This is a genomic window from Xenorhabdus santafensis, assembly GCF_033949405.1.
Lineage (GTDB): Bacteria > Pseudomonadota > Gammaproteobacteria > Enterobacterales > Enterobacteriaceae > Xenorhabdus > Xenorhabdus santafensis.
This window is the reverse complement of the sequence record NZ_VCDN01000036.1, coordinates 1-57,671: the sequence shown is the minus strand read 5'-3', so window position 1 is coordinate 57,671 and position 57,671 is coordinate 1. Positions and strand designations below refer to the sequence as shown.

Genomic DNA, 57,671 nt, shown 5'->3' with positions numbered 1-57,671 from the left:
TTGATTGCAGAAGTTGACGTTCATGCCATTTCACATCTCACCGGTGGTGGCTTCTGGGAAAACATCCCGCGTGTCCTGCCAGAAAATATGCAGGCAAGAATCGATTCTGCAAGTTGGCAATGGCCGGAAATATTTACGTGGTTACAGCAAGCCGGCAATGTCAGCTTCCATGAAATGTACCGCACATTTAACTGCGGTGTGGGTATGATTATTGCGCTACCCCAATCTCAGGCTGAACAAGCAATTTCATATTTGAAAGCAGCAGGAGAAAACGCATGGCAGATCGGTACAATTGCAGAACTCAACGCTGATGAACAACCAGTCATTATCAGCCAATAATTTAGTAATGCATCAATTATGTACCGGATAATATATCCCGAATAAATTTCAAGTTGCAGTCTATAAAGCTGCAACTTGCAAAGCAGCGGATATGCCGATCAATGAATTCTTTCAGTGAAAAACGTCCATGAAAAAAATTGTTGTTTTAGTTTCTGGTCACGGCAGCAATCTTCAAGCCATTATTGATGCCTGCCAGCAAAACCGGGTTAACGGGCACATTGCTGCCGTATTCAGCAATAATGCCGATGCCTACGGCCTGCAACGGGCCATGCATGCAGGCATTCCAAGCAGCTTCCTTGATCCCAGGGCTTACCCAGACCGCATCAGCTACGATGTCGCCCTGTTCAAGGCGATTGATCAATATCAGCCTGATTTAGTGGTTTTGTCAGGTTACATGAGAATTTTATCGCCTGATTTTGTCCAGCATTATTATGGGCGTTTACTTAATATCCACCCTTCCCTGTTACCCAAATATCCCGGCCTGCACACCCACCAAAAAGCCATTGAAAACGGCGACAAAGAACACGGCACATCCATCCATTTTGTTACTGAAGAATTGGATGGTGGCCCAATTATCCTGCAAGCCAAAGTCCCTATTTTTGAGGATGATAAACTCGAAGATGTTATCCAGCGCGTCCAAATCCAAGAACATAATTTTTATCCCATGGTAATTGATTGGTTCCTGAGTGGCCGGTTGTCGATGGAAGGGCATACCGCAACTATGGATGGAAAAGTTCTGCCGCCACAAGGGTATGCGTCAGAATAATCTGGGCTATCATCGGTTATCTCTCTTTTGGGTTTGTGCTGTGTCGGGTGATAACTAAAAAGAGAGATAGGGGTCTTAAAAATATTATTAACATATTTATCATAAACATATTGTGTTAATACATAGCTTTGCTGTAGGTTATTATCTCTTATTAATTTATTTTTCACGCTAAAATAATTTAGATAACTCACCATCTGAAAAATATTAATCTGGAAATAAATATTTATATTGCAATAATTAGATAATGAAAATATGCATACCCTATAGATTTCAAGATGCGTCACGGCGGTCAGGGAACGACAAATTCGTCGGGAATGGATGAACGCTGCCAACAATAAAGAGGCAACTTGAAAGACGGCAGGTATAAAATCCAGAAGCACTGAGGTATCCGATGTCCCGCGATGTAGAAAATCCTCCAATAAAATTACGTCCTCTTGAACGGGAAGACCTCCCTTTTGTTCATCAGATGGATAATAATGCCAGTGTTATGCGTTATTGGTTTGAAGAACCTTATGAAGCCTTTGTTGAGTTATCTGACCTTTATGACAAGCATATTCATGATCAAAGTGAGCGCCGTTTTATCATTGAAAGCCAGAGCTCCAAAGTTGGTTTAGTGGAAATCGTTGAGATAGATTATGTCCACCGCCGCGCTGAATTCCAGATTATCATTGCGCCTGCTTACCAAGGGCAAGGCTATGCGGCAATCGCCGTCGAACTCGCGATGGAATATGCTTTTGCGGTTTTGAACCTCTATAAACTGTATCTGATTGTTGATAAAGAGAACACTAAAGCAATCCATATATATAAGAAACTGGGGTTCTATACCGAAGGTGAACTCATCGACGAATTTTTTGTGAACGGCTCTTATCATACAGCCATTCGGATGTGCACTTTCCAGCACGACTATTTTGCCAACAAAGCCCGTAAGTCCTAAACCAGCACGCTGGTTCATAAACTGAATGGAAAATCAAACGGAGTAGTAATGTCCCACGATCGTCTCTATACCGAAAAAGAACTCAGCTGGCTCTCTTTCAACGAACGTGTACTTCAAGAAGCGGCTGACAAAAGTAATCCGCTGATTGAGAGAATGAGGTTTTTAGGGATCTACTCCAATAACCTGGATGAATTCTATAAGGTTCGCTTCGCCGACGTAAAACGGCGCATTCTTATCAGTGAAGAACAGGGTTCATCCACTAGCGGCCGCCAGTTGCTGAGGAAAATTGAAGCCAAAGTTGCCAAAACCGATCAGGAATTTGATGATCTCTACAATGATCTGTTGCTGGAAATGGCTCGCAATCAGATTTTTTTAATCAACGAACGGCAAATATCCCCGAATCAGCAGATCTGGTTGCGGCAATATTTTCGCCAACACTTACGCCCGCACATAACGCCAATCGTTATTAATCCGGAAACTAATTTAGTTGAGTTTCTAAAAGATGACTATACCTATCTGGCCGTTGAAATTATCCGTGGGCAAGACACTCAATATGCATTGTTAGAAATTCCATCAGATAAAGTTCCGCGTTTCGTTAATTTGCCGCCGGAAATGCCGCGCAAACGCAAGTCAATGATCTTACTGGATAACATATTGAGGTACACACTGGATGAAATATTTAAAGGGTTTTTCGATTACGATGCCCTGAATGTTTACTCCATGAAAATGACCCGTGATTCTGAATATGACCTTGTCTCTGAAATGGAGTCAAACCTGCTGGAGCTAATGTCTTCCACCTTGAAACAGAGGCTGACCGCAGAACCTGTGCGGTTTGTTTACCAGCGCAATATGCCTGACGAAATGGTGGAATTGCTGCGCAGTAAATTAGGTTTGTCCAATGATGACTCCGTGATTGCAGGTGGCCGATACCATAATTTCAAAGACTTCATCAAATTTCCCAACGAAGGCAACCGGAATCTGCTGAATAAGCCCATGCCACGGCTACGCCATACTTGGTTTGATCATTTCCGTAATGGTTTCGATGCCATTCGCGAAAAAGATGTCCTGCTTTATTATCCTTACCATACATTTGAACATGTACTGGAATTGCTGCGTCAGGCTTCTTTCGATCCAAGTGTTCTCTCAATCAAGATCAATATCTACCGCGTTGCAAAAGACTCCCGCATCATTGATTCCATGATCCATGCGGCACACAACGGTAAAAAAGTGACGGTTGTCGTGGAATTGCAAGCCCGTTTTGATGAAGAGGCCAATATCCATTGGGCAAAACGGCTGACCGAAGCGGGTGTGCATGTTATTTTCTCGGCCCCGGGCCTGAAAATTCATGCGAAGCTGTTTATCATCTCCCGGCTTGAAGGCGGCGAGATTATTCGTTACGCCCATATTGGCACAGGCAATTTCAATGAAAAAACTGCGCGTTTATATACCGATTATTCTTTGTTGACCGCTAAACCGGAAGTGACCAACGAAGTCCGTCGGGTATTTAACTTTATTGAAAACCCATACCGGCCTGTCACGTTCGATAATCTGATGGTATCCCCGCAAAATTCGCGCACCATGCTCAATCACTTGATCAATCAAGAAATAGAAAACGCCAAGGCAGGCGAGATATCTGGCATCACCTTAAAAATCAACAATCTTGTCGATAAGGATTTGGTAAATAGGCTTTATGATGCTTCAGAGGCTGGGGTTAAAATTCGTCTTCTGGTGCGGGGTATGTGCTCTTTAGTCCCTAATCAGGCAGGTTTTAGCGAGAATATTCAAGTCATCAGTATTGTAGATCGCTTTCTGGAACATGATCGCGTTTACGTTTTCACCAATAAAGGCGATGAAAAAGTCTTCCTTTCATCGGCTGACTGGATGACCCGCAATATCGATTACCGCATTGAAGTTGCCGTTTGTCTGCTCGATCCCATGTTGAAACAACAGGTTTTGGATATCCTTGAATTGCAATTCAGTGATACGGTCAAAGCCCGTTATATTGATAAAGAGTTGAGCAACCGCTATGTTCCGCGCGGGAATAAGCGTAAAATCCGTGCACAAATCGCGATATACGATTACCTGAAAAATCTTGAACAACCAGAAACAAGAGCCTGATCTATGCCGTTGAAACACGACACCCCTGTACCTAAGCCCCAAGAAATTGCCACAATCGATTTGGGTTCGAATAGTTTTCATATGGTAATCGCACGCATTGTTAATGGTGCAATACAGGTTATCGGACGCTTAAAAAAGCGGGTGCATCTTGCTGATGGTCTAAACAGCAAAAATGAATTAAGTGAAGAAGCTATCAACCGGGGGCTTGCTTGCCTCTCGCTGTTTGCAGAACGGTTGCAGGGTGTTCCTGCGGATAATGTCTGTTTGGTCGGTACCCACAGCTTACGTGAAGCGACCAATGTACAGGAGTTCTTGAAACGGGCAAAAGAAGTTATTCCCTACCCGATTGAAATCATTTCTGGTCATGAAGAAGCTCGCTTGATTTTTATGGGGGTTGAACATACGCAGCCCGAAAAAGGCCGGAAATTGGTGATTGATATTGGGGGCGGTTCCACTGAATTAGTTATTGGTGAAGATTTCGAACCATTATTGATTGAAAGCCGCCGCATGGGGTGCATCAGTTTTGCCCGCCAATTTTTTCCTGACGGCGTGATCAATGAGGTCAATTTCTGTAAAGCACGGCTTCAGGCAGCGCAAAAACTGGAAAATCTGGTCTGGCAATTCCGTTCAAAAGGCTGGGATTTTGCCTTGGGTGCATCGGGAACAATTAAAACCATTCACAAATTATTGGTGGAACAGGGCGAAAAAGATGGCCTGATCACACCAGATCGGCTCAATATGCTGGTAAAGCGCATTTTGAAATACAAAAATTTCGATGCGCTGGATTTGCCGGGTCTAACCGAAGATCGCAAGCAGATCTTTGTCCCCGGGCTGGCTATTATGTGCGGTATTTTCGATACCTTGCATATTCAAGAGCTGCGCTTGTCTCAAGGAGCACTGAGGGAAGGCGTGCTTTATGAAATGGAAGACCGCTTTCGCCATCAGGATATCCGCCAGCGAACTGCCAAAAGCCTTGCAGAACACTACAACATTGACCGGGATCAGGCCGACCGCGTCTGGAATACCGCCCAAAATCTTTATGGGCAATGGGCCGCGCAAAATCCCCAACGGGTGCATCCACAACTGGAATCCATTCTATTGTGGGCCGCCATGTTGCATGAAGTCGGTTTAAGCATCAATTTGAGCGGGTTGCAACGCCATTCCGCTTATATCCTGCAACATACCGATCTGCCGGGATTTACTCAGGAACAGCAATTATTGCTGGCGACGCTGGTTCGTTATCATCGCAAAGCCATTAAGGTTGATGATCATCCCCGTTTCTATCTGTTCAAGAAAAAACAGTATCTACCTATACTTAAGATATTACGATTAGCAACCTTACTGAATAATCAACGCCAATCCACTACCACACCTGATACACTAAGGCTGGAAACCGATTACGGTCATTGGGCACTCTACCTGCCAAAAAACTACTTAACGCAAAATGCCCTTGTGCTGCTTGATCTGGAAAAAGAGCAGGATTACTGGAGTGACGTCACGGGCTGGCACTTGCATATCAAAGAGGAATCGTTTTAATGATTCCAGTTAATGACATGCAAGCACCCAGTTTTGCCCTATTTTTGCCTTACTGAAAAGGTACACCAATGTTACAGCCGGATTTTACACCCGACAATTCAGCCATTGCCAATCAGCACTCCCAGAAATTGGCACATGCTCGTCAACGTCTGCTTTCGCTGTTTATTGACGATAAATTATTTGTTGAGAGATTACTGGCTCAGGCAGACGATTTTTCCAGCATCAGTGATGAACAGTTACTTGAGAAAATTGGAGAAACCAAGAGGTTACTGTTCAGTCTGCATGCTGCTGATATTGCCGATATTCTGGAAGCATTGCCTTATGATGAACGCCTCGCTTTATGGCGGTTGATAGACAATAACCAGCGCGGTGAGGTCTTGGTGGAAGCCTCTATCCCTGTCTGGGATAACTTGATCAAAGATATGTCAGATGTTGAGCTATTGCGCGCTATCGGCACACTACATGTAGATGAGCAAGCTTATATCGTAGAGCATCTTCCCCGTGAAACCACGCGCCGATTGCTCACTTATCTGGAACCAAGCCAACGCAATCGCATTCGCGAAGTGTTGCAGTACCACAAAGACAGCATCGGCCAGATGATGGATTTTGAGTTTGTGACCGTACGGGGCAATGTAACACTGCATGCAGTACAGCGCTTTTTACGCTCCCGCGGTTCTATTCCACAAACGACAGATAAAATCTTTGTTATCGACCGCAAAAATCGCCTTCAGGGAGAGCTTCTCCTCACCACATTGTTGACTAACGCGCAGGATAAACTGGTTGCCGAAGTCATGAATACAGACACGGTGACTTTCTCACCTGAGCAGAAAGGCGAAGATGCCGCGAGCGCATTCGAACGTTACGACTTAATTTCCGCAGCCGTGGTAGACAATAACGGCCGTTTGATGGGGCGTCTGACCGTTGAAGATATCGTTGATACATTAAACGAAGAGACAGATACCAATATCCGCCGCATGGGTGGTCTGAGCCGGGAAGAGGATGTTTTCGCGCCAGTCGGCCAGGCGGTGAAAACCCGCTGGACATGGTTAGCCATCAATCTATGTACGGCTTTTGTGGCATCAAGGGTGATTGGCCTGTTTGAGCATACCATTTCACAACTGGTTGCCCTCGCAACGTTAATGCCTATCGTAGCAGGCATCGGAGGCAATACCGGGAACCAAACCATCACCATGATTGTGCGTGCTCTGGCGCTCCATCAAATCCAACGGGGCAGCTTTTCTTACCTGCTATTTAGAGAATTTGGGGTAGCCTTGATAAACGGCATTATCTGGGGCGGGATTATGGGAATTGTCACATATTTGCTCTATAGCGACCTTGCGATGGGGGTTGTGATGACGATGGCGATGATATTGAATCTCTTGATGGCGGCACTGATGGGCGTACTGATCCCCTTTATTATGATGAAATTGGGAAGAGACCCTGCAATCGGCTCCAGTGTGATGATTACCGCCATTACGGATACTGGTGGGTTCTTTATCTTTTTGGGACTGGCAACATTATTTTTGGTATGAATGTGTTTTTAGTGTGAATTTATCTCAATGGATTGCCAAATGCCGCACCATAGTAAAAGAACGTATTTTCACATCTCGAATCTTCCCAGCTAAAAACTAAAGGCTGGCTCCCGGTGAGAGGCTTAAGCCTCTCACTTATCTCAAAAACTTAATCTCAACAGCATCGTCTCAATAATACGATGTTAAAAAATAGCCACAAATATAGAGTGAGAAAACTAATCTAAATCCCATCAAACGATTTAAATATCTCTGTTTAAAAATAAAAAGTATGGCTCTTATTAAAAATATTCGGTAAAAAGATTCATTTATTCCCTCGCATTAATATTAAAATTTTTGTTAGTTAATGTCTTTTTTAGATTAAAAATCGAACAAGTCACATTACCCATAAAAGTTACAACTCATTAAAAATAAAAACAATAAAAATAAAAAATATCATCCAAAGAGAATAGTCACATCCTAATTCTATCCAGAAAAAATCATCAGTTTCTTCTATTATCACAAAAAAATATAAAAAATATTTTTATATTTCTTTAAATATTCTTACTCTTCGAAATAAATAGAAGTATTTAATCCAGATAACAATCCAAATATGAATTAGGAGCGTTTTGTGAGAAAAATCCCATTTCTATTGTTGGTTTCTTTTTTGCTGCTGTTTACTACTCCCCTTCAGGCAAAAGAAATAAAAGTAACCATTGCCTGGCAATCCATCGCCGATCCAGCAAAAGTCGCCCAATTTAATCGTTCTTTTGAAAAAGAGGTGAAGGCCAATGTTCAATGGCGTAAATTTGACAGTGGCGCGTCCATTTTAAGGGCGATGGCTTCCGGTGATGTACAAATTGGTTACATTGGCAGCAGTCCGTTGGCGATAGCAGCAAGCCGCCAATTACCTATCAAGGCGTTTCTGATTAATTCCCAGATTGGTCAATCCGAATCCCTTGTCGTGAGACCTCAAATACGCCAGCCAGAGCAACTGAAAGGAAAACGCATTGCTGTGCCTTTTATTTCCACCGCACACTACAGCCTTTTTTCCGCTTTAAAACACTGGGGAATAGCGCCGGAAGAGGTGAAGATAGTGAACATGCAACCTCCTGCTATCGTAGCGGCCTGGAAAAGAGGAGATATCGACGGTGCTTACGTTTGGTCTCCATCCTTAAACGAAATCACGGCCACTGGACATGTATTGACCGATTCAAACCAAGTCAGCCAATGGGGAAATATGACTCTGAATGTCTGGGTTGTCCGCAATGATTTTGCCAAAAAGCATCCAAAATTAGTCACAGAATTTACCCGGGCCATACAAAATGAGAATAATCGCTACCTCAGCAATCCCCGGCAATGGCTGGCCGTTCACGAAAATATTGCGGCCATTGCCTCATTCAGCGGATTACCGGTAGAACAAGTGGCACATTGGGTTGAAGCCAACCATTATTTCGGAATTCAAGAACAACAAACATTGTTGCAGCAAAAAATACCCGAAGTGATTAAAAAAACCACTCAGTTTTTAACGCAACAAGGAAAATCGTCAAACACAAAAGATGATTATCACGAATACGTGACTGATGCCTTTATTCATCAAGCCTATCCGGTTAAACAATAAAAGGGGTGCCCGATATGCTCTCCATTAACCACCTCAGTATGAAATATCAGGATAGATTGGTATTGAACAATATCAATTTTGATATTGAGCCTGAAAAATTCGTTGTGATCCAAGGGCCATCTGGTTGCGGAAAAACCACTTTACTCAATCTGATCGCGGGTTTTCTGCAACCTTTTTCCGGACAAATTCTATTGGATGATGTCCCCCTGAGCGGGCCGGGCCATGATCGCGGTGTTATATTCCAAGGCGATGGCTTAATGCCGTGGCTGAATGTGATTGATAACGTAGCACTCGGCTTAAAATTCATCGGCATCACCAAGCAAGAACGGCTGGATATTGCCCGTGATCTGCTTATGCAAGTCGGGCTGGCCGAATATGAAACCGCCCAGATCTGGCAGCTTTCCGGTGGGCAGCGTCAACGCGTGGGCATCGCCCGGGCATTGGCTATTAATCCGCAGATATTACTGCTGGATGAGCCTTTTGGTGCCTTGGATATCTATATCCGGGTGCAAATGCAAGAATTGCTGCTGAAATTATGGCACAGCACGGGTAAACAGTGCTTGCTTATCACACATGATATCGAAGAAGCGATATTTATGGCTGAAGAACTCTATTTGCTATCCTCTTCGCCGGGCCAAATTGTTGAACGACTGACACTGGATTTTGGCCGTCGCTTTATACAGGGAGAAAGCAGCCGTCATATAAAATCTGATCCACAATTTATTGCATGTCGTGAATATGTTCAGGATAAGATTTTCAATGAATTGGGGGGAAAACAATGAGTTCTCAACAAGAAAATACCTTGCCGGCATTGAATATCCGTCGTCATTACCAGCGTTTGGTCAGATGGTTATTTGCTTCATACCTTGGGTTGCGGATCATTTCTGTCCTCGCTTTGTTGTTAATCTGGTGGTTTATCACAGAAAAAGATTGGATTGACCCTGTCATACTCCCCTCCCCCAAACAGGTTATTGCCCAGCTGATCAACGCCGCTAGTGATCCCGGTTTTATGGGTGTTACTCTCTGGGAACATCTTTGGGCCAGCTTGAGTCGAATACTACTGGCCTTGCTGTCTGCGGTAATTATCGGCATCCCTGTCGGCATAGCAATGGGCATCAGTAAAAAGATGCAGGCTATTCTAGATCCCTGGATTGAATTTTATCGTCCTGTTCCTCCCCTTGCTTACTTACCTTTGATTGTAATTTGGTTTGGAATTGGGGAGTTTTCAAAAATATTATTGATTTGGGCATCAATGCTGCCTCCGGTCATCCTTTCAACTGTTGCCGGTGTACAAAATGCGGACGTTACCCGAATCAGAGCCGCAAGATCGCTGGGGGCAAACCGTCGCCAACTCCTGATCAATATTATATTGCCCAATGCATTACCTGAAATTTTGATAGGATTGCGAATTGGGCTGGGTGTGGGTTGGTCTACTTTGGTCGCGGCTGAGTTAATTGCAGCAACGCAGGGGCTGGGCTTTATGGTGCAATCCGCTGGTGAATTTCTGTCAACCGATATGGTAATTGCCGGGATCTGTGTGATAGCGCTTATTGCATGTACGCTTGAATTAGGGCTGCGGACATTGCAAAAACGTTTGGTTCCTTGGTACGGGGCGAAACAGTAAGCCCGAAACCTGCCGCTACAATGGCACATGATTTGGTACGGTTATAGCTTGATTCAATAAAAAAACGCCGATATTCAAATCGGCGTTTTTCCAATAATTAATATACTCTATCGTCCCAAATACTATATCCAGAAGTTCCCGCCATATGATGGTGGCAAATAATGTCTTTATACTTAATAGAGACCGTTTCTTCTGGTTGCGCTTCAGAGTGATTGGCGCTGTGTGGATAATTCGGTGATAGCTCAATAATTGTCGCATCACGGCATTCGATAGAATAATATAATTCCTGCGCTCCTGATTGTGCCGTGCGATAAAAATCAAATTTCAGATTCAGTGATTCATTATCCGAAATTGCCATCATTAATAATGGTGACGATTTATCTTGCGGCTTTACAAATACAATTGGGCTATGGTTAACATTTTGTTCTCTACGAATAGAATGATGGAGATTCAATACAAATATTTCATCTTCATGGCCAACCTGATATTTATTACCGATGGATTCAACAGAAGAACAACCTTGTGAAATCAACCCCTGCTTGTCTCCTTTCAACGTTAAATAAATAATATTTGCCATAGTAACTCCCTGTTATGGTTAGTGGTTTAGCTTCATTAAGTGGGGGTAAAACGGTGCTAATATATCCCTAAATACGGTCACTTGGGTAGATAAAAAGTGATGGGCTTTGTTCTAAGTTAAATTTAGACTTCTTGCTTACCCGCAGCATTTACTGGAATTGAGATAAATATATTCTTTTTATTCTATTTTTATATTTATATTATTTTAATCTCCTTTAAATCCTTAATTACAAAACCGCTTTCAGATTATTCCAATATTTAAGAATGACAGAATTAATGGCGGCTTAAAGCCGCCGTCTTATTTTAACCAACGCGTTTAATCTCACCCACCAGAAAAATATAGGAGATTGCCCCAATTAACGCAACAACCGAGATATAAACCAATGCGGGCGCAAAGCCATAGTGCTGTGCTAAATATCCCACCACCAACGGAACTGTGATCCCGCCCAATCCGCCAATAAAATTAAATATCCCTCCCGTAAGACCAATTAAATGAGCGGGAGCCAAAGAAGAAATAAGTGACCAAGTGATGTTAGACAGACCATTGCCAAAAAAAGACAATGCCATTAAAAACGTGATCAACATGGGTTCATTTGTATAATTCGCGCCAACAATACATGTTGAAATCAGCAGGCCGCAAATAATGGGGGTTTTACGCGCAAAACTCAATGAATAGCCTCTCTTGACCAGCTTATCAGCAATCCAGCCGGATAGAACGACTCCCACAAATGCCGCCAAAAAAGGAACCGTCGTCATAAAACCGACGTTAAGTGCTGTGATCCCTTTTTCTTGGGTTAAATAGTTTGGAAACCACGTTAAGAAAAACCACAATGTTGAACCCAGAGCAAATTGGCCCAGATAAACACCCAGCAATTTACGATTAAACATTAGCTTCCAATCTTTTTTCGTCAACGGTAATCTTCTTTTCTCTGTTCGCCTATTGCTCCCCTTTAATCTCCTACTCTTACAGATGTAATCACGCTCTTGCTGGTTGAACCCTTTGCTTTTATTCGGAGACTGATACACCTTAACCCAGATAAACGCCCAGATAATCCCAATACCACCGGTTATAATAAATATCCAACGCCAATTCAGGATTTCCTGAACCCAGACGAGTAACGGAGTCAGAAAAGCCAATCCGACATACTGACCGGAAGTATAAAAAGCTATCGCTGAAGCGCGTTCTTGTTCAGGAAACCAACTCGTTACAATACGGTTATTAGCCGGAAATGTCGGTGCTTCAAAAATGCCGGTCATGGCCCGCAAACCAATCAATGATAATAGTCCTGTAGCAACACCTTGCAAAAGGGTTGCCGCAGACCAGCCTAAGATTGCGATAAAATAAATCAGCTTAGTGCCAACTCTATCTACAAACCAGCCACCGGGAATTTGGCAAAGTGCATAGAGCCAAGAAAAAGAGGAAAAAACGTATCCCATCTGCGTTTTATTGATACCGAATTCTTGCTGAATATGTTCGGATGCAACGGCGAGGTTTGCTCTGTCAACATAGCAGATCACTACCGTTACGAAGAGGCTCATTAAAATCAGGTAACGGCGGTGAGTTAATTTTGTCGCCGAATTCGAAATACCCATACAATCATCTCCAAACCTTCACTTCCCAATCTGGGAATGATGGGACCTCACACGCCCAAAGCTATATAAAACAATTCCAGTGCTGTAATCAGCCAAATCAGTGGATTACCACTCGGCTACAGAGCCATCGGCATGGCGCCACAAAGGATTACGCCAGTCAGCAACATTTTGGCTGCGGAAAATAACTTGTTCCTCATCGATTTCAATACCCAGTCCCGGTTTTGTCAGAGGGTAGAAATGGCCTCCTGCCATATTAAAATCATTTTTATTCCTGACAAAATCCAAGAGTTCCGCGCCTTGGTTATAATGAATCCCCATGCTCTGTTCCTGAAAAATCGCATTGCGGGAAACAAAATCGATATGAAGGCAAGCGGCGAGTGCAATCGGGCCAAGTGGGCAATGTGGTGCCAGCGCGATATCATAGGCTTCAGCCATTGCAGCAATCTTGTAGCATTCCGTAATACCACCGGCATGGGAGAGATCAGGTTGCAAAATGGACACGCCCCCGTTTTCCAGAACCCGCTTGAATTCAAAACGGGAAAACATGCGTTCCCCTGCTGCAATCGGAATATGTGTTTGAGCAGCAAGGCGAGGATAATATTCTGCCTGTTCTGCCAAAACAGGTTCTTCAATAAAAAGTGGACGATAAGGTTCCAGCTCATGGATTAACACCTTCGCCATCGGCGCACTGACCCGCCCGTGGAAATCCAGCCCGAACTCAATCTGATAACCAAACGTTTCCCGAATTTGCGCAACAACGCTGACAGCAGTATCCACTTTCCGCGTGGTATCTATAATTTCCAACTCCCCGCAACCATTTAGCTTGAAAGTATCAAAGCCTATTGTGCGCAGGTTTTCTATACCCGCAATGACTTCCGCCGGACGATCTCCCCCTATCCAACTGTACGCTTTGATTTTGTCCCTCACCAAGCCCCCAAGCAGTTGCCAAACTGGTGCCTTTAAAACTTTGCCTTTGATATCCCAGAGAGCCTGATCGATTCCGGCAATCGCACTCATCAAAACAGGCCCGCCCCGATAAAAACTGCTTCGGTACATTACTTGCCACAAATCGTTGATTCTGGCCGGATCCTGACCAATAAGATATTCCCCCAATTCATGAACGGCCATTTCAACTGTGCGCGTCCGCCCTTCAACAGTGGGTTCTCCCCAACCAACAACCCCATCGTCTGTTTCCATTTTCAAAAACATCCACCGCGGAGGTAAGCGATACGTTGTAAGTTTAGTAATTTTCATTGCCTTACCTCTTATTGAGTTAAGTGGGATTTCAACGGAATCAAACCTAGCTTCAAGCAAGACATCAATATGAAGAAAGATTTCTGTAGACGTGATACTGCGCAAAATGGCAATAAAGGGAAGATTAGTTTGCCAGTTCATATGCAATATTCCTTATGCCTGCGAGAAATGCCACATCCCCCTCAATTAACTGGGTTGGTAATTGGAAATAGTTAAATGCAGCCTGATAACGGGCTGCCAGATTAGGCTCCGCCACGATAGTGATAGGTTGTGCTTGAGAAGATAGATTTGTGCCACAAGCAAGCTGTTTCGTCATGGTTGCCACTTCATTACCAATCAGCAATCCGGACAAAAATTCACTGATAAACTCAGCAGGCAATGCTTTTAAAACATGAGCAGCCCGAACTTCAAACAGTTGTGGCAACAAAGCAGGATATTCAATACCGCGCAATAACCCTGAATTAAATGTACCGACATCGGATTGTTGTGCGGGCAAACCTATCCCGACAAGAGAGTGCTGCAATAAAAGATGATGCAATTCTCCGGTCATCACAGTACGAAAATCCAGAATATTTGAGCGGTCTGCCGTTACCCATTTGCAATGAGTGCCCGGCATGACATACAAGGAAGATTGGGCAAGGTAAAAAGCACCGAGAAGTTGTGTTTCTTCCCCTCTCATCACGTTGAGGTTGTCTTCATGTTCAACGCTCAAGCCGGGGATAATCCAGACCTGTGCAGCCACTGGCATTAATTGCCGGCCTATTGCACCAAAAGCTACAGGACACGGCAAATAAGGTGCGATTTTCCATCCCGCATTGCTGCCTATCATGCCAGCCATAATGACCGGCGTGTCAGAGTCATCTCGCCAGCCTGCTGTGATTTCAGCTAACACCGCCCTTGGTGAAACACCTTTCAGCTTTGTAACACCAGCCTCTGATTGGCGGCTTTCCAAACAGACATCATCATCGAAAAGCCAGCAACGCAGATTTGTGGAGCCCCAATCTATAGCAATGTAGCGGAATGTCATATTCATGCTCCCTTATTTATAGGTGCTTGAAATATAGGTTAATGCCAGTAGCAAGATGTAAAGAACAAAGATGTCAGCAATAAGGTATTGGAGAAAATGGTTTTATGGTGAAAATAAAGAAACAGAATGAAGTAAAAAAGAATGAATTGGATAACAAAGTGGAATCACTCTATCCTGATTTAGCGCAATTGAACCACAATATGGATCACAAAAAACACAATCCTCGGCTTTTGACAGCCCAAGCATAATTAATAGCGCATGTTGATTGAATTTCCAGCATTGCCAATCGTGATTAGCCCTCCGGGAATGACAACTGAAAAGAAGAAGCGGCAAAACTCTTAACATAATTTTTCATGAAATATTGGATTATTCATCACAAAATCTAAATGGAATCACTTTCCAAAACATTATCTTTTTGACATAAGCTCCATATTTTCTTCATCATTGGCTAATTTTGACTGTATACACTAATAATAAATGCTGTATCTACTTATTTGGTATTAGATGTGGCATGACTGCCTATTATCACAACATTTCGTCACAATATTGAGAGAATGTCGAGCTAATGAATAACAAAAGCCGTTCCTACTTTTTCCGACTCGCTGCGGTGCTGGCCGTGATCGTTGCTGCGATTTTCTTTGCTTGGAAACACTTCGGTGCACCATCAGATAAGGCCCAGACCCCTGGGGCAAAGCAAAGCGCAGGCAATCCAGCTACCCCTCCTGTGCAGGTAGCAACGGCTGAAATAAAATCTGTCCCACACTATTTAAGTGGTCTGGGGACAGTTCAAGCAACAAATATCGCAAACATCACCAGCCTCGTAGAAGGCCAATTGGTAGCTCTGCATTTCAATGAAGGTCAATATGTCAAAAAAGGGGATTTGCTGGCGGAAATTGATCCCCGCTCTTTCCAGATTAAATTGGCAAAAGCACAGGGGCAATATGCCAAAGATCTGGCAACATTGACCTATGCCAAACAAAATTTAAGTCGCGTTCAGCAATTGGTAAAAAATAAATTGGTCAAGCAGCAAGATCTGGATAAGCAGATTTCATTGGTTCGCGAGAGCGAAGCCAGCCTGAAAGCCGATCAAGCAGATATTGACGATGCGAAACTGAAATTGGCCTATAGCCGTGTTACTGCGCCAATTTCCGGCCGAGCCGGGTTAAAGAAGATTGATGTCGGCAACTATGTCTCTGCCGGGGGTGGAACGCCAATTGTAGTGATTACACAAGTTGATCCCATTGATGTGCTGTTTTCCCTGCCAGAAAATGATATCAGGGCAGTGCTGAACGCCCAGAAAAATAACAAAGACGTCAACGTCAGTGCATGGGATCGCAATAATCAGCAACAACTGGCACAAGGCAAACTGCTCAGCATTGATAATCAGATTGATGTTACGACAGGCACAATCAAAATGAAGGCCCAATTCAATAATCAAGACAATGCACTTTTTCCCAATCAGTTCGTCAATGTTCAGATTAAAGTCAATACATTGCAGAATGCTGTCGTGATCCCGAAAGCGGGGTTGCAAATGGGGAATAGCGGTAATTTTGTCTGGAAAGTCGATAAAGATAATAAGGTCAGCAAAAATAAAGTTATTGTGGGGCTGCAAAATAGCCAGCTTGCTGTCATCAACAGCGGTGTTTCAGCCGGTGAACGCGTTGTCACCGACGGCATCGACCAACTGACTGAAGGCACCAAGGTCGAAATCGTTAAACCTTTGTCAATTGCCTCACTTGATGCTGACAGTAACAAGAAGAGCTTGGATCAATCAGGCAGCCAGTCAAACAATGGCGTGGAGAATCCGTAATGCAATCTGATTCGCCAATAACAGGCGGAGGGCCATCCCGCCTGTTTATACTGCGCCCCGTTGCCACGACGCTGTTTATGTTTGCTATCTTGCTGGCAGGGATCATCGGTTATCGAATGTTGCCCGTTTCTGCCTTGCCTCAAGTGGATTACCCTACAATTCAAGTCGTTACTCTGTATCCCGGAGCCAGCCCAGATGTGATGGCATCTGCCGTGACAGCACCATTGGAGCGCCGATTCGGAAAAATGTCCGGCTTGAAACAAATGTCATCCAGAAGTTCCGGCGGCGCTTCGGTCATTACTCTGGTTTTCCAACTTTCACTGCCGCTTGATATAGCAGAGCAAGATGTGCAGGCTGCGATAAATGCTGCTGACAACCTTTTACCGGGAGATTTACCCTATCCGCCGATTTACAGCAAGGTCAATCCGGCTGATCCGCCGATTTTAACGCTGGCGGTCACTTCCGACGCCCAAACCATGACTCAAGTGCAGGATATGGTGGAAACCCGCGTGGCCCAACGTATCTCTCAGGTCAGTGGTGTTGGTTTGGCGACACTGGCTGGCGGGCAACGCCCTGCTGTGCGTGTGAAATTGAACGCACAAGCCATCGCCGCCCAAGGATTGGATAGTGATGTGATCCGCGATGTCATCGCTAGAGCCAATGTCAATTCACCAAAAGGCAGTTTTGATGGGCCGACACGCTCAATCACCATTTCATCCAACGACCAGATGAAATCCATTGATGATTATCGCAAACTCATCGTGGCCTACAAAAATGGCGCCCCGGTTCGCTTACGTGATGTAGCTACCATTGAGCAAGGGGCGGAAAATAACAAGCTGGGGGCATGGGCCAATGAAAAACCCGCCATCGTCATCAATGTCCAACGTCAACCCGGTGCGAATGTTATCGAAACAACAGACAATATTCGCGCCATGCTGCCAGAATTGATTGGCAGCCTGCCTAAATCCGTCAAAGTCGATGTTTTGACCGACAGAACCGAGACTATTCGTAGCTCGGTCAAGGATGTTCAATTTGAACTACTGCTGGCTATTGCACTGGTTGTTATGGTTATTTACCTGTTTTTGCGCAATACCACCGCAACCCTGATCCCAAGTATTGCCGTCCCTCTTTCTCTGGTGGGTACATTCGCCGTGATGTATTTCTGCGGTTTTTCCGTCAATAACCTCACGTTAATGGCATTGACCATCGCAACCGGCTTTGTCGTGGATGATGCCATTGTCGTTATCGAGAATATTTCCCGTTATATCGAACGAGGAGAAAAACCGCTGGCAGCCGCATTGAAAGGTGCCGGGGAAATCGGCTTTACCATTATTTCCCTGACCTTCTCATTGATTGCCGTTTTGATCCCATTGCTGTTCATGGGCGATATTGTCGGCCGTCTCTTCCGCGAATTTGCCATTACTCTCGCCGTCGCCATTTTAATTTCCGCTGTCGTGTCATTGACACTAACGCCAATGATGTGCGCACGAATGCTTAAATCAGAAGCAGATATCAAACATAACCGCTTCGAACAGGCCTGCGAACGTTTTTTTGAACGCATGATTGCGATATATGCGGTCTTTCTGAAACGGGTATTGAACCACCCTTGGCTGACATTAGGTGTTGCATTCGGAACAATGGTTCTGACCGCCCTACTCTATATCATGATCCCGAAAGGCTTTTTCCCTTTGCAAGACAATGGATTGATTCAGGGCACACTTGAAGCGCCGCAATCCATTTCATTCCACGCTATGGCAGATAAACAACAGCAGGTTACCGCGCTATTGCTGAAAGATCCTGCTGTGGAAAATATTACAACCTTTGTAGGTGTTGACGGCCATAACCCAACATTAAACAACGCGCGCGTGCAAATTACACTGAAACCCCTCAATCAACGAGCCCAACGCATAGATGAAGTTATCCCACGCTTGCAGGCCAGCATTGCTGGTGTACCTGACGTCAAACTGTATCTGCAACCGACCCAAGACTTGACGATTGATACACAAGTCTCCCGCACGCAGTACCAATTTACATTGCAGGCCACATCCCTTGATGAACTCAGCACCTGGGTGCCTAAATTGCAGCATGCCCTGAAACAACGCCCAGAATTGGCTGATATCGGCAACGATTGGCAAAATCAGGGGCTGGTAGCATATCTCAATGTCAATCGAGATATGGCCAGCCGTTTGGGGATTACAATGTTCGCCGTGGATAATGCCTTGTATGACGCATTCGGCCAGCGTCTGATTTCAACCATTTACACTCAATCAAATCAGTACCGAGTGATCCTTGAACAAGATACAGAGAATTCATCAGGCTTGGATGCCCTCAACAATCTTTATCTGAGGGGCAAAGATGGCAAAATGGTGCCGCTTAATGCAATTGCGACCGTTGAACAACGGCTGGGTAATCTGTCCATTAATAACCTGCAACAGTTTCCTTCGGCCACTTTCTCATTCAATGTTGCAAAACATTCGTCCCTTGAACAGGCAGTCAATGCCGTTAAAGAAACTGAGCGGGCGATCCAGATGCCAAAAGACATTATCACTCAGTTCCAAGGGGCAACCTTAGCGTTCCAGGATGCGCTCAGCAATACACTCTGGCTGATCTTGGCCGCAGTTGTCGCTATGTATATTGTGCTCGGTATCCTGTATGAAAGTTTTATTCATCCCGTCACCATCTTGTCCACGTTGCCTACTGCGGGTGTTGGAGCATTGCTGGCATTAATGATAGGCAATTATGAATTGGATATTATTGCCATCATTGGGATCATTCTCCTGATAGGCATTGTGAAGAAAAATGCCATCATGATGATCGATTTTGCGCTGGCGGCAGAGCGCGAAAAAGGCATGTCACCCTATGATGCCATTTATCAAGCCTGTCTGTTACGTTTCAGGCCCATATTGATGACAACCATGGCAGCACTCTTGGGCGCACTGCCACTGATGCTAAGTACCGGCATTGGTGCAGAACTGCGGCGACCATTGGGAGTCAGCATGGTGGGCGGGCTGATCATGAGCCAAATTCTGACCTTGTTCACGACGCCGGTTATCTATCTACTGTTTGATAGGTTAGCGCATTATTACAAAAAAGGCCGTCAACAGAATGACAAGAATGAGCAGCTTGATAAAACCTCTGTAAATCATCAGGAGCCGCTGTGAAATTTTTTGCACTTTTTATCCGGCGGCCGGTTGCCACAACATTATTGAGTCTTGCCATCACGCTGTGTGGTGCACTCAGTTTTACTCTGCTGCCCGTGTCGCCACTGCCAAACGTGGATTATCCCGTTATCACCGTCCAAGCTTCCATGCCCGGCGCATCACCAGAAACCATAGCATCTTCCGTCACCACACCTTTAGAACGGGCGTTAGGCAAAATTGCGGGCGTGAAAGAGATGTTTTCCACAAGCTCCCTAGGCTCCTCATTTATTTATCTGGAATTTGACCTCAACCGGGATATCAATGGAGCAGCGCGGGATGTTCAGGCGGCCATCAATGCTGCCCAAAGCTTGTTGCCTTCCGGCATGCCAAGCAAGCCGACATATCATAAAGCGAATATGTCAGCTGCCCCCATCATGATTTTGACCTTAACGTCCAATAGTTATAGTGAAGGGCAACTTTATGATCTCGCATCCACCAAACTGGCTCAAAAACTTTCTCAGGTAGAAGGTGTCAGTACCGCCAGCGTTAGCGGGAGTTCGTTACCGGCGGTACGCGTTGAGCTGAATCCCAATGCCCTCTTCAACCAAGGCGTTTCTCTCAATGATGTCGGCAATGCCATCAGCAGAGCGAATGTCCGGAGCCCGACGGGTTACTTGGATTCCGATAAACAAAGCTGGCAACTGCACACCAATGATGAATTGAAAACCGCAGACAGCTACCGCTCTGTTATTGTGCACTACAATAACGGTGCCCCCGTCCGTTTGCAGGACGTCGCTGAAGTTAAACATTCTGTCGAAGATACCCGGGCCGCAGCCATGTCCGGCAATAAATCGGCAATCGTTATCATTATTCGCCGTGAAACAAGTGCGAATATCATTGCAACGGTTCAACGCATTCGTGATCAACTCCCAGCCTTGCAAGATTCACTACCAGCCGGTATTCATCTGAACATTTCCCAAGATCGCTCTCCGGCTATTCGTGCTTCCCTGCAAGAAGTGGAGCGTGCTCTCGCGATTGCTGTTGCTTTGGTCATTCTGGTTGTGTTTCTGTTCTTGCGCTCAGGCCGGGCAACTCTCATTCCGGCAATCGCAGTGCCTGTCTCTCTTATTGGCACCTTTACCGCGATGTACTTATGTGGCTTCAGCTTAAATAACCTTTCCCTGATGGCCTTGACTATTGCCACAGGGTTTGTTGTCGATGATGCCATCGTTGTGCTGGAAAATATTTCCCGTCATATCGATGCTGGCCTGAAACCCATGCAAGCTGCTCTCAAAGGGGTGCGGGAAGTTGGGTTCACGGTACTTGCCATGAGCCTGTCCCTTGTCGCCGTTTTTATCCCACTCGCCTTGATTGATGAATTCCTCGGTCGACTGTTCCGGGATTTTGCCGTCACCCTCGCCACGGCCATCGGTATTTCGCTATTTGTTTCCTTGACGCTGACCCCGATGATGTGTGGGCATTTGCTTAAATCATCACCAGAAAAGACGCAGAGACAAATTCGAGGATTCGGTAAGGTATTGTTGAAAATTCAGCAAGGCTATGGGCGTTCATTGAAATGGATACTCAACCATACCCGCTGGGTACTGTTAACTTTGGTTGGCATTGTTGCCCTGAATATCTGGCTTTATATCAGTATTCCCAAGGCCTTTTTCCCTCAACAAGATACGGGGAAAATGCTGGGCTTTATTGCCGCTGACCAAAGTATCTCATTTCAGTCGATGCGGGAAAAATTGAAAAGCTTTATGCAAATCGTTGATGCTGATCCGACGGTAGATAATGTTGTGGGGTTTACCGGCGGTGGCAGTACCAGTACCAACACGGGTCTTATGTTTGTTTCCCTAAAACCGCTGGATGAGCGTAATGAAAGTATCCAGCAAGTCATCACACGTTTAAGAGGCAAACTAAACAATGAAGCCGGTGCACGTCTGTATTTATTTCCGGTTCAAGATCTCAGCTCTGGCGGTGGGGGAGGATCAAGATCGGCATACCAGTTCGATCTGCTGTCCGATGATGCCGGTGAATTACGCAAATGGAGCCCGATAATCAAGAAAGCCTTGGCAAAACTGCCAATACTGGTGGATGTTAATTCTAAAGATGCTGAAGACGCTCAAGGCACCGAAATAGCAATTACCTATGATCGCGATGTTATGGCGCGCCTGGGAATCAGCGTTTCTGACGCGAATAGTTTACTGAACAATGCCTTTGGGCAACAGCCAATTTCGACCATTTACCAACCATTGAATCAGTACAAAGTGGTCATGGAAGTTGCCCCGCAATATAACCAAGATCCGACTGCATTGGAGAAAATGTTTGTTATCAACGCGCAAGGCAAACGCATTCCACTATCCTATTTTGCGCAGTGGTATCCCGCCAGTGCGCCGCTGGACGTTTCTCATCAAGGGCTTTCAGCATCTTCCGAAATTGCTTTTGACGTTGCACCGGGCTATACGCTGTCCCAAGCAATCAGCGCGATAGAACGAACCATGACAGAGCTGGGTGTCCCCTCTTCAGTTCGCAGCTCTTTCGCAGGCACTGCGCAAGATTTCAAAAATAGCGAAAACACACAATTGATGGTTATCCTCGCCGCTATTGTCACTGTTTATCTGGTTTTGGGCATACTGTATGAAAGTTATATTCATCCGTTGACTATCCTCTCTACCCTGCCGTCTGCAGGTATAGGGGCATTACTGGCATTAGAATTATTCAATACGCCATTTAGCCTGATCGCTATGATAGGAATTATGCTGCTGGTGGGAATCGTCAAGAAAAACGCCATTATCATGGTGGATTTCGCCCTTGAAGCCCAGCGCAACGGTAAGCTCAGCGCCCGAGATGCCATATTCCGGGCCAGTTTATTGCGATTCCGCCCCATCATGATGACAACACTTTCAGCCATATTCGGTGCTTTACCTTTGGTATTGAGCAATGGCGATGGCGCTGAATTGCGTTTCCCTTTGGGGATTACCATTGTTGGCGGGTTGGTAATGAGCCAGCTTCTCACACTGTATACAACGCCCGTAGTGTATATCTCTTTTGATAGATTACGGGAAAAGTGGAACCACTGGCGGGCAGCACGGGCACAAGCCAAGGCAGCTAAATTGTCATGAAATTCATGATAAAAACAGGCATCAGCAGTAAATTGTTTCTGGCAATTTTTGCGACTTGCATGCTGGTTCTGATAACGATGCACTGGGGGGTGAACCTCAGTTTTCAGCATGGTTTTATCGGCTATATCAAACAAAATAGCCAGATGCGTGCAAGTATGCTGGCAGAAGCCTTGGAAGAACAATACCAGCAGAACGGTAATTGGAATTTTTTGACGGCAAATGATCGGATGATTTTCCAAATCATCCGTACCATTGAACAAAATAATGACAGCCATCAGGGGCCACCGCCCCGCGGCTGGCGCACTCAATTTTGGGTTGTCGACGCTCAAATGAAGCGTTTGGTAGGCCATCCCGGGGATATGCCCTCAGAGAGTTACCGCAAGCCAGTCAGCTACCGAGGAAATACCGTTGGTTGGGTCATTGTCAGTGCCTCAGATAAAATGACCAGTCAGGCAGATATCAGTTTTGCCCATCAACAACAATTTACCAGTTGGGTAATCGCCGGGCTTTCAACCTTGCTGGCATTAATTGCCACCTTTCTCCTTTCCCGTGGGCTGCTGCGCCCCGTTAAACGGTTAGTAGAAGGGACTCATAAACTCGCTGCGGGTGATTTTAGTGTGCGAGTCGTTCCATCCAGCAAGGATGAAATAGGGAAATTGGCGACGGATTTTAACCAACTGGCCAGTACGCTGGAAAAAAATGAACAAATGCGCCGTGATTACATGGCGGATATTTCCCATGAATTACGAACCCCGCTTTCGGTATTGCGCGGTGAGTTAGAAGCTTTGCAAGATGGTGTACGCAAGCCTTCACCGGAAACTATTCATTCCCTGCTGGCCGAAGTCACAACCCTGACAAAACTGGTCAGTGATCTGCATTTATTGTCCCTTTCCGATCGAGGCTCTCTGACTTACAGAAAAGAGCCGGTTAATGCCAGCCAGTTGCTGCAAATTTCCGTGGCACATTACCACAACCGTTTTACTGATAAGCACATCACGTTGAAATTAGACTTAAAAGAAGACGGGATACTATTTGCAGATCCAGACAGGCTGATACAGTTATTTCAAAATTTACTGGAAAATAGCCTGCGCTATACCGATGAATACGGAAAAGTGATTATCCAATGCTATTCAACACCGCAGAAATGGGTATTGAGTTTACAAGATAGCGCCCCCGGCCCAACCACTGAACAATGCCAGCACGTTTTTGAACGTTTTTACCGTTGTGAGTCCTCACGCAACCGCACAAGCGGAGGTTCGGGGTTAGGGCTGGCTATTTGCTATAACATTGTCGAAGCGCATAATGGCACTATCCGGGCAGAAAGATCACCTTTAGGCGGTATTCAAATTCACGTAGAATTACCGTTGATGAAATCTTCTAGAATAGAAGCACAATGAGCACATATTTTACACAATACACAGTCTTAATTGTTGAAGATGAACCAAAGTTAGGGCAGCTACTGGTTGATTATCTGCAATCAGCAGATTATCAGGCTCAATGGTTGAAACGCGGTGATGAAGTTATTGCTCATGTCCAAAAACACCAGCCTCATATTATTTTGCTTGATCTGATGCTGCCCGGCCTTGATGGATTATCGATCTGCCGGGAAATCCGCAAGTTTTCAGATATTCCCATTATCATGATGACGGCCAAGACAGAAGAAATTGATCGATTACTTGGGTTGGAAATCGGTGCGGATGATTATATTTGCAAACCTTATAGCCCACGGGAAATAGTGGCCAGAGTAAAAACAATCCTGCGCCGCTGCTATCGCCCCAAAGATATTATCAGTGAGCAAGGCGCACTGAGCATTGATGAAAATCACTTTCAGGCGCGTTATCTTGAACACGTACTTGAGCTGACGCCCGTTGAATTTCGCCTGTTGAAAATTATGGCCAGTCAGCCGGGACGCGTCTTCACCCGTGATCAATTGTTGAATAATCTTTATAACGATCACCGTATTGTTAATGATCGCACTATCGATAGCCATATTAAAAATTTACGCAGAAAATTAGAACAATTAGATGAAGATAAATCATTTATACGTTCGATTTATGGATTGGGTTACCGTTGGGAAGCTGAAATCTGCCGTTTGATATAATATCGTCCCCCTTTTGGGCCTGAAAAATGCGATTTTACCGTGCACCGGGTAAATTTCATTGTTTTCATCCTGCATTGTACAAAATTCAAGCTAAACTTAAGCTGGTAATTACCCAATCAGGAGATTTTCTTATGGCTACAGGGCATTATGATCTTAAGAAAGCAAAGAACGGGCAATTTTATTTTCATCTGGTGGCAGCAAATGGTGACATTATTCTCAACAGCGAAATGTATACAACCAAAGCTGCGGCCAATAAAGGCATCCATTCAGTTCAGGTCAACGCCCCTGACAAAAAACGTCATGAGGTGAGAAAAAATAAGGCAGGTAAGTCTTATTTCGTCCTGAAAGCCCGCAATCATCAGATTATTGGCGTCAGTGAATTCTACGCTAATGAAGAGAGCCTGAAAAAATGCATGCAATCTGTGATAAAAATTGGGCCAACGGAAAAAATTCATGATCTGACCAAAAATAGCTAATCCCACGCGCCGCATCGACGGCGCTTTCTTTTTCAGTCACAGAATTAATCACAGTCCACATCTATCTGAATCTTCAATCTTTTCCATTTCATGGCACGGCACGCAACGCTCCGGAACAGGGGAAGAAATAATAATTTAAATAGAAACCGGCTTAATCATTCGACCAATAATATCCATTTGTGCTAATGGTGGAATAAGCGCTAAAATCCTCTCCTTTGCCTTACCCTTATTCTTAGTAATGATTTAGCAATGATAATGATGAAAGGTTAAGGGCTGACTTGAACTCAGACTGAGAACGCTAATATATGTTTACGCCAGAATTACTTTCTCCCGCCGGCTCTTTGAAAAATATGCGCTACGCATTCGCCTATGGTGCCGATGCCATTTATGCAGGGCAGCCCCGTTATAGCCTGCGTGTCCGCAATAATGAATTTAATCATGAAACCTTGGCTCAAGGCATTAAAGAAGCTCACGAATTAGGTAAGCGTTTTTATGTTGTCGTCAATATCGCGCCGCATAACGCCAAGCTAAAAACATTTATCCGGGATTTGAAACCTGTCGTGGAAATGGGGCCTGATGCGCTGATTATGTCCGATCCGGGCTTGATTATGATGGTACGTGAAGCATTTCCGGAGATGGATATTCATCTTTCCGTTCAGGCTAATGCTGTCAACTGGGCTACAGTAAAATTCTGGCGGCAAATGGGATTGACCCGTGTCATTCTTTCCCGTGAGCTATCATTGGAAGAAATCGCCGAAATCCGCCAGCAAGTGCCGGATATGGAGCTGGAGGTTTTTGTCCACGGTGCGCTCTGTATGGCTTATTCTGGCCGCTGCCTGCTATCAGGCTATATCAACAAGCGTGACCCCAATCAAGGAACCTGCACAAATGCCTGCCGCTGGGAATATAATGTGCAGGAAGGCAAGGAAGATACAGTCGGGAATATTGTTCATATGCATAACCCTATTCCGGTCAAAAATATTGAACCAACTTTAGGTCAAGGCGAACCAACAGACAAAGTATTTATGATTGAAGAAGCCAAGCGCCCAGGCGAATATATGTCAGCATTTGAAGATGAGCATGGTACTTATATCATGAATTCAAAAGATCTGCGTGCCATTGAACACGTAGAAAGATTGACAGAAATGGGAGTTCATTCCCTGAAAATTGAAGGCCGTACAAAATCTTTCTATTATTGTGCTCGCACTGCCCAAGTATATCGCCGCGCCATTGACGATGCCGTTGCCGGAAAACCTTTCGACCCAACGTTGATGACAACACTGGAAGGTCTTGCACATCGCGGTTATACCGAAGGTTTTCTGCGCCGTCATACCCATGATGCCTACCAAACTTATGAATATGGTTATTCTGTGTCAGATTCCCAGCAATTTGTCGGGGAGTTTACGGGCAAGCGAGTCAATGGGTTGGCTGAAGTTGCCGTGAAGAATAAGTTTCTTGTCGGAGATAATCTGGAACTCATGACTCCATCAGGTAACATTAACTTTACGTTAGAATCGATGACAAATAAAAAAGGTCAGGCTGTGGATGTTGCTCCGGGTGATGGGCATATCGTTTATCTCTCCATTCCGGAGGAAATTGAGTTGAACTATGCTTTACTCATTCGCAATTTAAAAGATGGTAATACTCGAACTCCTCATCCGCAAAAATTACAAGCAAAGTAATTTGAAATTAGATTTTAAAGAAATTGATCTGTTTTTTTAGAAACAGATCACATCAATGCTATTTTATTTCTCGTATTATCGGTTCTGAAAATTAAGAACTAAAAAAGTTTTACTGTAAGACTAGGAACCACCTCCTTGGCTAGCTCAATCTCCCTTGGGCTGGCCTTTTCTTTTATGTATAAAATATAAAAATGCCTTAAATTCAACCAGTTAATCGATTGCCTTACCCCAGAAAAAATAAATGTCTTTAATGTTTTTTTATTCTTTTATTGTATTTTTTTTCGGCGGCAACAATATCTTCACTTATTATTGATGATAAATTAATGTAACAATAAATAATATGAATATTTATTCAATTTAATGAAGGAAAATTTAAGAAAATAACACCAAAATATTCAATTCATGAATAACCAAATATTTATTTCTTCTCATATCTGATAAATTTTCTTTACTTTACCCTAAAAAAACAGATTGAATTTTAACAACTCATTACCCGAGATATTTGATGAATTTCGGGGTGTGTCCAAACAGCTAGAATGTGATGAAAAAGTGCAGCCAGCAAAGGAGCAACTTGAAAGATGGCGGGGATATCACAAACTGAAGCGATCCACCGCGGCTTACCTCTCTACTCACCTTGTGATTCATGCCAATATCAACAACAATCAATAGCGCCTTTTGCAAACTGGAGTTAATCATGACTGATATTGCTAAGTTGTTAGGAAAAGACGCAGAAAGTTTGTTGCAACACCAATGCAGTACCATTCCACGTGAAAACCTCTATCTTCCAGGCACCGATTTTGTTGATAGAGTAATGATCGACAATAATCGCCCCAATACTGTCCTGCGTTCCATGCAAACCTTGCTGAATCATGGCCGTCTGGCAGGAACCGGTTATCTCTCAATTTTGCCGGTAGATCAGGGTGTCGAGCACTCTGCCAGCGCATCATTTGCCGCCAATCCCCTTTATTTCGATCCGAAAAATATCGTGGAACTGGCCATCGAGGCAGGTTGTAACTGTGTTGCTTCAACTTATGGGGTACTGGCGTCAGTTTCTCGTCGTTATGCCCATAAGATCCCGTTTTTGGTGAAGCTCAATCACAATGAAACGTTGACCTATCCCGCCCAGTATGACCAAACATTGTACGCCAGTGTTGAGCAAGCATTTGATATGGGTGCTGTTGCTGTTGGAGCAACTATCTATTATGGCTCACCTGAATCACGCCGCCAGATAGAAGAAATTTCAGCCGCTTTCGAACGTGCTCATGAGTTGGGTATGGTTACCGTATTGTGGGCATATCTGCGCAATTCAGCATTCAAGAAAGATGGCGTCGATTACCACACCAGTGCTGATTTAACAGGCCAGGCAAATCATCTGGCAGCAACGATAGGTGCCGATATTGTTAAGCAGAAAATGGCAGAAACCAATGGTGGTTTTACTGCCATCGGGTTTGGGCACACTGATAAGCGTGTTTACAGCAATCTGACCACTGAGCATCCTATTGATTTGGTCCGCTATCAACTTGCTAACTGCTATATGGGGCGCGCTGGGTTAATTAATTCTGGTGGTGCTTCCGGAGACAATGATTTGAGTGATTCCGTCCGTACTGCGGTTATCAATAAGCGTGCCGGAGGCATGGGCTTGATCCTTGGCCGCAAGGCGTTCAAGAAATCGATGAAAGAAGGTATCGAGTTAATTAACTCGGTTCAGGATGTTTACCTCGATAAAAAAGTTACTATCGCCTAAATCGCCTATTCAAATGATTTGAGCCATCGTATTTCAATGTGGGGATACAGGCTGTATCCCCCATTATTCGATAACGGCGCCATTATCTTAATTCATTGCCCACCTCAGTTATCGCTATCTTACTTATCGCCCCTCAGCTTCACCTAAAGCCGTCCATTTTCTTCACTTCGCTTTTATTACTGTTCATCCTTGTTACTTACCACCATTGATGAAAATGATGCACAGGCCCAATTCCCTGCCCGACTTCCAGCGTGTCCGCCTGTACCAACGCGTTTTGCAAATATGTTTTTGCTGCAGGTAATGTACTCTGCCAATCAGAATAATGTGGACGTAAAGCAGCAAGAGCCGCCGATAATGTACAACCTGTGCCGTGCGTATGACGAGTATTCACTCTGGGTACAGTGAAGCGCCACTCTCCTTCCGCAGTAAAAAGCCAATCAGGGCTTTCTTCATTGATTAAATGCCCGCCTTTCAATAAGACTGCCGGGCATCCCAGAGAGAGTAATGCCCGCCCCTGTCGCAGCATTTCGTCTTCTTTCTCTGCGAGATTGCATCTTAATATCGCGGCGGCTTCCGGTAAGTTTGGCGTGATTAAAGAGACAGATGGCAATAATTTTTCAACCATAACTGCAATCGCTTCCGGTGATAACAAGTGGTCGCCACTTTTTGCCACCATGACGGTATCCAATACAATGTGGGGGACAGAATAACGATTCAATGATTCAGCAACTACCGCAATATTGGCAGAATTGGATAACATACCAATTTTGGCACTGTCTATCCTGACATCTGACAACACAGAATCTAGCTGGGCAGCAACAAAGAGAGGGTCAATATCATAAACTGATTGCACTCCCATTGTGTTTTGGGCAACCAATGCAGTTATAACAGAGGTTCCATAAGCACCAAGTGCAGAGAAAGTTTTTAAATCAGCTTGGATACCGGCACCACCGCTGGGATCTGTTCCTGCGATAGTCAGTGAGTTAATTCTCATGATGGTGACTCCTATTCACCAGCAAAAGAAAAGCGGGTATCAAAATCAGGGGGATACCATGACTTCCCTACGCTGGCATTATCCAGATCAGGTAATACGGGTACTTCTCAGTCCAATCAAGAACGCCCCGAGTCAAAATAAAAATCACTCTATTAGTATCCCAATAGAGTGATATTTGCAATATGTTATCGTCAAATAATAAAACCAAGTTGACGATAAGTATATTTGGTCAGTAATTAAATACCAGCCAAAATAAATTTATTACTATAAAGCTGTAACGTTTGCAGCAGCAGGACCTTTAGGGCCATCCTGAATTTCAAACTCAACTTGCTGGCCTTCGGATAATGTTTTAAAACCATCTTTCATAATCGCAGAAAAATGTACAAATACATCTTTGCTGCCATCAGCTGGAGTAATAAAACCAAAACCTTTAGACTCGTTGAACCACTTCACAGTACCAGTGATTTTTGCCATTTCAAAAATTTCCTTTGAATCACTTTAATCGCCGATTGGCATAAATATAAACAAACCAGTATTCGTTGCTGTTATTTATTAACAGAACAGTACTTCGTTTACCCATGTGTTTTATCACATACTCTTTATATAATCGCAAGCCATTTTTTTCAGGTGCTGGAGCCAACGCACAAATTTGAAAATGCTAATCTCTATTCTAATTTAAAATTACTCAAAAACTTTTAAGTTATATAACAATATGAATTAATGTAAAAATAAAATTTTAACCTCAAGAAACAAATTTAATTAGTTTAATATGAAACTCTGTTTATTACGCCAGTTATGGAGTAACGCAGCGTGTTGTAAACTCTCAGAAACTTCTTTTTCAATGCTAAATTAAGGCTGATTTAACGTAAGCCTTACTCGCATGTAATATAATCGCTCTGTGCCTGACCGGATTAATTTTTGTTGAGCTTTTATTAAATATTATTCAGTTATAATTAAATTGAATAATATATTTATATCACAGAGGTTTTATTTACTCGCAATCAGATAGTATTTTAATCATTGTCAATGATTAAAATGTGGCAAACAAAACTAAAGCAATACAACAACAGCCGCGTACTTTTAGATTTATACTACAGCAATACAAAAATAATCAGCCGGGTATAATGCCCGGCTGAAAAATATTTTCAATGAATTAATTCTTTTGCTTATACTCTTTTTTCGATTTCGCTACCTGATAGCCCACCCATAATAGGGCAATCCAGAATGGCATCAAAATAACTGAAATGCGAATTGGTGGCATCATAAAAATAATGATGAGGATAAATGCAAGGAATAGCAGGCATAAATAGTTGCCAAATGGATACCACAATGCCTGGAACTTGGTTGTGACGCCTTCTTTGTTCTTAGCCTGACGGAACTTCAAATGAGCAAGGCAAATCATAATCCAGTTGATGACCAACGTTGTTACCACCAACGCCATCAATAATTCAAATGCCTTGCCGGGCATAATATAGTTAAGCAATACTCCAATTGATGTTGCCAGTGCTGATAACCCAATGGATAAAACAGGCACACTGCGTTTATTAACTTTTGTCAGAAAGTGTGGAGCATTACCTTGCTTAGCCAAGCCATAAAGCATTCTGCTATTACAATACACTCCACTGTTATATACAGACAGTGCCGCAGTAACTACCACTACATTCAATACATTGGCTACCCAAAAACTGTCCAGATTATGGAAGATTAAAACAAATGGGCTACCGCCTTCTACAACCTTGCCCCACGGATAAAGTGAAAGCAGAATAGCGAGTGAACCGATATAAAACAGCAAAATGCGATAAACAACCTGATTGGTTGCTTTAGGAATATTTTTCTCAGGGTTTTCAGCTTCGGCTGCGGTGATCCCTACTGTTTCCAAGCCACCAAATGAAAACATAATGATTGCCATTGCCATAATCAGGCCGGAAACCCCATTTGGCATAAAGCCGCCCTGCTGCCATAAATTGGTGATACTTGCGTCCGGCCCGCCTTTACCGCTAAGCAGCAAGTAACCACCAAAGATAATCATGCCGATGATCGCACTGACCTTAATGAGTGAAAACCAAAATTCGGTTTCACCATACATTCTGACATTAATCAGGTTAACAAGGTTTACCAGTACAAAAAATATTGCAGCAGAAACCCAAGTTGGGACATCCGGCCACCAATACTGGATATACATGCCGACAGCCGTTAATTCCGCCATACCGACCAGAATAAACATCGCCCAATAATTCCAGCCAGAGAGGAAACCGGCGAATCCTCCCCAATATTTATAAGCAAAGTGGCTAAAAGAGCCTGCTACTGGCTCTTCAACAACCATCTCCCCCAATTGGCGCATAATCAGAAATGCAATGAACCCGCCAATTGCATACCCAAGCAGCACTGAAGGCCCTGCCATTTTGATAGTTTGTGCTATACCCAAAAATAACCCTGTTCCTACTGCACCACCGAGGGCGATAAGCTGAATGTGCCTATTTTTTAACCCTCGTTTGAGCGTAGTTTGCTGTTCTTGTTGTCCTGCCATCTTGTCCTCTTCTTATGATGCTGATACCCACCGCTTCTCAAGTTACAGCCTGGAATCCACGGGTATATAATCCGTCTCATGAAAATTTGTTCTATTTGTTTTTAAATCTGAGTGTTGCGTTTAACCTAAATGTTATTTTTAACCAAAATAGAGCCAGAAACCTTTCCACTCTCCCAATTTTCACAACGTTTGTCGAACTGAAATTAGTTCAACGCCCGTAACTATGGGGATATGTTCGGGTTTAACACAGTGTTTAGTTTGTGAATTTGAATCAGAAGGATATTAAAACATCATTTACAAAGAATGAATACCAAGAATGCATGTTAGCACGTATGCTTGGTTGAGCATTGCCAGATAAATATCAAAAAACAAATATTGAGTAATAAAACAAGCACCAGATTCGAATTCTTTGTTATCAAGCCAACAGTGTTCATTCCATGCTACAAGTACAAAAACAGGCTTTCCAGTATTAAACATGAAGTAACGGTTATTTTTTAGCGCTTAACTCTACCACCTCGGAATAATTTCGTTGTAGTGAACTTTGCGATCAAATACCATGAAGAGCGTTCATTCGTGAAATCCATTGTTTTTGTCGTTGAACCATTCCTGCTCCCGATAACCATGGATTTTGTCATCTTGGAAAGAAGTTGTGTATACTTCTCCAACCCTTAACTAATTTAAAATTGTAATGCCACAAGATAACCACTTAGCACTTGTATGCGCACTGAGTAAATGGATAGAAAATCATCTTGGCCGTGTTATTCATCTTGAAGAACTTGCTGCTTATTCTGGCTATTCACTTTGGCACATGCAAAAAATATTCAAAGAAGTTACTGGGATATCTCTCGGGAAATACATCCGCCAACGGCGTCTGGCCGGGGCCGTGTTTCTGTTGAGAAACAGTGCGTTACCCATTTTTGATATCGCCCTGGATTTCGGTTTCGGCTCACAGTCTCACTTTACCTATATGTTCCGTAAAGAATATGGCATTACACCTTATGATTTTCGCCAAAATGCAGATATCGAGCTTGAAATTAAGCTCCCCCTACATCAGTCTTACAATTGCGAACCATAAACTAACCTTTATGTGCGGCCATTAATCCCGGCCGCTACATTCTTGAAGGAAATACCTTACCTGCTTCAGCAGAATAAAAGCTAATCATTGTTGATACTTTTCGATCAAAGCCAAAGCAATCGATTCTGTTTCCGCATCAGGCGTACCGCTAAAATCCGAAGGGCGGAAATGCATCTGAAAGGCTTGAATCGTCTTACGAGTCGCGTGATCCAACCAACCAGTTTGCGGAATCCGATAACCATACCGCGCCAGCAATTTCTGAATTGAACTCACGGATGCAAGGCCATTAGGATGCCTGCCAGCCAAATATTTATGCACCGTCGTATGATCAGGCCAAGCCCCAATGCCTTGCTCATGAAGCTGCTTCCATGGGAAAACCGGGCCTGGATCTTCTTTTCTAAGGGGAGCAATATCGCTGTGACCAATGACGTTGACAGCCTTAATCTGGTGCCGCTGGATAATATCTTTTGCCAACCGAATCAATGCATCAATTTGTGATGGATGATATAAACACCACTCTTTCTTTATAAAATCTTGCTTGAATCCGCAGTTAACAATTTCAATGCCAATAGAGTGGCGATTTAAACTTTGATATCCCCCCCACTCGCTTTCTCCCGCATGCCAAGCTCTTTGTTTTTCTGAAACCAATTGAAAAATAATAGGCTCTTTATTTTTATATTTTGGCCGGGAAGGAATGAGATAATGGGAACTGACACGCCCTCCCGTTAATGCTCTCAGTGAACGTTTGTCATTCAGCGCAGTATAATGTAATACAAGGAATTTAACCGATTCTATATCCTGATTGGTTGAATAGGGATGGGAATGGTCAACAATATAACTGTTTCTGTCTTCCCGTTCAGGGGAATAAGAACATCCAATCAACAAGGCGATAAATATAAATACTATTGATCTTCTTATCATGATCAGTCAGCAATTTAATATAAGGGAAGGTAATGTATGATTATTATATGATAGATGAGAATAGTGGATAAAACTAAAATAAATGTGATGTTTTTACTTTCAAGCTAATTTTTAGCACAAATAAAAGCCGGGTATCTCGAATTGAAATACCCGGCTTTTAACAGAATATAAATCTAAATCTTAATATTAGGATTTATCTTTTCCACTCTGATTTAACGCTTCATTATCCCAGATGCCTTTTTCAACATCTTGTTGGAGCTCCGGATAATTTTTAATGTTAAATGTCGGCAATTGCTTAGATTTTCTCTGCTGGTTATAGTCCTTCGCCAGCTTCATTGCGATCCCCGAGAGCAAGAGTATGGCGATCAAGTTCACAATAGCCATGCATGCCATTGATAAGTTAGCCATATTCCAGACCAAAGGCACTTCTGCCAAGGTTCCGAACATTACCATACCCAATGCCGCCAAGCGCAGAATGAATAAGCCTGCAGTATGATTACGCTCCAGGAATATCATATTGCTTTCAGCGTAAGCATAGTTGGCAATAATTGATGTGAAGGCAAAGAAGAAGATAGCAATAGCGATGAATGTTGTTCCCCAATGACCCACTGCTGATGACAATGCGCGCTGGGTTAACTCAATACCGCTGATAGTAGTCACATTCTCGTTGAGGATCCCGGAGGAAAGAATAATGACAGCGGTTGCACTACAGATAACGATGGTATCCATAAATACCCCCAGCATCTGTACATAACCCTGAGAGGCTGGATGTGGCGGATAAGGTGAAGCTGAAGCCGCAGCATTTGGAGCCGAGCCCATACCTGCTTCATTTGAAAACAACCCGCGTTGAACCCCTTGAATCATCGCCTGAGAAATACCATAGCCCAATGTACCGGCTACCGCTTCCTGAAGGCCAAAAGCACTCTTGATAATTAATGCAAATACGGCTGGGATACGTTCAATATTGTGGCCAACAACCCAAAATGCCAGTAATAAATAAGCCCCCGCCATGAACGGTACAACTAATTCAGCAACACGGGCGATAGAACGCAACCCGCCGAAGATAATCACACCGCTGATGATAACCAATACAATGCCAACATAGATTGGTTTAATATCAAAGGCATAGCTAGCCGCTTTCGCAATTGAGTTTGCCTGAACAGCATTGAATACAAGACCAAACGCGATAATAAGGAAGATGGAGAACAACACGCCCATCCACCGCTTCTTCAACCCTTTTTCCATGTAATAGGCAGGGCCACCGCGATAGTTTCCTTGATCGTCTTTCGTCTTGTACAACTGGGCAAGCGTGCTTTCCACAAAGGAAGTTGCCATACCGATAAATGCCACTACCCACATCCAGAAAATGGCCCCTGGCCCACCAGCAGTAATTGCAATGGCGACCCCAGCCAAGTTACCGGTCCCTACACGAGCTGCAAGGCTGGTACATAACGCCTGAAAAGAAGAAATACCAGAGCTATCTGATTTTTTACTGTTTTTCAGAACTGAAAACATGTGACCAAAATGACGAAGCTGTATGAGACCAGAACGCAGTGTGAAGTAAAGGCCAACACCAAGAAGCAAGTATATTAATACGTTGTCCCAAAGAATGTTGTTAATGAAGTTAATCAGATCCGTCAAGATATTTTCCCCTTACTAATTAGCAAACATTAGCTGACCATAATGCAGTATCCGGCTAAATTTTATTGTGTTTGATTTCCTTTATAATTAACAAGTAACACAATTCTGTATACAAAAAAACACAGAGATACCAGTCAGTAAAACGGAAAGAATGTAACACAATATCGTTTTCAATGGGTAACTTTTAATGAAATTTTTACATTTACTTTAGTATTTATGAACATTCATATTGATGGCATAAATACACGATTCCCCATTTCAAGCCTATTACTTGCATTTTATAAACAATAAACACGGGTTAATTTACATACTATGCATAAGCAAGGAATATAAATTAATTAACAATTTAACCCTAAACAAAAACCTAATGGCAACCAAAATACAACCAACAAAAAACAAGATCAATACAGTAACCATATAAAATGCACGTGTTAACTGAAAGTTATTGGCATCATGTCACAAAAAATACACAGAACAAATTTCGATGGGTACAAGCCATTACGTAACTTAAGTTGCAATAACTGACTTTATTAAAAATCACAAAATAATTACAAAATTTAATCTTGAAGTTTCTGATATTTACGAAAACATATAGCAATATTTTTCTTCAAATGAGATTATTAAATTTTAATACTGTGATAGTTGGAAAAAGCCACCATCCCATATTAAAATTTTCGGTTGTTATTTTTGCGTAGGGAAACAACAATAACAGGTTAGTAAGATGTTAACATTCCACTATCTGGCTATCAGATAATCTACAAGTGAGGTTATAATTGATGTTAGAGCGAAAAAGAAAAAACCCCGCAGACAACATACTGCCCAAGCGAGTTTATAGAGGAAAATCAAAGTATGAGTATCATCCTGCAACAGGTGGTTCTATCTCTATTTGCTGCTTAAGCTCACCCGTATCTGTCGTCTGGAAAGAATACAATAAGATTGTTGCAAAAATAGAAAAAAACAGCACATAGATCTTACTATATGTTCACGTTAATCATGTTTACGTTAATCAAAAAGCGGGAGTTTATCACTCCCGTCAATTATAACGCCCTATTTATCTTTATCGCTGCTTTTATTCTATTTCTATAAGGAATAAGGTTCAGCCGTCATATCAAAACAGCCACATCAAAGAATATCCAACAACTTTTTATCGTAAAAATTTCTATTTTTTGCTAAAAAAACAATAAAATTAATGAGTCCTATCACTTAACGTCAACACGCCATGACAGATAGAAATAGATTTTTCCTGAAGGTTTCCATTAGGGATATGCACCCTAAAATTCGTGCTACGATATAAATCTCACCCTATAAGTATTTTCACAAAACAGTAGATAGCGGAGTATTGCTTATGCGTATAAGTAACATGATTAAAACGATTGTTATCCCGACGCTGGTCGCCCTATCATTATCAGCACCGGCTATTGCAAAAGAAGGAAAATTGATTAATTTGCCTGATAAGCGTTTTGCAGTCATATCCGTCGGGGATCTGGAAAGCGAATCGATTGGTAGCTATTCCATTGCTGTTTTCAAGGATAAAGATCTTTCTGATTTTGAAACCGGCGGGGTCTTTTCCCGCGATGGCTCAGTATTCGAAGCTGACGGTAAACCGAGAATTACTTTTGCCGACATTAATGGCGACGGCTCCAAGGAATTAATTGTCTACAAACTCACGGCAGGCTCCGGCAATTACCTTGAAGTCGACGCACTCAAAATTACGAATAAAGATATCAAGTTGCTTTCTCGCATCGAGACAGACACGACAAAAAACCCCGTCAAGTTACTCCGGGAACTCTGCAAAAAAGGTAAGTGTGTAGAGCAGAAACATCAATGAAATCATTCTCAATAAAGTACGGATATTCCATAGAAGGCCCGTACAAACAAAGAATTATGTACTATTGTTAATGTTGTCATTGTTAATACCGTTAATGCAGCCAATGCTGCCATTATTGTCAATATTGCTATCACCATTGTGTATGGTGCACTCGCTCAAGAGGAAATTATGAAACGTCTCTTACTGCCGATTTTCCTTGCTTCACTCTTCTCTTATGCCGCACATGCGAATGTAGATAAAACAGCAGAAACTTATTGTGAGCTATTCGGGAAAGCTTCCGTTGATGCATTCAAAACTAATGATTCTCCAGATGCAATAGCCGAAAAAGCGCTCAAGGGATTAAGCAAAAAAGGTTTTGATCTCAAAGAAATTCATAGCAACAAGGATGAATTTCTTACATCCATCAAGCAAACTGTGACAGAAGTCAGAAATAATAAACATACTTTCCCCAGCCAACGTCATTTTGATGAATCACTGGATAAATCTGTTAAAGCATGCAAAGTACAAACTAAGCATGCCTTATCTCAAAGTACGAAATGAATTCCCGTAGAGCGACAGCCTAACACCGTCGCTCTAATATCAATTAGCCGGAATAAATTTCATCCCGATAAAGGTGCGTACCGCGTTCCCTCTTTCAACTTGATGATGGCATAAACGCCGATCAGCCTTTGTCTCTGCCTGAAATATGTCTTGTTGCTGCCGCAGGCGGTGTTCCAACATCGAACGGGCAAGCCGGCGATTGGCATGTTGGCTGCGTTCAGTTTGTACTTTGATGCTGATACCACTGGCAATATGCACTGCCCGGACGGCCGATTCTGTTTTATTGACATGCTGCCCTCCCGGCCCCGACGCCTTCAATGACTCAAACCTGATTTCACTTTCAGGCAATTCGGCTACCGTCTCACATTGGGTAACACCAATAAACCAATTTTTTCTACCCGCGCCTTTTCGCCATGGGCTATCACAAATCCATTTAATTGTTCCGTTCCAGCGCTCAAACAGTTGTTGTTCATTTTTCCCTTGAATAGCAACGAGTACAGAACGCAGTGTTCCAGAACGCTCTCCTTCCTCTTCTTCCAAAATATCTGCTGTAACACTTAGTTCATCAGCTTCTTGGATAAAACGCCCCAATGCTTTTTTGACGGCCAACATGCACTCATCCGGGCCTTGCGCCGAGGATATTTGCAACAATATCACTCTTGGCCTCCCCGTGTTTTATATGTCAAAACAGGTTTAAGCCGTGCTATTAATTTGACTAATCCCGCTTGTAACATTGCATCCATAACACCACCAATCGGTTTGTAGGCTTCCGGGGCTTCTTGGAAGATCAGTTGCTTATCCAAGCAAATCACGCGACTGCCCAAGGAGGTACGGGAAAGTTGCACCGTATTATAACGCCCACTCAACCGCTCCTTACATTCGCCACGCATCCACTTTCGCCCAGCTCCGTGGGCAAGAGAAAATAAGCTTTGCTCACTAGTCAGTGGTTGAACCAGATAGCTGTAATCCCCCCGCGATCCCGGGATGATGACCGGCCCTTTATCTGCCGGGGTCGCACCTTTTCGGTGCAGCCAACCATCAACGCCGCCAACGGTACATGGTGTAAGAAAATTATGTGAAACATCAAGCAAGCATTCGCCATTGGCGCGCCAGCGTTTCAACATTCTTTCTGCGATTAATTGGCGATTAAAGCAAGCATAATTCAACGCATTTTGATGCTGTTCAAGGTAATTCTGTGCCTGCGGGCTGGATGCTTCCAACCCATTATGCCCGTGTTCACGAACGTGTTGTTCAAGGATCATTTGCCCCATGCCACGCGAACCACTGTGCACCAAGAGCAGAAGTTGCTGTTTATTCAGTTGCCATTTTTCAATCAATTCTGGCTGATAGATGACATCCAATTGCTGTAATTCAGCAAAATGGTTGCCGCCTCCAATTGTTCCCGGTGAATAGCAAAAATGCTCGGGGATATCTTCAGGTAAATCCTCTGCTCCCAGAGGTGAGTCAATGGAGCCAAGCCGTTTTTCCAACTTATCCAATGACCATTTATTTAACATCAAGTCCGTCCGCCACAATGCCATACCGCAACCGATATCATTGCCAATAAGAGCCGGATAAAAACGAGATTGTGAGAAAAATGCCGCACCAACTGGATAACCCCTGCCTGGATGAAGATCGGGTAACCCGACAACACGAACCATATCAGGGAGCTGCGCTGTTGTTTCAAGTTGCTGGATAGCTTTACCTTCCAGCCAAGTATTTTCTGTCACGATAAGCTGTACGTTCGGTACAGCCGAATGCAAAGTATTGCCCATAGATCAACCTTATGATCAATGAAAAAATAAGGGTGTAGACAGGCCTTCTGGAGCCAAGCAATACTGATAAATTTGAATTTAGTAATTAGCTATGGGCTGGCCTGAAAAGAGTGATTATTGTCGTCATTATAATTTCCTCCATTTTCAGTCAGTTATGTGGTGGTTAGTTGATTTCTGCCTTGTGCAGACGGCGCATCATACTCCAAACTTTACCCTCATTGCCAGTGTTTTGTTTAATTTATTTTCACATTTTATAATTCACGAAATGTTAAATCATTAGCACTTTTTTCTGGTAAAGGTTATGGTTCCGGCAAAGGTTATTCCGTTTGTCATACCATCATACAGATAAAAAATCGGTTCCAAAAAGCCTCTTCTTGGAGTAATCCCGTAAAATTGGGGACTTTATATTGAGGCTTTTTTATGTCGTTTATAGCTCCAGTCGCTGCAAACGCGCTTTAATCTCATCAAGATACATTTGCTTTAATTTTTCAGGCTCAATGTCGATCAAATGTTGAGAAAAACCATTGATATAATCCAGTAAATAGCCTAATTCTTTCTGATGATAGTGGCCTGAAATTAATGCATTATTATCATCGATTAATTTCAATGCAATATGCGAGAAAGGTTTACCATAATAATGTTCAATGCCGGTTCTTTTTATCTTGATCTGGAAATAATCTTGCTGTTTTTCCTGCCTTAATTGAGCAAAATTAAATAAATTAAAATCCACAACCCGGATACCTTCTGGAATGTCCAATGGCTTCGTTGCCGGATGAAATGAGCTAATATCGTTACAACGTAACACCCGTAAATCTTGTTCTTCATAATCAAAAACAGCTAAAAACCATTTCCCCGATTCAAACCACATCGCGATGGGATAAATAAACATCGTTTTATTATGGTAAGTTATTTCCAGATTTTCCTGTTGCAGAATATGGTTCAGCAATACATCCAGTTGTTTGGCCGGGTTGATCTGCTTTACAGTCATCACACCTAAATGTTTGCGTAATTTGTCTTCTTTTAATTTTTCATCATGAGGCAAAACCTGTTTCAGTTTTTCGGAAATACTGCGAAATTGCAGATTGAAAGGGGTGGATTGCAAAATATGCATACCTGAAATGGCGAATAACATTGCATGGATTTCATCCGCACTAAACCTGACCGGAGCTAGCCGATATGTCGGCGCAATCATATATCCCCCATTCCTTCCCCGCTCAGAATATAGAGGAACGCCCAATTCTTCCAAGGCAGATATATAGCGTAAGGCACTGCTGCGGGATAAATTAAATTCCTGCATAAGTTCATTTAAGGTTACTTTCTGCTTGCCCTGCAAGAAAAATTGCATCTGTTGCAATAATATTGTTTTTTTCATCCCATCCTCTCAGAAAAGGTGTCAGAAAGTGAAACCTATCTACTTTATGATGATCTCTACCCCATAATAGATTAAAAGGAAAGCATTATGACACGCGTTTCTTTAGTAAAAACGTTTCCCGCACTTTACAAGCAACTGTTATCTTTAAATTCTGAGGTAGATAAATCCGCTGCATCTGCCGGAATTTCTGAAGTGTTATGTGATCTATTAAAATTACGTATTTCCCAGATTAATGGATGTGCCTATTGTGTCCGGTTGCATACCCGAGATGCCTTAAAGAAAGGTGAATCCATTGATAAGGTTTCCCTGATTGCCGCATGGCAGGAAACAAAATATTTTACAGAACAGGAACGCGCGGCATTATTGTTAGCCGAAGCGATAACAGAAATAAAAAATGACCGTGTGCCGGATGAAGTTTATCAAAAAGCAGCAGAATTATGGAGTGATGAACAAGTTGCTGCAATTGAATGGCTGGCTATTATGATGAATACACTAAATAGATTTGGAATATCGAGTCGATATGAGGTGGCTCCGTAATATTCATTCAGCGCTACCTCACTGAAATGAGAATAAGCCCCTGTAAATAATTGTGGTAATTCAGCCCTAGTGACCGGAGTCCCATAAGCGGCGTTTTCTTATCACATTAATGTATCAGGAAGAGGTAAGTTGCCGGTTCTTAGATTCCCTATGGATTTCAAGATGCGTCGCGGAGTCAAGGGAATGACAAATTCGTCGGAAACGAATTTGAACAGCCAAAGGTCGAGAGGCAGGAGCCTCTCTAACCTCCGGGAGCATAGATAACCGTATGTTTCTAAAAACGGTGACCGGAGCGAATGAGTGCAGCCAACAAAGAGGCAACTTGAAAGACGACGGGTATAGCACGTTGTAGGTTGTATTCAGCTCACCATAGACCTTCAACTGCTATCCCCGGAGTGACTTAACTCTTCCCTTTTCATTATTCTTCCGTGAACTGAGCTACAGATATTCGGTATAGCGACGTCGTAGCCGTAATATAGAGCTGATCCCGATCAGTTCCACCTAAAGTGCAATTAGATACTCGTTCCGGCACTTCAATTTTATCTATTTGTGTACCAAATTTATCCAGAATAATGACACCATCTGCGCAACTACAATAAATATTGCCCAATTTATCGATACAAAAACCATCCGGGAAGCCAGGTGATATTGTCGCAAAATGTCTGCCAGACCCCAAAGTTTTATCTCGTACCGGATAAATACGCAATTCATGCCTTCCATGGGCAGGAAAATCGACAATCGACATATCAGCAATATATAGCCATTTCTCATCCGGTGAAAAGGCTAATCCATTTGGTCTTTGGGTATCGCTGGTTGCGATAGAGATACTGTTATCCGCCGGATCGTAACAATAAACATAGCACCCGATAATCTGGCTTTCTGATTTATACCCTTCGTCATCACTAATAATTCCATAAGGAGGGTCAGTAAACCAAATTGTACCGTCAGAGCGAATAACAACATCGTTAGGCGAATTAAATCTTTTCCCATCTATTTTTTCCACCAGCATGGTCACATTGCCGTTTTTTTCTGTACGGGAAATACCCCGCCTGCCATGTTCACAACTAATGAGCCTGCCTTTTTTATCCAATGCATTACCATTGGCATAATTAGAATATTTTCGCCATAGCGTTACCCCATCAAGCTCAGACCAGCGAAACATCCTATTTCCTTTTACGTCACTGAAAATAACCGCATCTTCGGTTGGGATCCAAACAGGACCTTCTGCCCAGATAGCCGGGGAGCAGAGCAGTTCTAAATGCGCTTTCATTATTATTACTCCTCTATTTTTATAATATCAGATGCATAATATTCCCTTCTTCTTTCAATTTAAGGTTTACCGTTTTTAAATCAATATGTCAGTATTAAATTTGATCAATCAGATATAGATAATGGGAATGCAGGGGAAGTGCGCAAAATTGATGTATAAATTGAGGTAGAATAAAAAGAATCAGTCAGGCTTTAACGGTAACCCGATTCCTGATACCAAAAACAATAAAAGTACTAATAACGTATTTATTAACGCATTAAAGCGATATTGGAATGAGGATGATTTTTTACTCGCCGAATTATCGGTTACTTTATCCAATGAATATTCATTGCCTTCAATTTGATCAAGGATCTCTCTGGCCTGTTCTATATCTTCATGATGAACAAGAAGTTTCACACCGCCAAATGCTTGTGAATACATATAATTGTTCCACACAATATCTTCATCAATGATCACGGCATTAATCCCTTCTGATAACATTCTGCCTAAGATAATGCGGGCATCTATCGGTGATAGAAAATTTGCCAGCAACAGCATATTTCCTCTTTGCATATATTTATTCCACATAATCACACCACCGTTAACAGATTACGTATTGTACAGTATACCCCATTATTGAGTATCACAGGCAAGCTATTTTTGAATACATGATTGTTTCCTCAAATAACTGTGATTTATTGATATAGCGCAACAATGTTAACACCTGTAAATTCGCCTGAAGATTCTCAGAGAGAAATCGGGGAATTGGCTATGATTTTCTGTTACCTAAAAAATTTAATGTAACCCCAAAAAAACAGCTTGGTTTTTTCTTAAACATAAAGAGAGGGCTATTATGGCTAATTACATGGTTCGTGTTGAAATTTTTGGTGCAGGCCCAAAAGAGTATAGTTATCTGACTGAATCAATGGGAATCATTGATTTTAGAAATACGGTCAGATACAGCAATGGCGAGTTAATGCTTTTACCTACCGGAACTTATGTTGGCGTCTCTGCAAGTTCTGTTATGGAAATTAGAGACAAGGTCAGAAAATTAGCAACGCCGTTATCATCAAAAGCCCCTGCTATATTTGTATGCCAATATAGCGAGTGGTCTGCTTATCTCTATTCAGCATCGATATCTTCATTTGCATCCGAATCTGAATCCTAATGAAGCATTAGCTTCAATTAAACTGGCTCTCCGACAATTATCTGGAGAGCCACTTTTTCCGCTGTGTTATTTAGAACGTTTTTTCTGTTGCAATAACCATTTATCTAATTCATTGGCAAACAGTTGGCGATCACGTTGTTTTAACGCAGGAGGCCCTCCCGTTTGGATCCCACTCGCCCGCATCGTATCCATAAAATCACGCATAGTCAGGCTTTCACGTATCGTCTCTTCACTATAACGTTCACCACGCGGATTGAGTGCTGTTGCACCTTTTTCGATCACCTCAGCCGCCAGAGGAATATCTGCTGTAATCACCAAATCTCCGGCTTCTGTGCGACGAACAATTTCATTGTCTGCAACATCAAACCCAGCAGGAACTTGTAATGTATGTAAAAAAGCGGATGCAGGCACACTCAGCCGTTGATTTGCCACGAATGTGACCTGTATTTTTTCACGTTCTGCAGCACGATATAATATTTCTTTTATTACCTTAGGACATGCATCAGCATCCACCCATATAGGCATAACAAACTCCTCTCAACATCCTATTTTAACTATCTCTAAATATTCCCACGATTTTTACAATAAGAAAAATAATTTAATAGTCAGTAATGAAATTACTCTGCTCATTTGTTCTTTGCTGTTTTTTACAAAAAATAAATTGATAATGATTATTATTATGATAACAATAATCAATACAGTTTATTACTGATAATATACGAACGGAATCGCTCAATGAACATGACAATTGATAGGGACAATATATCTGCTAATACGTTGTCATTTGCCCTTGGTTATTGCCGATTATTGTTGCAATACCTTCCTGCCAATCAGGCTATGACTCAGCCTTTTTATACCGCTTCGTCTGACATTTTCCTCATTAATGAACTTGAAACCAGAAGGTACTGGAAGATAACCCTATCATCTTTCCGACAATGTATTGGTGTAAAGGTATTGATGCACTAGCCATGACTCTATTTAGCCATTGCCATATTTAACGTGTTGTAATCCATAAAATTTATCAATAGGACAGTAGGATCTTTTAAGGAGAATTACCATGCCGAATAATAGCTATCAATCTCTGCTTATGTCAGCGCAGGCGACGCTTAAAGAGATACAACTAAATCCGGATTTCAAGGTATTGATTCAGGCTATTAAGCAAGGTTTCAGCGAAAGTGGTCATAAATGGACTCCTGAGCTGATCAAAAAGCAGAGAATGCTGGAGCAAGCGGTACGGGATCGCGAACTTAAGGGGAGCTTAGTGCCTGCGGGAAATGGCACACAACCCCGTGAAGGCAGCGCCGATATCCGGCAATTTGCCTCCGATCCAGTCTCGTTCGCTGAATCCAACACCATCAGTGTTGAAACATTGGTCAGAGCGGGGCAACTCCCGGCAGAGGGTCATGCTCAATTGGTCAAAGTCAAGGCAGGTTTATACGAAGTCGAATACATCGATTTAGGCACAAATGATGCTAAAGGTAGCGCAAACAGCGTCCCCGCCTATTTCCTCGGCTATAACGGCGCAAATCAGGCTAAGGCATTGCCTGCTTATGTGGATATTCCCAAGCAGGCGATGCCGGGAAGTTTCCTGTTCACCGGGTCATTGTCAGGATGTTCAATCGTGGTCACCCACCTTGATGACAATACCTATCGGGTTTACCATGACGGCCGGGTTAACAGTTCACTGCTGTATGACAATGTGGTCATGGCCGTGGACTATCAGGATTACCAAGTCGCCGGTACTGCTGAAGGTCTTGCGGCAGCTTACATGCAATATGTTAACGGTGAATGGCAACTGGTATTCCAGCGTCAGGAGTATCTGCGGGATGGTCATATGCTCTGGCCGAAACTACGCAGCGGCGAGGAACCACTGTCAATTCAGGCCGCTGACAGTCAGATAACTGCTCATGGTCAGGCCAAGTTCGCCGATTACCGCGAAAAAATTCACCAAAAGCTCAAAAAAATCGCAGCTCAGTTCGGCATAGCAACCGAGGGGATCGCTGACGGTGTATACGAAACAGGGGACTTTTCTCCTCACCATTCAGCGATTGCCGCATGGGTTGGGTTGCGTGATAAGGTTCAGGACAAAATCACCGAAGATACTCAACAATTAGTGGACAAGCGAAGTGATCTCTACCAGCTCCGGAACAGTACCAGAGACAGTGCCAAACTTGCCTTGATTGACCAACAGATAAAGCAGCTCAATATCACACTGGAATTCTACAAAGAGCAATACGATTCCGTTTTGCGTGAAGTGTTCTCCGTTGAACAAAGCTGGTTGTGGCAGCAAATTAAATCCAAGAACGGTATGGATGCCGTGTTGCAGATGAATGATACCGCCATTCAGGGTGGTGGTCAGGAGCGTAATCTCAGCTTGGGCGAACGTTATGCTATTGCCGAAGCTTATCAACGACGGAAAACGGATCCTGAATTTATCAATGGCTTGCGTCATTTTCAGGATATCAACATTCCGGGTTTTGACGAAAGAATGTCAGCACTGGAAATGAAGGGCCTGTTTTTTGACAGTCAGTTGACCCCCAAGCAACGAGGAGCTTTAATCAGCCGCATTACTGAAGCGAGCCAAGCAGAATACATCGATAAAGTCCTGAAGCAGACCGCCGTATTCAGCGAAGATTTTCAGCATGCCGGAAGTATCTCCAGCCATCTGGTGCCACAAGATTTCTATCTGTCATTGGTCGGCGATATCTCTGGTGGCCGTTGCTATCCGTTGGTCAGAGCCATGGCAGTGGCGCTGGCCAGCAATGGTGAGGCAGGTATCAACAACCTGGTGGAAAAACTCTTTTTGGCCGCTGCTTCTCCGCAGGAAGGCAGCGCCACGCTGCTAAAAAACAGCTTGGTAAGACTGCATTCCAATGTGGAGGCGGTACAGGCATCAACTGTACGGGGACAGGTGACCTTACCCGAAGTGGCTTCCCTGCTGAAAGCATCGGCTGGGACGGCGACATTCGCCCTCAATACCCGAAATCACGCAATGATGGTGGGAGTGACCGTTGGCGCGGAAGGACGCCGATACTACTTCTATGATCCCAATGTCGGCATTTTTGCTTTTGACAGCATGAAAAATTTCTCCCGTGCCATGGAAAAACACTTAGTGACACGCAAATTGGCCGTTCATTATGGCGCACTTGGCAGTAAATCAACCCCTGCCTTCAACTTAGTGGAGATCGATCCTGCCAAGATGGCAAGAGTACCGGTTGGTAATGGCTTGGATGTTGCTGACCTGACTCGCTCCGATGAACTCGCCACTGTCATAGAACAACGCCGACAGGTCAAGCAAGTCGTCAATACCCAAGAGAAGATTGACGAAAATCTTCAATTACGTACCGCCTTGGTAACCCTTGATGCTGAGCAGTGGGGAGAAAAATTCGATAACGCCATAACAGAACTTGCCAAGGAAAACAGACTTGATCAGCGCTGGATGCCGGTCATTGGCAATATTATGGAGCAGGATGAAGGCCATTATCGCATTCAATTCATCAATCGCGATACCCTTGAGGAAATGTGGATAAACAGCCGCAATGACACTTTTGTCAAATTCCGCCATTTTATCGATGAACATATGCGCACTTTAACCCGGCATTTCACCCTCGAACGCGGCCAGATACGGCACAATGGCGGAATTGGTGAAGCCGCTCCGATTGATGGCCTGAACGCAGGATTTGCGGTACAGACACTGATCCAGTGGTTTGCCGACAAGAACCGCAACGATGCAGCACATGGGATTTCTTCGCCGGATCTGGCAACGGCACTCAAAATCCACAGTTACCTTAACTACGCTCAAATGGCGCACAGTAGCCTCAACGATGTGGTGAAAGTGACTGAACTGGTACGTACCGCATTGCGCGGCGAAGTGGTGGGTGCCGAAACATCACTCAAGACATTTTCTTCCGCTCTGGCCCATACCGCCAACGAAGGCATCGGCTTGCTTTTTGGCGGTGCTTTTGTCGGGTTAGACGCCTATGAACTTGCTCATGCAGAGACAGACACACAGAAAGCGGTATTTGGCACTCAACTGGCGTTCGATTCAGCCAGTTTCGTCACCGGAGCAGCCGGTGTCGGAGCCGGAATGATGGGTGCTTCAACAACTGCTGCAGTCCTCGGTGGCGCAGGTGTGCTCCTTGGCGGGCTTGCCGTGGGTTTCACCGCGCTGGCTCAGGCTTTTGGTGCGGTTGCCGAGGATGCCAAAGCGGTGGGGCGTTATTTCGATATGCTCGATAAAGCCTACGAAGGTAATGGCTATCGATATGACAGCAAGCAAGATGTGTTGGTGCCTCTCGCCGGCGCTGTCATCAAGACGTTGGATCTACGTAATCAACAGGTAGGCTTCGACAGTCAGTACATCTATCGTACCCACTCTGGCCCGACAGGTTCGGGGAAAATCAATTATTTCTTTTGGGTCGGTGATCTCCCGAGGATGGTGCACGATCGCAGTCAGGCAATCGAAGTGCGTAGTGGAATCGGCCATAAACAAGCGTCCCATAAACTTGATCACAGTGACAGTAACGTACTGATCTTGCCGGGTACGCCCAAGTCCTTTATCAAATACGAATATATGATACTTCCGGGGGCAACGACGCGCCACGATACCGGTTTCGATGTGATCCGCAGGTTCGAAGATGATAAGCGCTTTGATTATGATTTCTACATTTTTCCGAGTGAGTATACGATCCGCAGGATTTATCAGGAATATGTCGCGACGCCTGTTGAAGTCCTGCTTGACCAGAGCAGCAGGAAACTAATAGTGCCGGATCTTCCCAAGGAACTGCATGGCTACCTGCATTACGAAATCAAAGGCGCAGGTGGCGAGTATCTGATCGGGTTGAACGAAGGGGCCAGTGTGAAGCTCATGAGCGACGTTATCGCACCGGGCGGCAATCACTATATGCCATCACGCTGGATCATTGATAGCAGCCAGCTTGACAGCGACACCATCAAAATCACGGAAAACCGGCTGGTAATCGGTGGAGTAGTGGTGGAACTCGACCCGTCCCAAAACGGACAAGTGCTGGTAGTCAACAGTAAAAATGAGGTACGCGAAATCAATTTCGCCACACTGACGGCTGACGTGGTGAAAGAAGATGCGAGCAAGTGGCAAGTATCCGGCCAGCAAATCGAACAGCATCTGAGCGATCTTGCCAAAGCACACCAGTTACACGGGCAATATGTGGTGGTGGAAAACTACAGCCACAACGGACATGACGTTGGCCGAGCCTTCTACGATGTCGCTAAAGATCGGATGATATTCACCGACACCACCCACGAACAGGCCAAACACGCCCAACTTGGTGCAGTGATGGATGATCACGCCTATTTCTACGACGGCGACAACGCAGCAGCATGGCGGGTAAATATCACCACCGGACAGGTTGATGCGCAGTTTATGCCGTGGTTCAACCACAATGCAGGAAAAATCAGTCGGTTGTGGCAAGAAGGCAATGCGGTTTATCTGGCGCGCCGTTATCAGCTGAAAGAGGGAGAAGCTGAGCTGGGTTATCGGATAGTTGATGACCGGATGGAACTCGTCAGTGTTGTGGGTAATCATGAGTTGCTCCGGCAGTTGGCAAACATTGACAGACACAGTGATGTGCTCGGGGCAATACTCCAGAGTTATGAGAGCAACAGCACTCAGCATGAGATATCGTCCTATACGCTGGACGCACGGCAAATTCAACCGACGGGCGCGGAACTGATCACCGTGTTTGGTATAGATGCAGATGATGTAAAGCATCGTTACTGGATACGTACCCGCGACGGGATGCTGATCAAGCCAAATCTGGCTCCGCCAGCAGATCATACTCCGTACTCCGACACGCATGCACAAACCCGCAGCAACTGGCAAATTCCCGCTGATCTGGTGTTGGCAGGTACTCTTTCCGACTTTGCCGGCAAGGACGTGTTTTTCTTCTACAGCCATGAGCAAAAGGTTTTGTTCCGCCAGGAAGGCCCCGGGCAGGCAGTGCTTGACGCCAGCCATCCCACAGCATTACGCGTCAGCACCCCACCCTTGGCTAACGTGATCAATCTGAATGGAAATTTGCTTGCCATCACTGAGGATGGGCGTGTAGCTCAACTCAATGCGCGGGGACAGCTTAATTATGAAGCCGTTAACGAACATTGGCTCAAGGGACGTACTCATTGGTGGCAGGATCTGGCCAGTGTCACCGGCAGCGGAGCGACTTTGGCCGTATTTGGCGTCAAAGGTACCGATGGCAAGAGTCAGTTGCCAGTGTGGTATCACAATGGACAAGTGGTCGTCGCTTCAACGGAATTACAGGGCAAACCGCTACAGTTTTTGGGATTCGAAGCGGGCAGTACCTCCGCACGGCTCTTTGAACCTGAAAGCGGCAAGCTGTATCTTCAACCTGCCATGAACGCAAATGAGCTGGCTGCTGCTTTTGGTTCTGACCATATACTTAGCGCATCAATACAGCTTCCTGTTGCCAGTGAACTGACGTCTGGCTTGTCCCTGAAAGAAGTACAGCAGATTGATGTTGGCATGCGCCTTATCACAACCAAGGGTGAAATTTTGCTGCGAGCCAATGATGGCAAGTTACAGTTAGTTGGCGTTGATGAAGAATGGCAAAACAACAACAAAACTGATCAGGCACAGGCGCTCGCTAATCTTGCTGAACAGTGGCATGCCAAAGGAGTACTGACGTTACAAAGCAGTAATGCACCAAGCTGGTTTGATATTGGCAGCGGTCAGGAATTTGCAGGCAATGGAATTCCAGCTTCGGATCACCTGAGCTTTATCGGAACCCATGCAAAAAACAAAACCGCGTATGTGTATAACCAGACGAACCAGAAACTGTACAGTCTCAAAGATGGCAAAACTATCACCATCAATAAACTCAATGGGGTGGAGCGGATGAATTCCTCTTTGTTGCTTCAGGGAAGAAAGGCCGATGACAACCTGACACCACCGATCATTGACGGTGTCGACAGCTTGGTGCTGTATGGCGGAGCCAATCACGATTCCTATCATTTCACCAAGGAAATATGGGATCACTACCGTACAGTAATTATCGACAATAGCGACCCGGAGCAAGCTTTGGATCGCCTGATCCTGCCGATAGCGGATCCGGAAAACATTCTGGTGAACCAGCACAATGGTGATTTGATGCTGACTGACACAAATAACGGAACAGCATTGGTCGTTCGTCAGGTAGTTGACCGCAAGACCAAGGCGCATCTGCATATCAACTTTGAAGGAACCTCATTGATGATCGACGTGGATTCTTTGGTCAAAAGCTTCAGCAAACCGAATAACGCTCAGGGAACTCATGACATGCTGATGGATTTATCTTGGGTCAGTAAGCACCCTAAAAAACCAGCTATAACGGCTGATTCCGGTGCTATTCTCTCAGAAGCAGAAGGGTTAAGCCTGGGAACTCTGATTGGCGCAATGGCCTCATTCCCTGATACCGGAAGTGTTCACGGGAACATGCTGCAAAGCCTTCAGCCTGCCAAGGCCGAACAACCGCTTTTGTTGCCTGACCCCAATCTTTCCGTTATCTGAGTACAAGAAATAACAGGAGGGGCAATCCCCCCTCCTTTTTTGATACCCAACATTCGCCAGACATCTCCCCTTCCCTGATTCTCTCTGTCATAACTAACGAGTCAGTTCCGGTATTGCTGGTTTGTATATTGGTTTCCTGCATACCATAAAAAAACACAGTTTTTTTATGGTTGACGTAAATGATAGGCTTTCATGTTAAGTAAAATATCATTAGAACATTAAACTATAGAAAACAATGACATTAATTATTTTGAACCCTATTAAACATTAACTAAAATATAAACTTTATTTCTATTCAAAAAATAATAACAAATCAATATTTATTCAACACCATTAAAGGGAGTTCCCCATTATCTTTCTGGCTATCACACCACGGAGTCCACATACCGCCAGTAGATTAATCACTCCCCCGGAGAAACAGTCACATGGTCAGGAACGATGGAAAATAGTTTATTTGCTGACTCCTGATTAAATAAACTCACTTTGTATTTACAACCAAAATTATTATCAATATTAATAATACTGCGAACATCTGACATATTAATCACCCCTTAATATAGATTAAAAGTTTTTTATTTTATTACATATCAAAGGAACTTTAATGCTATATAAAAAACCAATTAATAATCACTTATATTGAATTATAGGTTAGCACGCTACTCTTAAAGACTTACCAAACTAATAATTTAGAAATATCAATACTTTTATTGTTAACGGAAAATAAAATTTAATCTGTCACCACATTATTAATTATTTTATTGTTGGCGATATTTTCATTGCCAAAAAATAAACATGAAAAATAAACAAATAACGCTTAATCAGGCAAAAGACTTTTTCTGTGATGGAATGACTATCATGGTAGGTGGATTTATGGGTGTTGGTACACCACAACATTTAATTACCGCACTATTGGAAGCCAACGTAACAAATTTAACCATTATTACTAATGATACTGCGTTGATTGATACCGGTATAGGGCCATTGATTGTTAATAACCGGGTAAAAAAATTAATTGCATCCCATATTGGTACTAACCCGGAAACAAGCCATCGCATGCTTTCCGGTGAAATGGAAGTGCAATTGATACCACAGGGAACGCTGGCAGAGCGGATCCGGTGTGCTGGTGCAGGATTAGGTGGTTTTCTGACACCAACGGGGGTAGGCACCGTCGTTGAAAAAGACAAAGAAAAAAAAGTCATCAATGGCCGGACATACCTTCTTGAACTCCCGCTATATGCTGATTTGGCATTAATTCAGGCCCATAAAGCGGACACCTTCGGCAACCTGACCTATCGCCTCAGTGCACGTAACTTTAATCCACTCATTGCAATGGCGGCGGATATCACCCTGGCTGAACCCGATGAAATCGTTCCGCTAGGTTCCCTCGATCCGGACTGCATTGTTACCCCAGGCGCCATCATCGATCATCTCATTATTCAGTAAGGAGAATCAGCTATGAACGCTAAGGAATTGATTGCCCACCGTGTTGCTCTTGAACTGCATGATGGAGATATTGTTAACCTTGGCATCGGCCTGCCGACTCAGGTGGTGAACTATCTGCCTGAAGGGGTACATATCATTCTACAGTCTGAAAATGGCTTTCTCGGATTAGGGCCAGTCACTCAACCGGATAAAGATCTGGTCAATGCAGGCGGCCAATCTTGTGGAATTCTGCCGGGAGCATCTATGTTTGACAGTGCCTTCTCCTTTGCATTAATCCGTGGCGGGCACGTTGATGTCAGTGTGCTTGGCGGATTGCAGGTCGACCAACATGCTAACCTTGCTAACTGGATGATACCGGGTAAAAAAGTATCCGGCATGGGAGGGGCTATGGATTTGGTGACTGGTGCCCGCAACGTGATCATCGCAATGGAACACTGTGCAAAAGATGGCTCAGCCAAAATTCTGCGTGAATGCACGATGCCACTCACAGCAGTCAATGCCGTGGATACACTTGTCACTGAACTTGCTGTATTTCGTTTCGAAAATGACCGGATGGTACTGTGTGAACATGCACCCGATGTGGGCATTGACACCATCAGGGCAAAAACCAAAGCCGAATTTATTATCTCCCCGGACGTGAAAATAATGCCGATTATTAATGCCGCAGGGGATCATTCATGATCGCCCGTATTGCTCGGGTAATGACACGAATTGTCAGCCGTTATCTGCCCGATCCGCTGATCTTTGCAATGCTGCTTACTGCTCTCACTTTCATAACCGCCCTGTCGTTAACCCCAAGCACACCGATAAATCTGGTCAAAATGTGGGGAGATGGTTTCTGGAATCTGCTTGCTTTCGGGATGCAAATGGCACTGATTATTGTCACTGGTTACACACTCGCAAGTTCTGGCCCGGTTAAACGTATCCTGAAACTGACAGCTTCGTTGGCAAAAAACCCTGAACAAGGGGTAATGCTGGTGACTTTCTTCAGCGCTGTGGCCTGTGTCATTAACTGGGGCTTCGGGTTGGTTGTCGGTACTATGTTTGCTCGTGAAGTTGCTCGTCGAGTTCCAGGTTCTGATTATCCGCTTTTGATCGCCTGCGCTTACATTGGGTTTCTGACGTGGGGGGGCGGTTTTTCCGGCTCAATGCCTCTGTTGGCAGCAACTCCGGGTAATCCGGTTGAACATCTCTCAGGGCTGATCCCAATCAACCAAACTCTCTTTACCGATTACAACATCTTTATCACACTCAGTCTTATCGTCATCATGCCTTTTGTCACCCGAATGATGATGCCGAAGCAAGCAAATATTGTGATGATCAACCCGCTACTGCTGGAAGACGAACCTGATTTCCAGAAAAAAATATCGCGGGATGCCCCATTCTCTGAACGTATTGAAGAAAGCCGTGTTATTACGTGGATCATCGCAATTCTGGGTTTCACCTATCTCGGGGTATACTTCAGCGAAAACGGATTCAATATAACTATTAACACGGTCAATATGATTTTCCTGCTGACTGGTTTATTGCTGCATAAAACTCCGATGGCATACATGCGTGCTGTGGGGGCAGCCACGAAAAGCACCGCAGGCATTTTAGTTCAGTTCCCCTTCTATGCCGGTATTCAACTGATGATGGAAGGTTCCGGGTTGGGTGGGCTTATTACTGAATTTTTTATCAGCGTCGCTAACAAAGACACCTTTCCAATCATGACGTTCTTCAGCTCCGCACTTATCAATTTTGCCGTGCCGTCTGGCGGTGGTCATTGGGTCATTCAGGGACCATTTGTCATACCTGCTGCTGAAGCATTGGGGGCAGATTTAGGTAAATCCGTTATGGCAATCGCCTACGGTGAACAGTGGATGAACATGGCACAGCCGTTTTGGGCATTACCCGCGTTGGCTATCGCAGGACTCAGTGTGCGCGATATTATGGGTTATTGCATCACAGCCCTGCTTTTTTCTGGTGTGATATTTATCATCGGTCTAACCCTGTTTTGACAAAAATAAGCTAGCTGAATCACTAACATAATTCATTTTATGTTGAACAAACTTTATTGATCCATCGCTTGTTATTTTCTGTCATCCTGCCAACAAAGCATACACCTATCAAATATTAATCAAGCCGTACTCTCCAATATTGATGAACCGATTCTATTGATGTTCACAGGCGGAGTAGTATCCCACCGCCTTCATGTTACTTAGCAATGTGTATTGTTGATTATATGAGGGAATAAATATGAGTATTCGAGACAGTAGCAATTCTGTAGATGTTCCAACAACGGGCGATGTCAAACAAGCCATTAAAGAAGCAATTGAAGAACATGCCGCAAGTCGTAATCATCCATACGCGACAATGGAAGATAAGGGCCTTGTTACTCTTAGCAATGAAACAGACAGTGATAGTGAAATAACTGTTGCAACTTCTAAAGCTGTTAAAAAAGCTTATGATTTAGCGAATACAGCTAATACTAATGCTAGTAACAGTGTTCCAATCAGACGCACTATTAATGGCTACCTTTTATCAGCTGATGTAATTCTTAGAGCAAAAGATGTCGGTGCCTATACCACAGCAGAAACCGACTCTCATATCAGTAAAGTTGACGCATTAGCAATCACTGCAAATCAGAATGCTACTAGTGCCAATACCAATGCCGAAGCTAGATTGTCTAAAAGTCAAAATGGGTCTGATATTCCTAATAAACATGCATTTGTGAACAATCTTGGTTTGACTGAAACAATAACGAGGGCCAAGAACTCAATACAAGGCACACAATATACAGGTGACCTAACAATTCAGAAAGCAGCTTGGGTTAAAATTGCTGAAGTGACTATGATCTACCCAAGTACCATTAATATTAATCTGATTGGTGGCTCTGGATACAATGTTGGTCATTTTGATCAGTGCGCCATGGCTAATATAGTTTTAAGAACAGGGGACTGGCAACTTCATGGAATTAATGCCGTAATGTACACAACCAATCACATGGCACCAACTGATTTAGTGACTGTCAATACCTCTGGTGATAACTATGATATCTACATCTTAATGGGGGCTTTCGCTCAAGGAATAATCTTAAATGCTTTTACTTCAGATAAAGCTGTTGTTCATAGGTTATCTGATATAGCGAACACACTAGAGATTCCCGAAGGAGCAATAAAAGGAAGAATTTACGCTTATGTATACAATGATATAACTCCATAATTATATAATAGGGGCAATCTGATTAGCCCCTGTTCTTATTCCGCTTAAAGAATAACAGGCTGTTTTCAGCTCGCTAATGTTTGATACGAACCAAAACACCTTCAGGGAAATTACCATCATTATCGTTAGGGAAAAAAATTAAATCACTGTCAATTGAGTATTGAATACTGCGCTCAAATTCAGAAATGGCATAATTTCCCTGCTGCTCCGTATCGTAATCAACCTAAATTCGGAATAAGCAGAATAAAAAAACGGGAACCCTTAAGCCCCCGTTATCAATTCAGTTAAGCAATCAATTACATATGAGAAATGATTGCGTCACCGAACTCGCTACATTTCAGTAATTTAGCGCCATCCATCAGGCGTTCGAAATCGTAAGTCACGGTCTTGGCTGCGATCGCGCCTTCCATTCCTTTAACAATTAAGTCTGCAGCTTCGAACCATCCCATGTGGCGTAGCAGTATATGACCAAAATGAATATAACAAATTGAATATAAAAGTTTTTATAATTTTCTCCATACAAAAAATGGCATAAAATAGTTACATATAACTACTTGATTTCACAAAATGTTATTTCGGTTTTGATAACCAATAATTTCCCCTCAAATTCCACGTCGATAAAAACAAAGGAAGCCCCCCTTTGTCGGTACAAAATATTTATCAACTTTTATCAGTAGATAAACAAATTTTATTGATCCATCGCGTGTCATTTTCTGTCATCCTGCCATCAAAATATGCTACCCATCAAAAAGTAATCAAACAGCACTCTCCAGTATTGATGAACCAATTTTATTGTTGTTCACAGGCGGAGTAGTCTCCCACCGCCTTCATGTTATTTAGCAATGTGTATTGTTGATTGAATGAGGGAATTACTATGCAA

The 57,671-nt window shown here is 43.6% G+C and carries 45 protein-coding genes, 2 pseudogenes and 1 riboswitch (1 of these 48 running past the window's edge); of the genes and pseudogenes, 29 read left to right on the top strand and 18 right to left on the bottom strand.

All coding sequences use genetic code 11. From position 1 onward, the window contains the following. From purM to tauC, 9 genes are all read left to right on the top strand, one after another. Positions 1-339 carry the final stretch of a phosphoribosylformylglycinamidine cyclo-ligase gene (purM, locus tag FE392_RS09805; RefSeq protein WP_319930041.1) on the top strand. 705 nt of this gene lie to the left of the window's left edge, so the window shows 339 of its 1,044 coding nt (coding positions 706-1,044); the start codon falls outside the window, past its left edge; its stop codon occupies positions 337-339. A gap of 127 nt (positions 340-466) precedes the next feature. Further along, a complete protein-coding gene (gene purN, locus FE392_RS09800) occupies positions 467-1,105 on the top strand; it encodes a phosphoribosylglycinamide formyltransferase (protein ID WP_319930040.1) in 639 nt (212 codons plus the stop codon). Positions 1,106-1,496: 391 nt separating this feature from the next. Then, the gene (gene speG / locus FE392_RS09795; RefSeq protein ID WP_319930039.1) at positions 1,497-2,039 is read left to right on the top strand and encodes a spermidine N1-acetyltransferase; all 543 of its coding nucleotides are present in this window, start codon (positions 1,497-1,499) and stop codon (positions 2,037-2,039) included. A 48-nt stretch (positions 2,040-2,087) separates the two neighbouring features. Then, the gene (gene ppk1 / locus FE392_RS09790) at positions 2,088-4,157 is read left to right on the top strand and encodes a polyphosphate kinase 1 (protein WP_319930038.1); all 2,070 of its coding nucleotides are present in this window, start codon (positions 2,088-2,090) and stop codon (positions 4,155-4,157) included. A gap of 3 nt (positions 4,158-4,160) precedes the next feature. After that, complete coding sequence (gene ppx / locus FE392_RS09785; RefSeq protein WP_319930037.1) at positions 4,161-5,693, top strand: exopolyphosphatase; 1,533 nt, start codon at positions 4,161-4,163, stop codon at positions 5,691-5,693. Between the two features lie 68 nt (positions 5,694-5,761). Further along, positions 5,762-7,225, top strand: a complete 1,464-nt coding sequence (gene mgtE, locus FE392_RS09780) for a magnesium transporter (RefSeq protein WP_319930036.1) — start codon at positions 5,762-5,764, stop codon at positions 7,223-7,225. A 607-nt stretch (positions 7,226-7,832) separates the two neighbouring features. Next, the gene (gene tauA / locus FE392_RS09775; RefSeq protein WP_319930035.1) at positions 7,833-8,822 is read left to right on the top strand and encodes a taurine ABC transporter substrate-binding protein; all 990 of its coding nucleotides are present in this window, start codon (positions 7,833-7,835) and stop codon (positions 8,820-8,822) included. Between the two features lie 14 nt (positions 8,823-8,836). After that, positions 8,837-9,604: a taurine ABC transporter ATP-binding subunit gene (tauB, locus tag FE392_RS09770; protein ID WP_319930034.1), complete on the top strand. Its 768-nt coding sequence runs from the start codon at positions 8,837-8,839 to the stop codon at positions 9,602-9,604. Then, positions 9,601-10,446: a taurine ABC transporter permease TauC gene (gene tauC, locus FE392_RS09765; protein WP_319930033.1), complete on the top strand. Its 846-nt coding sequence runs from the start codon at positions 9,601-9,603 to the stop codon at positions 10,444-10,446. Before tauB ends, tauC begins: the two co-directional genes overlap by 4 nt. Before the next feature lie 97 nt (positions 10,447-10,543). Here tauC and FE392_RS09760 read toward each other — a convergent pair whose 3' ends face one another. The 4 genes from FE392_RS09760 to FE392_RS09745 all read right to left on the bottom strand — a co-directional run bounded on the left by FE392_RS09760 (position 10,544) and on the right by FE392_RS09745 (position 14,896). Further along, the gene (locus FE392_RS09760; RefSeq protein ID WP_319930032.1) at positions 10,544-11,023 is read right to left on the bottom strand and encodes an Hcp family type VI secretion system effector; all 480 of its coding nucleotides are present in this window, start codon (positions 11,021-11,023) and stop codon (positions 10,544-10,546) included. A 302-nt stretch (positions 11,024-11,325) separates the two neighbouring features. Next, positions 11,326-12,615 (bottom strand): MFS transporter, encoded by a 1,290-nt coding sequence (locus tag FE392_RS09755; protein WP_319930031.1) that lies wholly within the window; start codon positions 12,613-12,615, stop codon positions 11,326-11,328. A gap of 105 nt (positions 12,616-12,720) precedes the next feature. Then, the gene (gene dgoD, locus FE392_RS09750) at positions 12,721-13,869 is read right to left on the bottom strand and encodes a galactonate dehydratase (RefSeq protein WP_319930057.1); all 1,149 of its coding nucleotides are present in this window, start codon (positions 13,867-13,869) and stop codon (positions 12,721-12,723) included. 124 nt (positions 13,870-13,993) lie between these two features. After that, complete coding sequence (locus FE392_RS09745; protein WP_319930030.1) at positions 13,994-14,896, bottom strand: 2-dehydro-3-deoxygalactonokinase; 903 nt, start codon at positions 14,894-14,896, stop codon at positions 13,994-13,996. A 104-nt stretch (positions 14,897-15,000) separates the two neighbouring features. On the opposite strand from FE392_RS09745, the gene FE392_RS09740 reads away from it, so the two are divergent. The 9 genes from FE392_RS09740 to fbaB all read left to right on the top strand — a co-directional run bounded on the left by FE392_RS09740 (position 15,001) and on the right by fbaB (position 28,977). Next, the gene (locus tag FE392_RS09740) at positions 15,001-15,144 is read left to right on the top strand and encodes a hypothetical protein (RefSeq protein ID WP_319930029.1); all 144 of its coding nucleotides are present in this window, start codon (positions 15,001-15,003) and stop codon (positions 15,142-15,144) included. 317 nt (positions 15,145-15,461) lie between these two features. After that, positions 15,462-16,706 carry an MdtA/MuxA family multidrug efflux RND transporter periplasmic adaptor subunit gene (locus tag FE392_RS09735; protein WP_319930028.1) on the top strand — a complete coding sequence of 415 codons (1,245 nt, stop codon included), beginning with the start codon at positions 15,462-15,464 and terminating at the stop codon, positions 16,704-16,706. Then, on the top strand, positions 16,706-19,867 hold the full coding sequence (locus tag FE392_RS09730) for an MdtB/MuxB family multidrug efflux RND transporter permease subunit (RefSeq protein ID WP_319930027.1): 3,162 nt from the start codon (positions 16,706-16,708) through the stop codon (positions 19,865-19,867). Before FE392_RS09735 ends, FE392_RS09730 begins: the two co-directional genes overlap by 1 nt. After that, positions 19,864-22,974, top strand: a complete 3,111-nt coding sequence (mdtC, locus tag FE392_RS09725; protein WP_319930026.1) for a multidrug efflux RND transporter permease subunit MdtC — start codon at positions 19,864-19,866, stop codon at positions 22,972-22,974. The genes FE392_RS09730 and mdtC overlap by 4 nt, the downstream gene beginning before the upstream one ends. 8 nt (positions 22,975-22,982) lie before the next feature. Further along, positions 22,983-24,371, top strand: a complete 1,389-nt coding sequence (gene baeS / locus FE392_RS09720; protein ID WP_319930056.1) for an envelope stress sensor histidine kinase BaeS — start codon at positions 22,983-22,985, stop codon at positions 24,369-24,371. Beyond that, complete coding sequence (gene baeR, locus FE392_RS09715) at positions 24,368-25,075, top strand: envelope stress response regulator BaeR (RefSeq protein ID WP_319930024.1); 708 nt, start codon at positions 24,368-24,370, stop codon at positions 25,073-25,075. The genes baeS and baeR overlap by 4 nt, the downstream gene beginning before the upstream one ends. A 131-nt stretch (positions 25,076-25,206) precedes the next feature. Beyond that, positions 25,207-25,551 (top strand): YegP family protein, encoded by a 345-nt coding sequence (locus FE392_RS09710; RefSeq protein WP_319930023.1) that lies wholly within the window; start codon positions 25,207-25,209, stop codon positions 25,549-25,551. Between the two features lie 305 nt (positions 25,552-25,856). Beyond that, positions 25,857-27,233: a prephenate-dependent tRNA uridine(34) hydroxylase TrhP gene (gene trhP, locus FE392_RS09705; protein ID WP_319930022.1), complete on the top strand. Its 1,377-nt coding sequence runs from the start codon at positions 25,857-25,859 to the stop codon at positions 27,231-27,233. A gap of 694 nt (positions 27,234-27,927) precedes the next feature. Next, on the top strand, positions 27,928-28,977 hold the full coding sequence (fbaB, locus tag FE392_RS09700) for a class I fructose-bisphosphate aldolase (RefSeq protein WP_319930021.1): 1,050 nt from the start codon (positions 27,928-27,930) through the stop codon (positions 28,975-28,977). Positions 28,978-29,173: 196 nt separating this feature from the next. Here the strand turns inward: fbaB and thiD are convergent, their stop codons facing one another. The 3 genes from thiD to FE392_RS09685 form a co-directional block, all read right to left on the bottom strand. Beyond that, positions 29,174-29,974 carry a bifunctional hydroxymethylpyrimidine kinase/phosphomethylpyrimidine kinase gene (gene thiD / locus FE392_RS09695; RefSeq protein ID WP_319930055.1) on the bottom strand — a complete coding sequence of 267 codons (801 nt, stop codon included), beginning with the start codon at positions 29,972-29,974 and terminating at the stop codon, positions 29,174-29,176. A 44-nt stretch (positions 29,975-30,018) separates the two neighbouring features. After that, positions 30,019-30,111, bottom strand: a riboswitch (TPP riboswitch). A 124-nt stretch (positions 30,112-30,235) separates the two neighbouring features. After that, positions 30,236-30,445, bottom strand: coding sequence for a transcription antiterminator/RNA stability regulator CspE (gene cspE, locus FE392_RS09690; protein WP_092509116.1), 210 nt, complete (start codon positions 30,443-30,445; stop codon positions 30,236-30,238). A 679-nt stretch (positions 30,446-31,124) separates the two neighbouring features. After that, complete coding sequence (locus FE392_RS09685) at positions 31,125-32,498, bottom strand: amino acid permease (RefSeq protein ID WP_319930020.1); 1,374 nt, start codon at positions 32,496-32,498, stop codon at positions 31,125-31,127. A gap of 688 nt (positions 32,499-33,186) precedes the next feature. Between FE392_RS09685 and FE392_RS09680 the strand changes: the two genes are divergently transcribed. Further along, complete coding sequence (locus FE392_RS09680; RefSeq protein WP_319930019.1) at positions 33,187-33,573, top strand: helix-turn-helix domain-containing protein; 387 nt, start codon at positions 33,187-33,189, stop codon at positions 33,571-33,573. 84 nt (positions 33,574-33,657) lie between these two features. On the opposite strand, the gene FE392_RS09675 is transcribed toward FE392_RS09680, so the two are convergent. Continuing rightward, the gene (locus FE392_RS09675) at positions 33,658-34,494 is read right to left on the bottom strand and encodes an N-acetylmuramoyl-L-alanine amidase (RefSeq protein ID WP_319930018.1); all 837 of its coding nucleotides are present in this window, start codon (positions 34,492-34,494) and stop codon (positions 33,658-33,660) included. A 186-nt stretch (positions 34,495-34,680) separates the two neighbouring features. Continuing rightward, a complete protein-coding gene (locus FE392_RS09670; protein WP_319930017.1) occupies positions 34,681-36,135 on the bottom strand; it encodes an alanine/glycine:cation symporter family protein in 1,455 nt (484 codons plus the stop codon). 1,360 nt (positions 36,136-37,495) lie between these two features. On the opposite strand from FE392_RS09670, the gene FE392_RS09665 reads away from it, so the two are divergent. Continuing rightward, positions 37,496-37,963, top strand: a complete 468-nt coding sequence (locus FE392_RS09665) for a PliI family lysozyme inhibitor of I-type lysozyme (protein ID WP_319930054.1) — start codon at positions 37,496-37,498, stop codon at positions 37,961-37,963. A gap of 168 nt (positions 37,964-38,131) precedes the next feature. Further along, positions 38,132-38,503, top strand: a complete 372-nt coding sequence (locus FE392_RS09660; protein ID WP_319930016.1) for a hypothetical protein — start codon at positions 38,132-38,134, stop codon at positions 38,501-38,503. 39 nt (positions 38,504-38,542) lie between these two features. Here the strand turns inward: FE392_RS09660 and prfH are convergent, their stop codons facing one another. The 3 genes from prfH to FE392_RS09645 form a co-directional block, all read right to left on the bottom strand. Beyond that, entirely contained in the window at positions 38,543-39,160 is a 618-nt protein-coding gene (gene prfH, locus FE392_RS09655; protein WP_319930015.1) for a peptide chain release factor H, read from the bottom strand. Continuing rightward, positions 39,157-40,278, bottom strand: coding sequence for an RNA ligase RtcB family protein (locus FE392_RS09650; protein WP_319930014.1), 1,122 nt, complete (start codon positions 40,276-40,278; stop codon positions 39,157-39,159). The genes prfH and FE392_RS09650 overlap by 4 nt, the downstream gene beginning before the upstream one ends. A gap of 427 nt (positions 40,279-40,705) precedes the next feature. Continuing rightward, positions 40,706-41,650 (bottom strand): helix-turn-helix transcriptional regulator, encoded by a 945-nt coding sequence (locus tag FE392_RS09645; RefSeq protein ID WP_319930013.1) that lies wholly within the window; start codon positions 41,648-41,650, stop codon positions 40,706-40,708. Between the two features lie 87 nt (positions 41,651-41,737). Between FE392_RS09645 and FE392_RS09640 the strand changes: the two genes are divergently transcribed. Next, the gene (locus tag FE392_RS09640) at positions 41,738-42,187 is read left to right on the top strand and encodes a carboxymuconolactone decarboxylase family protein (protein ID WP_319930012.1); all 450 of its coding nucleotides are present in this window, start codon (positions 41,738-41,740) and stop codon (positions 42,185-42,187) included. Positions 42,188-42,605: 418 nt separating this feature from the next. On the opposite strand, the gene FE392_RS09635 is transcribed toward FE392_RS09640, so the two are convergent. Together FE392_RS09635 and FE392_RS09630 are read right to left on the bottom strand one after the other, a co-directional pair. Further along, positions 42,606-43,457, bottom strand: coding sequence for an SMP-30/gluconolactonase/LRE family protein (locus tag FE392_RS09635; RefSeq protein ID WP_319930011.1), 852 nt, complete (start codon positions 43,455-43,457; stop codon positions 42,606-42,608). A gap of 180 nt (positions 43,458-43,637) precedes the next feature. Beyond that, positions 43,638-44,009: a putative signal transducing protein gene (locus FE392_RS09630; protein WP_319930010.1), complete on the bottom strand. Its 372-nt coding sequence runs from the start codon at positions 44,007-44,009 to the stop codon at positions 43,638-43,640. A gap of 280 nt (positions 44,010-44,289) precedes the next feature. Between FE392_RS09630 and ghoS the strand changes: the two genes are divergently transcribed. Next, positions 44,290-44,604, top strand: coding sequence for a type V toxin-antitoxin system endoribonuclease antitoxin GhoS (gene ghoS, locus FE392_RS09625; RefSeq protein WP_319930009.1), 315 nt, complete (start codon positions 44,290-44,292; stop codon positions 44,602-44,604). A 66-nt stretch (positions 44,605-44,670) separates the two neighbouring features. Here the strand turns inward: ghoS and FE392_RS09620 are convergent, their stop codons facing one another. After that, the gene (locus FE392_RS09620; RefSeq protein WP_319930008.1) at positions 44,671-45,129 is read right to left on the bottom strand and encodes a YaiI/YqxD family protein; all 459 of its coding nucleotides are present in this window, start codon (positions 45,127-45,129) and stop codon (positions 44,671-44,673) included. A gap of 210 nt (positions 45,130-45,339) precedes the next feature. On the opposite strand from FE392_RS09620, the gene FE392_RS09615 reads away from it, so the two are divergent. Both FE392_RS09615 and FE392_RS09610 read left to right on the top strand, forming a co-directional pair. Further along, a complete protein-coding gene (locus tag FE392_RS09615; protein ID WP_319930007.1) occupies positions 45,340-45,570 on the top strand; it encodes a hypothetical protein in 231 nt (76 codons plus the stop codon). 91 nt (positions 45,571-45,661) lie between these two features. After that, the gene (locus tag FE392_RS09610) at positions 45,662-52,144 is read left to right on the top strand and encodes a TcdA/TcdB pore-forming domain-containing protein (protein ID WP_319930006.1); all 6,483 of its coding nucleotides are present in this window, start codon (positions 45,662-45,664) and stop codon (positions 52,142-52,144) included. Positions 52,145-52,545: 401 nt separating this feature from the next. Here the strand turns inward: FE392_RS09610 and FE392_RS09605 are convergent, their stop codons facing one another. Then, entirely contained in the window at positions 52,546-52,683 is a 138-nt protein-coding gene (locus FE392_RS09605) for a hypothetical protein (RefSeq protein WP_319930005.1), read from the bottom strand. 253 nt (positions 52,684-52,936) lie between these two features. Between FE392_RS09605 and atoD the strand changes: the two genes are divergently transcribed. From atoD to FE392_RS09585, 4 genes are all read left to right on the top strand, one after another. Next, positions 52,937-53,587 carry an acetate CoA-transferase subunit alpha gene (gene atoD / locus FE392_RS09600; RefSeq protein WP_319930004.1) on the top strand — a complete coding sequence of 217 codons (651 nt, stop codon included), beginning with the start codon at positions 52,937-52,939 and terminating at the stop codon, positions 53,585-53,587. Between the two features lie 12 nt (positions 53,588-53,599). Continuing rightward, positions 53,600-54,268, top strand: coding sequence for a 3-oxoacid CoA-transferase subunit B (locus FE392_RS09595; RefSeq protein ID WP_319930003.1), 669 nt, complete (start codon positions 53,600-53,602; stop codon positions 54,266-54,268). Beyond that, a complete protein-coding gene (locus FE392_RS09590; RefSeq protein WP_319930001.1) occupies positions 54,265-55,587 on the top strand; it encodes a TIGR00366 family protein in 1,323 nt (440 codons plus the stop codon). The genes FE392_RS09595 and FE392_RS09590 overlap by 4 nt, the downstream gene beginning before the upstream one ends. Before the next feature lie 238 nt (positions 55,588-55,825). Next, positions 55,826-56,791, top strand: a complete 966-nt coding sequence (locus FE392_RS09585) for a tail fiber protein (RefSeq protein WP_319930000.1) — start codon at positions 55,826-55,828, stop codon at positions 56,789-56,791. A 73-nt stretch (positions 56,792-56,864) separates the two neighbouring features. Here FE392_RS09585 and FE392_RS21275 read toward each other — a convergent pair. Together FE392_RS21275 and FE392_RS09580 are read right to left on the bottom strand one after the other, a co-directional pair. Continuing rightward, positions 56,865-56,999 (bottom strand): annotated as a pseudogene (locus FE392_RS21275) (bacteriocin immunity protein); the annotation flags it as partial. 88 nt (positions 57,000-57,087) lie between these two features. Beyond that, a pseudogene (locus tag FE392_RS09580) lies at positions 57,088-57,255 on the bottom strand (NADP-dependent isocitrate dehydrogenase); the annotation flags it as partial. Positions 57,256-57,671 lie beyond the last annotated feature (416 nt).

Excerpts from the sequence above, each read along its gene's own strand:
- FE392_RS09740 (WP_319930029.1), top strand. The coding sequence starts at position 15,001 with ATGGTGAAAATAAAGAAACAGAATGAAGTAAAAAAGAATGAATTGGAT.
- FE392_RS09680 (WP_319930019.1), top strand. The coding sequence starts at position 33,187 with ATGCCACAAGATAACCACTTAGCACTTGTATGCGCACTGAGTAAATGG.
- baeR (WP_319930024.1), top strand. The coding sequence starts at position 24,368 with ATGAGCACATATTTTACACAATACACAGTCTTAATTGTTGAAGATGAA.
- FE392_RS09745 (WP_319930030.1), bottom strand. The coding sequence starts at position 14,896 with ATGACATTCCGCTACATTGCTATAGATTGGGGCTCCACAAATCTGCGT.
- FE392_RS09755 (WP_319930031.1), bottom strand. The coding sequence starts at position 12,615 with ATGGGTATTTCGAATTCGGCGACAAAATTAACTCACCGCCGTTACCTG.
- FE392_RS09730 (WP_319930027.1), top strand. The coding sequence starts at position 16,706 with ATGCAATCTGATTCGCCAATAACAGGCGGAGGGCCATCCCGCCTGTTT.
- FE392_RS09665 (WP_319930054.1), top strand. The coding sequence starts at position 37,496 with ATGATTAAAACGATTGTTATCCCGACGCTGGTCGCCCTATCATTATCA.
- FE392_RS09615 (WP_319930007.1), top strand. The coding sequence starts at position 45,340 with ATGAACATGACAATTGATAGGGACAATATATCTGCTAATACGTTGTCA.
- fbaB (WP_319930021.1), top strand. The coding sequence starts at position 27,928 with ATGACTGATATTGCTAAGTTGTTAGGAAAAGACGCAGAAAGTTTGTTG.
- FE392_RS09710 (WP_319930023.1), top strand. The coding sequence starts at position 25,207 with ATGGCTACAGGGCATTATGATCTTAAGAAAGCAAAGAACGGGCAATTT.
- FE392_RS09630 (WP_319930010.1), bottom strand. The coding sequence starts at position 44,009 with ATGCAAAGAGGAAATATGCTGTTGCTGGCAAATTTTCTATCACCGATA.
- FE392_RS09645 (WP_319930013.1), bottom strand. The coding sequence starts at position 41,650 with ATGAAAAAAACAATATTATTGCAACAGATGCAATTTTTCTTGCAGGGC.
- tauB (WP_319930034.1), top strand. The coding sequence starts at position 8,837 with ATGCTCTCCATTAACCACCTCAGTATGAAATATCAGGATAGATTGGTA.
- mgtE (WP_319930036.1), top strand. The coding sequence starts at position 5,762 with ATGTTACAGCCGGATTTTACACCCGACAATTCAGCCATTGCCAATCAG.
- dgoD (WP_319930057.1), bottom strand. The coding sequence starts at position 13,869 with ATGAAAATTACTAAACTTACAACGTATCGCTTACCTCCGCGGTGGATG.
- FE392_RS09675 (WP_319930018.1), bottom strand. The coding sequence starts at position 34,494 with ATGATAAGAAGATCAATAGTATTTATATTTATCGCCTTGTTGATTGGA.
- ppx (WP_319930037.1), top strand. The coding sequence starts at position 4,161 with ATGCCGTTGAAACACGACACCCCTGTACCTAAGCCCCAAGAAATTGCC.
- ppk1 (WP_319930038.1), top strand. The coding sequence starts at position 2,088 with ATGTCCCACGATCGTCTCTATACCGAAAAAGAACTCAGCTGGCTCTCT.
- FE392_RS09620 (WP_319930008.1), bottom strand. The coding sequence starts at position 45,129 with ATGCCTATATGGGTGGATGCTGATGCATGTCCTAAGGTAATAAAAGAA.
- trhP (WP_319930022.1), top strand. The coding sequence starts at position 25,857 with ATGTTTACGCCAGAATTACTTTCTCCCGCCGGCTCTTTGAAAAATATG.
- purN (WP_319930040.1), top strand. The coding sequence starts at position 467 with ATGAAAAAAATTGTTGTTTTAGTTTCTGGTCACGGCAGCAATCTTCAA.
- FE392_RS09760 (WP_319930032.1), bottom strand. The coding sequence starts at position 11,023 with ATGGCAAATATTATTTATTTAACGTTGAAAGGAGACAAGCAGGGGTTG.
- FE392_RS09605 (WP_319930005.1), bottom strand. The coding sequence starts at position 52,683 with ATGTCAGATGTTCGCAGTATTATTAATATTGATAATAATTTTGGTTGT.
- FE392_RS09640 (WP_319930012.1), top strand. The coding sequence starts at position 41,738 with ATGACACGCGTTTCTTTAGTAAAAACGTTTCCCGCACTTTACAAGCAA.
- FE392_RS09650 (WP_319930014.1), bottom strand. The coding sequence starts at position 40,278 with ATGGGCAATACTTTGCATTCGGCTGTACCGAACGTACAGCTTATCGTG.
- tauC (WP_319930033.1), top strand. The coding sequence starts at position 9,601 with ATGAGTTCTCAACAAGAAAATACCTTGCCGGCATTGAATATCCGTCGT.
- ghoS (WP_319930009.1), top strand. The coding sequence starts at position 44,290 with ATGGCTAATTACATGGTTCGTGTTGAAATTTTTGGTGCAGGCCCAAAA.
- FE392_RS09660 (WP_319930016.1), top strand. The coding sequence starts at position 38,132 with ATGAAACGTCTCTTACTGCCGATTTTCCTTGCTTCACTCTTCTCTTAT.
- FE392_RS09585 (WP_319930000.1), top strand. The coding sequence starts at position 55,826 with ATGAGTATTCGAGACAGTAGCAATTCTGTAGATGTTCCAACAACGGGC.
- FE392_RS09685 (WP_319930020.1), bottom strand. The coding sequence starts at position 32,498 with ATGGCAGGACAACAAGAACAGCAAACTACGCTCAAACGAGGGTTAAAA.
- FE392_RS09590 (WP_319930001.1), top strand. The coding sequence starts at position 54,265 with ATGATCGCCCGTATTGCTCGGGTAATGACACGAATTGTCAGCCGTTAT.
- FE392_RS09635 (WP_319930011.1), bottom strand. The coding sequence starts at position 43,457 with ATGAAAGCGCATTTAGAACTGCTCTGCTCCCCGGCTATCTGGGCAGAA.
- FE392_RS09735 (WP_319930028.1), top strand. The coding sequence starts at position 15,462 with ATGAATAACAAAAGCCGTTCCTACTTTTTCCGACTCGCTGCGGTGCTG.
- FE392_RS09595 (WP_319930003.1), top strand. The coding sequence starts at position 53,600 with ATGAACGCTAAGGAATTGATTGCCCACCGTGTTGCTCTTGAACTGCAT.
- FE392_RS09610 (WP_319930006.1), top strand. The coding sequence starts at position 45,662 with ATGCCGAATAATAGCTATCAATCTCTGCTTATGTCAGCGCAGGCGACG.
- cspE (WP_092509116.1), bottom strand. The coding sequence starts at position 30,445 with ATGGCAAAAATCACTGGTACTGTGAAGTGGTTCAACGAGTCTAAAGGT.
- speG (WP_319930039.1), top strand. The coding sequence starts at position 1,497 with ATGTCCCGCGATGTAGAAAATCCTCCAATAAAATTACGTCCTCTTGAA.
- atoD (WP_319930004.1), top strand. The coding sequence starts at position 52,937 with ATGAAAAATAAACAAATAACGCTTAATCAGGCAAAAGACTTTTTCTGT.